This is a genomic window from Streptomyces cupreus (assembly GCF_014257025.1).
Taxonomy (GTDB): Bacteria; Actinomycetota; Actinomycetes; order Streptomycetales; family Streptomycetaceae; genus Streptomyces; species Streptomyces cupreus.
In genome coordinates, this window is record NZ_JACMSF010000008.1 from 1 (window position 1) to 56612 (window position 56612).

General features: G+C 69.3%; 53 protein-coding genes (1 of these 53 running past the window's edge). 32 read left to right on the forward strand and 21 right to left on the reverse strand.

Annotation, left to right across the window (positions count from 1 at the left end):
• Positions 1-309 precede the first annotated feature (309 nt).
• Positions 310-693 carry a hypothetical protein gene (locus H4N64_RS09770; protein ID WP_186281806.1) on the reverse strand — a complete coding sequence of 128 codons (384 nt, stop codon included), beginning with the start codon at positions 691-693 and terminating at the stop codon, positions 310-312.
• A gap of 445 nt (positions 694-1138) precedes the next feature.
• Here H4N64_RS09770 and H4N64_RS09775 point away from each other — a divergent pair, with 445 nt between their 5' ends.
• From H4N64_RS09775 to H4N64_RS09810, 10 genes are all read left to right on the forward strand, one after another.
• On the forward strand, positions 1139-1408 hold the full coding sequence (locus H4N64_RS09775; protein ID WP_186281807.1) for a hypothetical protein: 270 nt from the start codon (positions 1139-1141) through the stop codon (positions 1406-1408).
• Positions 1409-1676: 268 nt separating this feature from the next.
• A complete protein-coding gene (locus H4N64_RS09780; protein ID WP_222108767.1) occupies positions 1677-2240 on the forward strand; it encodes an SAF domain-containing protein in 564 nt (187 codons plus the stop codon).
• A 38-nt stretch (positions 2241-2278) separates the two neighbouring features.
• Positions 2279-3277, forward strand: coding sequence for a hypothetical protein (locus H4N64_RS44380; RefSeq protein ID WP_222108768.1), 999 nt, complete (start codon positions 2279-2281; stop codon positions 3275-3277).
• Positions 3258-4526, forward strand: coding sequence for a CpaF family protein (locus H4N64_RS09785; protein ID WP_222108769.1), 1269 nt, complete (start codon positions 3258-3260; stop codon positions 4524-4526). Before H4N64_RS44380 ends, H4N64_RS09785 begins: the two co-directional genes overlap by 20 nt.
• Positions 4523-5422, forward strand: coding sequence for a type II secretion system F family protein (locus H4N64_RS09790; RefSeq protein ID WP_186281810.1), 900 nt, complete (start codon positions 4523-4525; stop codon positions 5420-5422). Before H4N64_RS09785 ends, H4N64_RS09790 begins: the two co-directional genes overlap by 4 nt.
• Entirely contained in the window at positions 5423-6046 is a 624-nt protein-coding gene (locus H4N64_RS09795) for a hypothetical protein (protein WP_260859630.1), read from the forward strand. It begins immediately after the preceding gene.
• Entirely contained in the window at positions 6047-6316 is a 270-nt protein-coding gene (locus H4N64_RS44920) for a hypothetical protein (protein ID WP_260859631.1), read from the forward strand.
• A gap of 30 nt (positions 6317-6346) precedes the next feature.
• The gene (locus H4N64_RS09800) at positions 6347-6532 is read left to right on the forward strand and encodes a hypothetical protein (protein WP_186281811.1); all 186 of its coding nucleotides are present in this window, start codon (positions 6347-6349) and stop codon (positions 6530-6532) included.
• Between the two features lie 10 nt (positions 6533-6542).
• Entirely contained in the window at positions 6543-7052 is a 510-nt protein-coding gene (locus H4N64_RS09805; RefSeq protein WP_186281812.1) for a TadE/TadG family type IV pilus assembly protein, read from the forward strand.
• Between the two features lie 95 nt (positions 7053-7147).
• Positions 7148-7687, forward strand: coding sequence for a TadE/TadG family type IV pilus assembly protein (locus H4N64_RS09810; RefSeq protein ID WP_186281813.1), 540 nt, complete (start codon positions 7148-7150; stop codon positions 7685-7687).
• 20 nt (positions 7688-7707) lie between these two features.
• Here the strand turns inward: H4N64_RS09810 and H4N64_RS09815 are convergent, their stop codons facing one another.
• Positions 7708-8043 carry a hypothetical protein gene (locus H4N64_RS09815; RefSeq protein ID WP_186281814.1) on the reverse strand — a complete coding sequence of 112 codons (336 nt, stop codon included), beginning with the start codon at positions 8041-8043 and terminating at the stop codon, positions 7708-7710.
• Between the two features lie 54 nt (positions 8044-8097).
• Complete coding sequence (locus H4N64_RS09820) at positions 8098-8625, reverse strand: hypothetical protein (protein WP_186281815.1); 528 nt, start codon at positions 8623-8625, stop codon at positions 8098-8100.
• Positions 8626-8815: 190 nt separating this feature from the next.
• On the opposite strand from H4N64_RS09820, the gene H4N64_RS09825 reads away from it, so the two are divergent.
• From H4N64_RS09825 to argF, 8 genes are all read left to right on the forward strand, one after another.
• Positions 8816-9328 (forward strand): pilus assembly protein TadG-related protein, encoded by a 513-nt coding sequence (locus H4N64_RS09825; RefSeq protein WP_222108771.1) that lies wholly within the window; start codon positions 8816-8818, stop codon positions 9326-9328.
• A gap of 121 nt (positions 9329-9449) precedes the next feature.
• Positions 9450-10703 (forward strand): site-specific DNA-methyltransferase, encoded by a 1254-nt coding sequence (locus H4N64_RS09830; protein ID WP_336246674.1) that lies wholly within the window; start codon positions 9450-9452, stop codon positions 10701-10703.
• 95 nt (positions 10704-10798) lie between these two features.
• Positions 10799-11164: a DNA methyltransferase gene (locus H4N64_RS09835; protein ID WP_336246675.1), complete on the forward strand. Its 366-nt coding sequence runs from the start codon at positions 10799-10801 to the stop codon at positions 11162-11164.
• 327 nt (positions 11165-11491) lie between these two features.
• On the forward strand, positions 11492-12502 hold the full coding sequence (locus H4N64_RS09840) for a site-specific integrase (RefSeq protein WP_186281817.1): 1011 nt from the start codon (positions 11492-11494) through the stop codon (positions 12500-12502).
• Positions 12503-12746: 244 nt separating this feature from the next.
• Positions 12747-14207 (forward strand): 3' terminal RNA ribose 2'-O-methyltransferase Hen1, encoded by a 1461-nt coding sequence (locus tag H4N64_RS09845; RefSeq protein ID WP_186281818.1) that lies wholly within the window; start codon positions 12747-12749, stop codon positions 14205-14207.
• On the forward strand, positions 14204-16741 hold the full coding sequence (locus H4N64_RS09850; RefSeq protein WP_186281819.1) for a polynucleotide kinase-phosphatase: 2538 nt from the start codon (positions 14204-14206) through the stop codon (positions 16739-16741). The genes H4N64_RS09845 and H4N64_RS09850 overlap by 4 nt, the downstream gene beginning before the upstream one ends.
• A 279-nt stretch (positions 16742-17020) precedes the next feature.
• Positions 17021-18244, forward strand: a complete 1224-nt coding sequence (locus H4N64_RS09855) for an arginine deiminase (protein WP_186281820.1) — start codon at positions 17021-17023, stop codon at positions 18242-18244.
• 95 nt (positions 18245-18339) lie between these two features.
• Complete coding sequence (argF, locus tag H4N64_RS09860; protein ID WP_186281821.1) at positions 18340-19350, forward strand: ornithine carbamoyltransferase; 1011 nt, start codon at positions 18340-18342, stop codon at positions 19348-19350.
• A gap of 6 nt (positions 19351-19356) precedes the next feature.
• On the opposite strand, the gene H4N64_RS09865 is transcribed toward argF, so the two are convergent.
• Positions 19357-19809 carry an ATP-binding protein gene (locus H4N64_RS09865; protein ID WP_186281822.1) on the reverse strand — a complete coding sequence of 151 codons (453 nt, stop codon included), beginning with the start codon at positions 19807-19809 and terminating at the stop codon, positions 19357-19359.
• 296 nt (positions 19810-20105) lie between these two features.
• Here H4N64_RS09865 and H4N64_RS09870 point away from each other — a divergent pair, with 296 nt between their 5' ends.
• Positions 20106-20933, forward strand: a complete 828-nt coding sequence (locus tag H4N64_RS09870; protein WP_186281823.1) for an enoyl-CoA hydratase family protein — start codon at positions 20106-20108, stop codon at positions 20931-20933.
• A 3-nt stretch (positions 20934-20936) separates the two neighbouring features.
• Positions 20937-23213 carry a bifunctional salicylyl-CoA 5-hydroxylase/oxidoreductase gene (locus tag H4N64_RS09875; protein WP_186281824.1) on the forward strand — a complete coding sequence of 759 codons (2277 nt, stop codon included), beginning with the start codon at positions 20937-20939 and terminating at the stop codon, positions 23211-23213.
• A 25-nt stretch (positions 23214-23238) separates the two neighbouring features.
• On the opposite strand, the gene H4N64_RS09880 is transcribed toward H4N64_RS09875, so the two are convergent.
• The 5 genes from H4N64_RS09880 to H4N64_RS09900 form a co-directional block, all read right to left on the reverse strand.
• Positions 23239-24444 (reverse strand): sulfate adenylyltransferase subunit 1, encoded by a 1206-nt coding sequence (locus H4N64_RS09880; RefSeq protein ID WP_186281825.1) that lies wholly within the window; start codon positions 24442-24444, stop codon positions 23239-23241.
• A gap of 2 nt (positions 24445-24446) precedes the next feature.
• A complete protein-coding gene (gene cysD, locus H4N64_RS09885; protein ID WP_186281826.1) occupies positions 24447-25349 on the reverse strand; it encodes a sulfate adenylyltransferase subunit CysD in 903 nt (300 codons plus the stop codon).
• The gene (gene cysC, locus H4N64_RS09890; RefSeq protein WP_186281827.1) at positions 25346-25897 is read right to left on the reverse strand and encodes an adenylyl-sulfate kinase; all 552 of its coding nucleotides are present in this window, start codon (positions 25895-25897) and stop codon (positions 25346-25348) included. Before cysC ends, cysD begins: the two co-directional genes overlap by 4 nt.
• A 130-nt stretch (positions 25898-26027) precedes the next feature.
• Positions 26028-26849, reverse strand: a complete 822-nt coding sequence (locus H4N64_RS09895; protein ID WP_186281828.1) for a PaaX family transcriptional regulator — start codon at positions 26847-26849, stop codon at positions 26028-26030.
• A 15-nt stretch (positions 26850-26864) separates the two neighbouring features.
• Complete coding sequence (locus H4N64_RS09900) at positions 26865-28469, reverse strand: AMP-binding protein (RefSeq protein ID WP_186281829.1); 1605 nt, start codon at positions 28467-28469, stop codon at positions 26865-26867.
• Positions 28470-28614: 145 nt separating this feature from the next.
• On the opposite strand from H4N64_RS09900, the gene H4N64_RS09905 reads away from it, so the two are divergent.
• From H4N64_RS09905 to H4N64_RS09915, 3 genes are all read left to right on the forward strand, one after another.
• Positions 28615-29745, forward strand: coding sequence for an acyl-CoA dehydrogenase family protein (locus H4N64_RS09905; RefSeq protein WP_186281830.1), 1131 nt, complete (start codon positions 28615-28617; stop codon positions 29743-29745).
• Complete coding sequence (locus tag H4N64_RS09910; RefSeq protein ID WP_186281831.1) at positions 29742-30140, forward strand: RidA family protein; 399 nt, start codon at positions 29742-29744, stop codon at positions 30138-30140. The genes H4N64_RS09905 and H4N64_RS09910 overlap by 4 nt, the downstream gene beginning before the upstream one ends.
• A gap of 192 nt (positions 30141-30332) precedes the next feature.
• Positions 30333-30755: a DUF6299 family protein gene (locus tag H4N64_RS09915; protein WP_186281832.1), complete on the forward strand. Its 423-nt coding sequence runs from the start codon at positions 30333-30335 to the stop codon at positions 30753-30755.
• 244 nt (positions 30756-30999) lie between these two features.
• On the opposite strand, the gene H4N64_RS09920 is transcribed toward H4N64_RS09915, so the two are convergent.
• The 5 genes from H4N64_RS09920 to H4N64_RS09940 all read right to left on the reverse strand — a co-directional run bounded on the left by H4N64_RS09920 (position 31000) and on the right by H4N64_RS09940 (position 34654).
• Positions 31000-31629, reverse strand: coding sequence for a DUF305 domain-containing protein (locus H4N64_RS09920; RefSeq protein ID WP_186281833.1), 630 nt, complete (start codon positions 31627-31629; stop codon positions 31000-31002).
• Between the two features lie 75 nt (positions 31630-31704).
• The gene (locus H4N64_RS09925; RefSeq protein WP_186281834.1) at positions 31705-32094 is read right to left on the reverse strand and encodes a DUF6153 family protein; all 390 of its coding nucleotides are present in this window, start codon (positions 32092-32094) and stop codon (positions 31705-31707) included.
• A 31-nt stretch (positions 32095-32125) separates the two neighbouring features.
• On the reverse strand, positions 32126-33655 hold the full coding sequence (locus H4N64_RS09930; protein WP_186281835.1) for a helix-turn-helix domain-containing protein: 1530 nt from the start codon (positions 33653-33655) through the stop codon (positions 32126-32128).
• A gap of 64 nt (positions 33656-33719) precedes the next feature.
• Positions 33720-33917 (reverse strand): DUF4236 domain-containing protein, encoded by a 198-nt coding sequence (locus tag H4N64_RS09935; RefSeq protein WP_186281836.1) that lies wholly within the window; start codon positions 33915-33917, stop codon positions 33720-33722.
• Positions 33918-33955: 38 nt separating this feature from the next.
• A complete protein-coding gene (locus tag H4N64_RS09940) occupies positions 33956-34654 on the reverse strand; it encodes a hypothetical protein (RefSeq protein ID WP_186281837.1) in 699 nt (232 codons plus the stop codon).
• A gap of 207 nt (positions 34655-34861) precedes the next feature.
• Between H4N64_RS09940 and acnA the strand changes: the two genes are divergently transcribed.
• From acnA to H4N64_RS09955, 3 genes are all read left to right on the forward strand, one after another.
• Positions 34862-37576 (forward strand): aconitate hydratase AcnA, encoded by a 2715-nt coding sequence (gene acnA / locus H4N64_RS09945; RefSeq protein ID WP_186281838.1) that lies wholly within the window; start codon positions 34862-34864, stop codon positions 37574-37576.
• A gap of 145 nt (positions 37577-37721) precedes the next feature.
• On the forward strand, positions 37722-38447 hold the full coding sequence (locus H4N64_RS09950) for a response regulator transcription factor (protein ID WP_186281839.1): 726 nt from the start codon (positions 37722-37724) through the stop codon (positions 38445-38447).
• The gene (locus H4N64_RS09955; protein ID WP_186281840.1) at positions 38444-39952 is read left to right on the forward strand and encodes a sensor histidine kinase; all 1509 of its coding nucleotides are present in this window, start codon (positions 38444-38446) and stop codon (positions 39950-39952) included. The genes H4N64_RS09950 and H4N64_RS09955 overlap by 4 nt, the downstream gene beginning before the upstream one ends.
• A gap of 71 nt (positions 39953-40023) precedes the next feature.
• Here the strand turns inward: H4N64_RS09955 and H4N64_RS09960 are convergent, their stop codons facing one another.
• Positions 40024-40638 carry a Uma2 family endonuclease gene (locus tag H4N64_RS09960; RefSeq protein ID WP_186281841.1) on the reverse strand — a complete coding sequence of 205 codons (615 nt, stop codon included), beginning with the start codon at positions 40636-40638 and terminating at the stop codon, positions 40024-40026.
• A gap of 263 nt (positions 40639-40901) precedes the next feature.
• Here H4N64_RS09960 and H4N64_RS09965 point away from each other — a divergent pair, with 263 nt between their 5' ends.
• Complete coding sequence (locus H4N64_RS09965; protein WP_186281842.1) at positions 40902-41999, forward strand: lytic polysaccharide monooxygenase auxiliary activity family 9 protein; 1098 nt, start codon at positions 40902-40904, stop codon at positions 41997-41999.
• Between the two features lie 147 nt (positions 42000-42146).
• Positions 42147-42650, forward strand: coding sequence for a Beta-galactosidase C-terminal domain (locus H4N64_RS09970; protein WP_186281843.1), 504 nt, complete (start codon positions 42147-42149; stop codon positions 42648-42650).
• Here the strand turns inward: H4N64_RS09970 and H4N64_RS09975 are convergent.
• The 6 genes from H4N64_RS09975 to tnpA all read right to left on the reverse strand — a co-directional run bounded on the left by H4N64_RS09975 (position 42599) and on the right by tnpA (position 52855).
• Positions 42599-43804 carry a vWA domain-containing protein gene (locus H4N64_RS09975; RefSeq protein WP_186282001.1) on the reverse strand — a complete coding sequence of 402 codons (1206 nt, stop codon included), beginning with the start codon at positions 43802-43804 and terminating at the stop codon, positions 42599-42601. The two genes, H4N64_RS09970 and H4N64_RS09975, sit on opposite strands and share 52 nt — an antisense overlap.
• Before the next feature lie 131 nt (positions 43805-43935).
• The gene (locus H4N64_RS09980) at positions 43936-45168 is read right to left on the reverse strand and encodes an AAA family ATPase (protein ID WP_186281844.1); all 1233 of its coding nucleotides are present in this window, start codon (positions 45166-45168) and stop codon (positions 43936-43938) included.
• 73 nt (positions 45169-45241) lie between these two features.
• Positions 45242-46624 (reverse strand): hypothetical protein, encoded by a 1383-nt coding sequence (locus H4N64_RS09985; protein ID WP_186281845.1) that lies wholly within the window; start codon positions 46622-46624, stop codon positions 45242-45244.
• Positions 46625-46932: 308 nt separating this feature from the next.
• On the reverse strand, positions 46933-50718 hold the full coding sequence (locus H4N64_RS09990) for a GH92 family glycosyl hydrolase (protein ID WP_186281846.1): 3786 nt from the start codon (positions 50716-50718) through the stop codon (positions 46933-46935).
• 500 nt (positions 50719-51218) lie between these two features.
• Positions 51219-52424, reverse strand: a complete 1206-nt coding sequence (locus H4N64_RS09995) for an RNA-guided endonuclease InsQ/TnpB family protein (protein WP_186281847.1) — start codon at positions 52422-52424, stop codon at positions 51219-51221.
• Entirely contained in the window at positions 52421-52855 is a 435-nt protein-coding gene (gene tnpA / locus H4N64_RS10000) for an IS200/IS605 family transposase (RefSeq protein WP_418896255.1), read from the reverse strand. The genes H4N64_RS09995 and tnpA overlap by 4 nt, the downstream gene beginning before the upstream one ends.
• Before the next feature lie 144 nt (positions 52856-52999).
• On the opposite strand from tnpA, the gene ngcE reads away from it, so the two are divergent.
• The 4 genes from ngcE to H4N64_RS10020 form a co-directional block, all read left to right on the forward strand.
• The gene (gene ngcE / locus H4N64_RS10005) at positions 53000-54451 is read left to right on the forward strand and encodes an N-acetylglucosamine/diacetylchitobiose ABC transporter substrate-binding protein (RefSeq protein ID WP_186281848.1); all 1452 of its coding nucleotides are present in this window, start codon (positions 53000-53002) and stop codon (positions 54449-54451) included.
• Positions 54452-54509: 58 nt separating this feature from the next.
• Complete coding sequence (locus H4N64_RS10010) at positions 54510-55436, forward strand: carbohydrate ABC transporter permease (RefSeq protein ID WP_186281849.1); 927 nt, start codon at positions 54510-54512, stop codon at positions 55434-55436.
• Positions 55437-55440: 4 nt separating this feature from the next.
• A complete protein-coding gene (locus tag H4N64_RS10015; protein ID WP_186281850.1) occupies positions 55441-56358 on the forward strand; it encodes a carbohydrate ABC transporter permease in 918 nt (305 codons plus the stop codon).
• Between the two features lie 182 nt (positions 56359-56540).
• A protein-coding gene (locus H4N64_RS10020; protein WP_186282003.1) for an ROK family protein crosses the window boundary here: on the forward strand, positions 56541-56612 show its 5' end (the start). 1128 nt of this gene lie beyond the right edge of the window; the window shows 72 of its 1200 coding nt (coding positions 1-72); the start codon lies at positions 56541-56543; its stop codon lies off the right edge, out of view.

A 56612-nucleotide genomic window follows, 5' to 3' on the forward strand; every position in this document is an offset into this window, starting at 1 on the left:
TCCATGCGCTGCACGGCCCTCCCGGACTCGGCCAAGAGATCGTCGGGAGGGCCTTCGCACGCCCTCCTCATCAGCAAGGTGCCGCCGCCGACGAACACACCAGTCTCGCGGGCATGCAGCCAAATCCGTCGGCACACAGCATGCCCTCAACCCACCGCCCACATAGGCATCTTGAGTGTCGTTGAACAGGCGCCTGCGCAACGAGCGTGATCCCGAGGGCAAGAGGCGAGCCGACTGACCCGGCCGTACCCGACGAAAGCGGTCACCCCCGATACGGGGGTGACCGCCTCCTCCTTGTCCGAGTCTCGGTCAGATTCCTTGCTGCTCGCACTGCCACCTGACCGGAGGGCCATCGCAGTGGGCGCAGGCCCCGTGCGCGCGGCAGTCGGTCCACCCGGCATGCAGCAGGGCAACGTCAGGGCAGTCCTGCCCGAGCGAGCAGGACGTGCTGCCGTCTTCGTGATCGAGCTTGAGGCCGGAGCAACCGCCGTCCATGGTGGTGAGGACGCCGGCGAGGCCGCTGAGGTCCGGCGGGCCCATCTCCCTGGACATGGCGACCAGGTCTTTGAAGACGAAGTGGTCAGCCTGGTCGGGTCGGTCTGCCTGGAGCGCGGCGCACATTTCCTCGGTGACTCGGTGTCCGTTGATGAGCGGCCAGCCGTCGTAGTCGGCCTGCAGACAGAGCGTGTCCATGCCCATGACGTCCGGCCGCCAGTCCCCGGCCTGGACGGCGGAAGCATCACCGAGAGGGCGGCACGTAGGTCGTCAGGAGCGCCTACTTCGTGGACGGTGACCGACACAGCCGCACGGGACGCGTCACGGACGCGTCTGTCCCGTCGAGCCTGCTTGGCGCGCTGGGCATGTCGTCCCATCCCGGCCTCCACGTCGGTGCGGCTGTTTTGTGCCCTGCGAACGACGCACCGGCGGAGCCGGTAGCCAGGGGTCCCCCGGACGTACGCGCTGCAGCATCGAGGGGGCCCGGACCGAAGGCCGGCCCCCGTGGCAGGGTGCTCCTTGGGACCCCGCGCCTCTCGGCAACGAGTTGATCGGGCGCGCAGCGTGGGATGTCGCACAGTTGGGAAGCTCTTGGCCCTCGCGATACACCCCTGTGGCGCGGCCCACGTCCGTGGTGTGGACGATGGGCGACGGCAACTCGGTGACATGTAAAGGGGCCGGGACACCGTACGGGTCGAGCACAAGCCCCAAGAGCCCGTCCCCGGACTGCGGTTACACCTACCGCACCTCCTCCGCGGGCCAGCTGGACAGCGCCTACGCGGTCTCAGCGACGGTGCACTGGACGGTCACCTGGGCCGGTGCCGGTCAGACCGGCGTCTTCCCCGACATGACGACCACATCGAATGCGGACTTCCGTGTCGCGGAGAGCCAGGCGCTGAACAACGGCGCCTGACGCGGCAACTCGTCTCCACATCGTCAACAGGCGGCGCGGGAGCGACAAACCTACATCTGATCTTGCTCGCCGCGTCGATGGCGCGGCGGGGAGCATGTCCTCTGCCGGGAGGTGCCAGTTGGTGAATACTCGTGTGCCCACGCACCCGGACCCGCCCAGCCCGGGCAACGCGCCTGCTGCGGGCTCGGTGCGGCGCCGTAACGCGCGGCCGCCGGCACGGATGGCCAGTGCGCCGAGACCGCGTCGGCTGCCCTATCTGCTGGTGGGAGTGCTGCTGGTCCTGGGCTGTGCTGCGGGCGGAGTGGTGGTGTCGACAAGCGTTGGTCATCAGGAGCCGGTGCTGGTGTTGGCCCGTTCGGTCTCGGTCGGGCAGGTGCTGTCCGACCGAGACCTGCGGGAGGAGAGCGTGTCTGCCGACAGCGCCCTGGCGTTCCTACCGGTGCGGTCGCGGGCCGAGGTGGAGGGACGACCCGTCGCCTACAGCCTGCCGGCGGGGACTCCGTTGACCAAGAACTTGCTGGGGGCGGCGCACATCCCGCCGGCCGGGCAGGCGGTGGCCGCGGTGGGGCTCAAGGCAGGTCAGTTCCCACCGGGTGTGCAGCCCGGCAACCGCGTGACGGTGGTGGTGGCGCCGACCAGCGGGAGCGCTACCGGCTCGACGTCGTCGTCGCAGGTGTCGGCGTGGGACGCCTCGGTGACCGACGTACGGAGCGACGGCACCGATCAGATCACGCTGATCTCGCTGCAGATGGCGCGGGAGGATGCCCGCCAGCTGGCCGCTGCACCGACGGACCAGTTCAGTGTAGTGATGGTGCATGGAGGCGGACAGTGACGCTGGTGGCGCTGTGCAGCCTGAAGGGATCCCCGGGCGTGACCACGGCCGCCTTGGGGCTGGCGGCCGGGTGGCCGTCCGCGGAGCAGCCGGTGGTCGTCGAGTGCGATCCGGCTGGCGGCGACCTGCTGGGCCGCTACCGGCTGGAGACGGCTCCGGGGCTGATGAGCTTGGCCGCGGCCGCCCGGCACAGGGCAGAGCCGGGACTCGTCTGGCAGCACACGCAGCGGCTGCCCGGCGGGCTGCCGGTGGTGGTCGGTCCGGCGGGTGCGGATCAGGCTCGTGCGTCGCTTGCCCAGCTTGCCCCGAGTGGAACCGGGGTCGGGGTGCTGCGGCGGGCCGCGGACCGCGCCGGGACCGTGGTGATGGCCGACTGTGGGCGCATCGACCGGGACTCCCCGGCGCTGCAGGTGGTCCACGAGGCCGACGTCATGCTGCTGCTGGCCCGCGCTCGCGACGACGCCCTGGCCCATGTGGCCACGCAATGGGACACCGCGGCGTGCTGGTCGCGACGTCCCTGCTTCGTGCTGGTCGGCGACGGCTATCCGACTGGCGAGGTCGCGCGGGAGCTGGCGGTCGACGTGATGGCCCGCATCCCGGAGGACCCGAAGGGCGCCGGAGCACTGGGCGGACGCCCCGGGCGTCGCTCGGCACCGGCCCGTTCACCCCTCGGCCGCGCCCTGGCCCAGATTGCCGAGCTGGCCGCCTCCCGTGTCCTCGATCCTCCCGGCCGGGTGCTGGAACGAACCACGAACTCAGCCCCGGTGCGAGTCTCGTCGGCCGTTCGGTCAGTCAGGCCGGCGATCCGAGCCAGCCATGGAGTGAGTTACGGCGATGACCGAACCGAAGAAGACATACACAGCCCTGCCGTACGAAGGAGCCGTCCCACCACCGGAGGGAGACGGACAGCCACCCACCCGCTCCGCCCTGGTGAACGGTCTCAGCAACCGCCGGACGCAGATCGGTCCGCCGGCCGAGCGGCTGCGCCTCCACCTGCGACAGCAACTCTCGGAGCGGATGGCGCAACAGATCCGTGACGACGAGGCCGCAGGCCGCCCGCCGATGACCGACGCCGTCCGCCTGGCCCTGGCGGAGAAGATCCTCGCGGACGCCGCCGAGGAGTACGCCCACAAGTCGCTCACTGGCGGACAGACGGTAGTGGTGCCTGATGTCGAGCAGATGGTCATCACGACCGTGCTGAACGAGGTGTTCGGGCTGGCCGGGCTGGAGCCGCTGCTGAAGGACCCGCTGATCGAGAACATCAATGTCACCGGCGACCGGGTCTTCGTGCGCTTTGCCGACGGCCGCCGCGAACGCCTGCCACCGGTGGTCGGCTCCGACGTAGAGCTGGTGCAGCTCGTCCGCGACTTGGCAGCCCGCAGCGGGCTGGAGGAACGCCGCTTCGACCGAGGAAGTCCCGGAGTGAGCTTCCAACTTCCCGGCGGAGAGCGGGCATTCGCAGTGATGGCGGTCACCACCCGCCCGTCGCTGTCCATCAGACGGCACCGCTTCCAGCGCGCCACCCTCGCTCAACTGCGCGAGAACGGCACCCTCGACCCGAGCTTGCAGTCCCTGCTCGCCGCGATGGTCCGCGCGCGCAAGAACATCCTGATCACCGGCGGGACGGCAATCGGCAAGACGACCATGCTGCGCGCCCTCGCCGCCGAGATCCCGCCGTGGGAGCGGCTGGTCACCGTTGAGGACGTCTTCGAACTCGGCCTGGACGTCGACGAGCAGGCGCACCCGGACGTGGTGGCGATGCAGGCGCGCGAGGCGAACATTGAGGGCCAGGGCGAGGTCAGCCAGGCCGAGTTGGTGCGGTGGGCGCTGCGCATGTCCCCGGACCGGGTGATCGTCGGAGAGGTCCGCGGGCCTGAGGTCATCCCGATGTGCAACGCGATGTCCCAGGGCAACGACGGCTCCATGGGCACGCTCCACGCCTCCACGAGCCGAGGAGCGTTCACCAAGCTGGCCGCTTACGCCGTCCAGGGCCCCGAGCGGCTGCCGCTGGAGGCCACCAACCTCCTGGTCGCCAGCGCGCTCGACTTCGTCGTCCACCTGGACAAACCCCGCGGCCACGAGGACCAGCGCGTGGTGTCCTCCATCCGGGAGATCGTCGACGCCGACGACAAGCAGATCGTCTCCAACGAAGTCTTCCGCCCCGGACCGGACCTGCGCGCGGTACCCGGCGTGCCGCTGCGCACAGAAACCATGGAGGACCTGGTTGCGGCCGGCTTCAAACCGGAGGCGATCGACCACCCCGAGTGGATGTGGCCCCAGCCATGACCGGATACGTGTCCGTGATGGGACTCCTGGGCCTCGGCGCAGGGTGCGGGCTGGTGCTCCTGATACGCGCGTGGCGGGCCCCCGCCTACGTGGCTGGTCCGGTTCGCCGCCCGTGGCGGCGCGAGTCGCGCCGCCATGTCCGGCGCTGGCTGGCGGTCGCGGTCGGGGCGGGGCTGCTGGTTGGGGCCATGACCGGGTGGGTTGTCGGCGGACTGCTGGCGGCGATGGGCGGCTGGAGCCTGCCGCGGATCCTCGGCTCCGGCACGGCCGATCGAGAGCAGACCGCCCGGATCGAAGGCATCGCCGGATGGACGGAGATGCTGCGCGACACCCTCGCCGCTGCAGTCGGCCTGGAACAGACGATCCTGGCCACCGCCCCCGCCGCGCCGGAGGCCATCCGCCCCCAAGTAGCTGATCTAGTCGCCCGGTTGGAGCGCGGCGAGCGCCTGAACACCTCATTGCGGCACCTGGCGGACGACCTGGCCGACCCGACCGCCGACCTGGTGATCGCCGCCCTGATCCTCTCCTCGGAGCACCAGGCCCGGCAACTCGCCCCGCTGCTGGGCGAACTCGCCGCCACCGCCCGTGCGCAGGTGGAGATGCGCCACCGGGTTGAGGCCAGCCGCACTCGCACCCGGACCACCATGCGCGTCGTGGTGATCACCACGCTGGCCTTCGCGGGCGCCCTGATCCTGTTCAACCCGCAATTCCTCACTCCTTACGACTCCGTGGCCGGGCAACTGATCCTGCTCCTGATCGGGGCACTGTTCACGGTCGCCTTCGTGTGGCTGCGTCGCATGGCCCGCATCGAGGAACCGGAACGCTTCTTCACCGGGCTGGAGAACGTCGGCCGGACACCCGAGGCCGCGGCGACCATGCATCAGGAGGTGACCTGAATGATTGCCCTGGTGCTGCTGGGCGCCGGGGCCGGCCTGGGCCTGTGGGCGCTGGTGGTGTGGCTGATCCCGCCCCGCCCGCCCCTGGCCGCGCTGATCTCCCGGCTGAACGCCACTCCCGCGCGGCCGCCGATCCTCACCACCGAGACGGGCGGCTGGGCCGTACGACTCGGCAGCCCGTTCAGCGGCCTGCTGCGCGCGCTCGGCCTGCCCGGCCGCACGGTCAGTCAGGACCTCGCCATCGCCGAACGGTCACCCGAAACCCACCTGGCGGAGAAGGCCGCGCTGGCACTGACCGGGCTGCTGCTGCCCGCCACGGTCGGTGTGCTGCTGACTCTGGCGGGCCGCCCGTTGCCCTGGCCCGTGCCGCTGGGCGGCTCGCTGGCCCTGGCGGTCGCCGGTTTCCTCCTGCCGGATGCGACGGTGCGGGCAGAGGCCGAACGGCGCCGACAGGCCTTCCGTCACGCGCTGGGCGCCTACCTGAACCTGATCCACGTCCTGCTCGCCGGAGGCGCCGGTGTCGACGGTGCCCTCATCGACGCGGCTGGCATCGGGCAGGGCTGGTCGTTCCGGCAGCTGCGGCGCGCGCTGAACACCGCCCGCCTTACCCGTACGTCCCCCTAGGTGGCCCTGGGGCAGCTCGGCGAGGAACTCCAGGTCAGCGAGCTGACTGAACTCGCCGCAGCGCTCTCCCTGGCGGGTACGGAGGGCGCCAAGGTCCGGGCCTCGCTCGCCGCCAAGGCTGCCGCCATGCGACAACGCAGCGGCGCCGAAGCCGAAGGCAAAGCCAACGCCGCCACGGAACGGATGGCCCTGCCCGGCATTCTCATGGCCTTCGGCTTCATCATCTTCGTCTTCTATCCCGCTCTGACTCAGATCACGAACTCCCTGTGAAAGGCGTCGACGCCAGAAGGAATTGCCCTGATGTCTCTGCTGAATTCGATTGCGACCCGAGCCCGGTCCTTGATCGCCAGTCTCGCCCACGACGATCGCGGGGTCACCACGGAGCACGTCATCTGGATCGCGGGTCTCGCGGCCCTCGCCCTCACTATCGTCGGCATCTTCGGCCCGGAGATCACCGCCGCGGCCAAGAGCGTCGTGTTCAAGTAGGCGTGCCGACATGACACTTACCGCGGTCGGACAGCAACATCGCACATGGCGCCCCGACCACACCGGCACCCGCCTGCGCACTGGCCTGCTGCGGGACGAGCGGGGGGCGGTCACCACCGAGATGGTGATCATCATGCCGGTGCTGCTCACCATGGTGCTGTTACTCGCGCAGGCCGCCGTCTGGTGGCACGCCGTCCACATCGCGCAGGCCACCTCCGCCCATGCCCTGGCGGTCGCCCGCGTCCAGGACGGCACCGTCTCCGGCGGCCAGAAGGAGGCCCAGCGGATTCTCGACCAACTCGGCCGCGGACCACTGCGCAGTGCGCACGTCACCGTCACCCGCACCGCCGACCGCACCGAGGTTCACGTCACCGGTACGGCCACCAGCGTCGTCCCCTTCCTGCACCTGCCAGTGCGCACCCATGCGTCCGGCCCTGTCGAACAGTTCCGCCCGAACCCCCGTGGGTTCGCGAATTCCGAAGCCGGTGCGGGTGGGAACCCACGTGTGGGTGGCCCGTGATGTGGGGGCCTGGGGGCTTGAGTTCGCCAACCCGCGGTGGGTGCATGGGGTCAGTCCTTGCTCGCGGCATTTCAGGTGGACGTACAGGCGCCGCGATGAGACGGCTCCCGTGCAGCGCCGATCCCTGCCCAGCCGAGGGCCGGTGCGCCGGTTGTCTACTTGCCCTGCTGCGGCACGATGCGCGCGGATCGGTGACGGTCGAGCTGGTGATGACCATCCCCATCCTGATCCTGATGCTGTGGTTCCTGGTTTACAGCGGGCGGCTGTCCGACGCCCGGCTGCAGATCGAGGACGCCACCCACCAGGCCGCCCGCGCCGCCACCTTGGAGCGCAGCCGGTCAGCCGCCGCGGCCGACGCCCGCTCCACCGCGGCATCCGTCCTCGGTAACGCCGGCGTCACCTGCCGGACCCTGTCCGTCACCGTCCGCGGCACTCTGCAAGCCGGATCCACTGTCAGAGTCGCCGTCTCCTGCACCGTCGGCCTGCACGACCTGGCCCTGCTCCAGGTACCGGGGACGACCACCCTCACCGCCCAGTTCGCCTCACCGGTCGACGTCTACCGCTCAGGACCTCGCGGGTTCGAGGATTCTGAAGCCCGGCTGCCCCCGAACCGAAGTGTGGGTAGCGACTCGTGACTGTGTATGCGTGCTTGGGTTCATGCTCCCGGGGCGGAGCGTGTTCTTGCTCGCGCCAAACATGCAGCGCGAGCTGCGGTCCACACGGACTCGAACTCTGCGGCCGTCAGCTCTTGTGGATCGTGCTCTTCCCACTCGCCGACCGGATTTTCGGCCGTCCGGCCAAACACCGTCTCGTACTGGCCGACGGCTCCGGCCCGCTGGGCTGCGTCCCACTCGGCCAGCGCAGCGGCCGCAATGGGCTTCTCCAGCGGTCCTTGCAGCTCGACCTGGCGTGTGATCAAGCCGCCGGAGTCCGCCTCGAAGTAGAACCAGATGTCTTCTTCGAGCCAGTAGCTGCGGAACCAGCGCGTCATCTCTCCATCTCTCGACAGCCGTTGAACGGTTTGGATTCGCGCACCTTTTACTGGCTATACGACGGTCTTGCAGAACACGCCGTGCCCCTGGTTATGGGCACGGCGGGCCAAGGTGCGGAACGAGACCACGGTGTCTTGGGCGTCGCTGAAATCGGCAAAGTCGACCTCGGGGACGTCGAACCACTGCAAGGCGAGCAGCGGCAGGTGCTCGTCTTCGATCGCGGCGAGCGTTGCCACCCAGTTGTCCGGCAGTTGATGCAGCAGCATCCCGGTGTCCCAGGGAGACTCCTGGCCTGGCTCTTCTTCCCTGGGTGGCCAGGACCTCTCGTCGGGCCAGATCAGCACGGGTCCGACATCACGGGGATCGAATGGGGCAGCGGCTGCGAAGGCCAGCAACTGCCCCAGCACGACGTGCGGATCGAGGCCCTTGCCATCGAACCAATCGGCAGCGTGATCATCCAGGCTGGTACCGGAGTGCTGATGCCAGTCCCCGTTGGGGCCGACGGCCCAGTCGATTGCGACCGAGCCTGCCGGCGCCCGGAAGTAGTCGTGCAGTATGCCCATGGCCTGCAGCGTATCCATCGCTCATCCCTCGACCGCGCTGCAGTTGAACTCCACCGTGCGTTCCTGGCCGAAGTCCTCGGCAACCGCCAGCCTCGGGGCCCGCGTCAATGCCCGATTCCGCACGGCCACCAGCGTCATGACCGCTCCAGTTCGCCGCAACTGAACCAACGACTCTTGCGGCACGACGACCACTACTGGAGGTGACACCGTGAGAACATCGCACCGACTCCCCACCCGCCTGGGCAACCTCGCCAGTGACCAAAGGGGCCAGGTCACCCCGTTCGTCGTCATCCTCGCGGTCGCCGTCGTGATGTTCGCCGGCCTCGTTGTGGACGGCGGCCTGGCACTGGCTGCCAAGGTCCGCGCCATCGGGGAAGCCCAGGAAGCCGGTCGCGCCGGCGCCCAGGCCCTGGACCTGGCCGCGTACCGCGACTCCGGCACCGTACGCCTCGTCCCCGACGGGGCACGCACGCTGGCCCAGAACTACCTCGCCTCCACCAGCGACTCCGGCACCGTCACCGTTATCGACGACACGGTCACGGTGACCGTCACCGCCCGCCAGCACACCCAACTCCTCGGTCTGCTCGGCCTTGACTCCCTGACCGTGATCGGCAGCGGCTCCGCCCATCCCGCCCGGGGCATCACCGCCGAAGACCGTGAGTTCGCGAATTCCGAAGGGGTGTCTGGTGCGAACCCGAGGGTGGTGGGCTCTGGTGGGTGAGCGCTGGCCCTGGGGTTCGCGGACCGATGGGCCGGCTGGAGTGGGGCGCGGGTGCGGGGGCGGTCTACGGGAGTTGGGGTGGTTGGTGCTGGAGGTGGGCGATCGCCGGGTGGTCCAGGGTGTGGGTGTAGCGCTGGGCCCCTTCGACGCTGAGGCCGAACAGGTCGCACAGGACCAGCCCGGCATCAACCTGCCCACCGGAGCGTTCGTCGGCATCGGCCTCGCCGCCCTGCTCACCGCCGCCCTGCTCACCGTGCGACGCCGCCGCCGCGTGCGCTACCGCCCCGGCAGCGGCGAACGCGACGACCTGACCATCGCCCCCGGCATACACGCCCTACGCCGTGCCTACGACGACGCCACCCGCAGCGACGGACCTGAGGACCCCGACAGCGACCACCCGCAAACAGAAGCCCGCCAAGCCCGTCCAGAGGCCCTTCAGCCGACTGACGAAGACAGCGACGCGCCCACATCCCCATCGACAGACGGACGGGTCATCGGCGTCAAGGACGGCCAATCTCTCGCCTGGCACCTGGCCCGCGCTCAGGGACTCGGTCTCGTCGGCCCAGGAGCCCTCGGCGCCATCCGCGCCCTGCTGGTCGCCTTGCTCGGTGAACCCCGCCAACCCACCACCGCCCCCACCGAGATCCTCATTCCGGCCTCCGACGCCCGGATGCTGATCGGCGAGCGCGCCGGCCACCTGACCCGGCTGCGCATCGTCGATGACATCGACGCAGCGCTGGATGCCATGGAGACGGAACTCCTCACCCGCGCCCGGACCCACACCGACCCTGACACGGCACCGGACGCCGACGACCCGCACCACGGCGACCTGGTGCTCGTCGCCACCTCCGCCCCGCACGCCGACCGCCGTCTCGACGCCATCCGCGAGCCCCTGGTCCGTCCCGAGGCGCTGGCCGAAGGCATCGTCATCGGCGGCTCCCGCAAGGGCCGCCGTGCGGGCATCGATGTGACCGCACGGCGACGCGGTCAAAGTGTCTACGGAGTCGCCAAGTACACGGAGAGCACAGCCTTCTTAGCTCACCCACCGGGGGAGGGGTTGCGGCCCACCGGGTTTCGGCACACCTCTGGCCACGCCAAGGGCCGGAACCCCGGCGATGTCTGGTCGATGTCCCCCCGGCCGCTGCGCGCCGCTCACTTCGCGGCATTCCCCATTGATCTGCCCTTGCGCTGCATTGGCGCCGGCTGTCCGCCCCGTGGCACCGTGCTCGATCCGTTCAGTGGCGCAGCCACGACCGCTCTTGCGGCTCGCCAACTGGAACGCCGGTACATCGGTATCGACCTGCGCCGCGACTTTCACGACATCGGATTGGACCGGCTTGGCCTGCCTCGGCCGCGAGGTGAGGAGACGGCGTGAGCGCACCCAGCGGGGCGAAGCACCACTCGTACGAGCTCTTGACCGGAGACGCCTCAGAAGTCCTGCGAACGCTTCCTGCCGCCTCCGTTGATTGCGTGGTCACGTCTCCGCCGTACTGGCGGATGCGGGACTACGCCACGGGCCGCTGGAACGGTGGCAAAGCCGACTGCCTCCACGCCGCAGACGCCCCTGCCCATCCGACGCCGCGCGTGTGCGCACGCTGCGGAGCATCCTGGACAGACGCCCAGCACGGTCTTGAACCCACACCGACTGCCTACGTCGAGCACCTGCGACAGGTCTTCTACGAGCTGCGACGGCTGCTGTCGCCGACCGGCACGCTCTGGCTGAACCTCGGCGACAACTACTCCACCAACAGCGACGGGTACCGGTGCGCCCAGCCGCTGCGTTATCGAGAGTCAGAGGTCGATCGCTATATCGAATCCCCTCCGCGCGCCGCCTGAGGCCCACCAAGATCCCATCAGGAGGAGAGTGCGTTGGCGAACGAGGAAGTTTACGACCGCTGGCACAAGGCACGCCCGGAGGACGGAGAACCAGAATGCCCGGAACACCCAGGCTTGGTCCCGAGTGCTGACCACGGATGCGAGAAACGTTGGCAGGCGCGCTGGAGGGACAGGAACGGCCGTCAGAGGTCCAAGAACTTTCCAAAAAACCGGAAGACGGCTGCCAAGTCCTATCAGCGTAGCCAGCGTGCGGCAGTGGAGGAGGGACGGGATCCACTGCCCCACCGCGGCCACCGGGACAAGGGGATACCGACTATCGAACAGTACGTGGAGACTTTCCTGTCGCGGCACGAGGGCCGCCCCGGCACCATTGATGCCTACTCGTCCCGTCTGAGGGTTCAGGTCATCCCGGTCTTGGGCCAACGCTTGGTCGGCGATGTGAAGCGTGGGGAGTATCGCGACTTCTTCGCTGCACTCAAGAAGAACGGAATGCCCGACACCACTCGGAACGCGGTGAAGCAGGCGCTGTCGGTCATGCTCTCCATGGCGGTGGAGGACGGATACCTGGAAGGCAACCCCGTTGCCGGTATCCGTCTTCCGCAGGGAAGCTGCCGAAGCACGCGGTTGACGTGGCAGTACGTGGTTGCCTTGGCGGAGGAGATTTACCCCAGGTATGAGCTGCTCGTCTGGTACGGAGCACTCCAGGCACTGCGCCCCATGGAAGCAGTCGCTGTGCGGCGTGAGGACATGGAAGCGGTACCTGGCTGGCAAGCGGTGGTGGAGCAGAGACGGCTTGGGGAGCCAGCGCCTTTGAAAACGGCTGCCAGCAAGGCGTCGATTCCGGTTGGCTCCTTCCTCTGGGGCAAGTACGAAGATCACATGACGCGCTGGCGGGCTCCTCTGACAGAGGCAGCGCTGCGTAAGCGCGAGCGACGTGGCTCGCCGCCCATCCCCACCGAATACGCTCACTTGGTCACCGTGACCAAGCTCTGGAAGCCGGTGGGCAGCACGTTGAACTATGCCTTCAACCGCGCGAAGGAGAAGGTCAGGGCGCGGGGGATCGCGATCCCCGAGGACGCTACGTTCAGGGACCTGCGGCACTTCGTCGACGCGGTGCTCATATCCTCGGGGGTGGAGCCACGCAAGGTCCAGGCCCGCATGCGGCACGCTCACCTGTCCGAGACGCTCGACACCTACGGCTACCTGGTCTGGCAGGTGGACTGGGAGAACGCTCCGGCGTCGTTCGAGGAGCTGTACGGCATCCCGGCGCCGCCTGGACTGCCGGAGGCCGCCCTGGTGCCACGCGCCGAGCGACCGCGGAGCACCGGAAAATCCTGAGTGCGCAGCGGGGGATTCGCTGTAGTTTGGGCGGGCGCGCCGACGAAGAGGTGCTCCCGTGGCCGGCTGACCGTAGCGCAGTTTCGCTACAGGGTTAGGAAGGGGTCAGGAGCCGTGACCATTGAGGCGCGATCATCATTTGCCATGCTCCATCAGAGGTCTGCGAGTGTGCACCCGTTGTGCACCGCAGTACAGGGCACGGCGAGTATCCGCAGTTCAGAACCCATTTCGAGGTTTCCTCACGATGTTCCTGACGATCACCACCACCGGCACCCCGGAACGCCCCGCCACCGACCTCGGCTTCCTGCTGCACAAGCATCCCGAGAAGGCGCAGGCGTTCTCCACGTCCTACGGCACGGCCCACGTCCTCTATCCCGAGGCGGACGCCGAGCGCTGCACGGCGGCGCTGCTGCTGGAGGTCGACGCGGTGTCACTTGTCAGGCGCGGCAAGGGCAAGGGCCGCGGCGGCGCCGCCGACGCGGCGCTCGCGCAGTACGTCAACGACCGCCCCTACGCGGCCTCGTCGCTGCTCGCGGTGGCACTGAGCGCCGTGTTCTCCAGCGCGATGCGGGGCGTGTGCAACGCCCGCCCGGAGCGCGCCGCCGAGCCGCTGCCCCTGCGCATCGAGGTGCCCGCGCTGCCCGCCCGCGGCGGCCCGGATCTCGTACGGCGCTTGTTCGAGCCGCTCGGCTGGGCGGTGACCGTCGAACCGGTGGCCCTCGACGAGCAGTTCCCCGAGTGGGGCGATTCGCGCTACGTCCGGCTCGTCCTGGAGTCCGAGGCGCTCACCCTCGCCGAGGCACTGCGCCACCTGTACGTCCTGCTGCCCGTCCTGGACGACGCCAAGCACTACTGGGTCGCCCCCGACGAGGTCGACAAGCTGCTGCGCGCCGGTGAGGGCTGGCTTCCGGACCACCCCGAGCAGAAGCTGATCACCAGCCGCTATCTCTCCCGCCGCTGGTCGCTGACCCGCCAGGCCATGGAGCGGCTTGAGCTGGTGCGGCTCGCCGAGGCCGACGACAGCGAGGTCGAGGACATCGACAACGCCGTCGAGGCCGAGGCGGAGGAAGAGGAGCGCCCCACCCCGCTCGCCGTACAGCGCCGGGACGCGATCCTCGCCGCGCTGCGGGAGTCCGGTGCCGCCCGGGTCCTCGACCTCGGCTGCGGCCAGGGCCAGTTGGTGCAGGCGCTGCTCAAGGACGTGCGCTTCACCGAGATCGTCGGCACCGACGTCTCGATGCGGGCGCTCACCATCGCCTCCCGCCGGCTCAAGCTGGACCGCATGGGCGAGCGGCAGGCGTCCCGGGTCAAGCTCTTCCAGGGCTCGCTCGCCTACACCGACAACCGCCTCAAGGGCTACGACGCCGCCGTGCTCAGCGAGGTCATCGAGCACCTCGACCTGCCCCGGCTGCCCGCCCTGGAGTACGCGGTGTTCGGCGCCGCCCGCCCCCGCACGGTCCTGGTGACCACCCCGAACGTCGAGTACAACGTCCGCTGGGAGTCCCTCCCGGCCGGACACGTCCGGCACGGCGACCACCGCTTCGAGTGGACCCGCGAGGAGTTCCGTACCTGGGCGGCGAAGGTCGCCGAACGGCACGGGTACGGCGTGGAGTTCGTCCCCGTCGGACCCGACGACCCCGAGGTCGGGCCGCCCACCCAGATGGCCGTGTTCAAGCGTGACGACAAGGAGGAGAAGGCCGCATGACCGAGAACAAGGGGCGCACCCTGCCCGTCACCGACCTCTCCCTCGTGGTGCTCGTCGGCGCCTCCGGCTCCGGCAAGTCCACCTTCGCGCGCAAGCACTTCAAGCCCACCGAGGTGATCTCCTCCGACTTCTGCCGCGGCCTGGTCGCCGACGACGAGAACGACCAGAGCGCCTCCCGGGACGCCTTCGACGTTCTGCACTACATCGCGGGCAAGCGCCTCGCGGGGGGCCGTCGTACGGTCGTCGACGCCACCAGCGTCCAGCAGGACTCCCGGCGCCGGCTGATCGAGCTGGCGAGGAAGTACGACGTCCTGCCCATAGCCATCGTGCTGGACATGCCGGAGGAGGTGTGCGCCGAGCGCAACGCGGGCCGCACCGACCGCGCCGACATGCCCCGCCGGGTCATCCAGCGGCACATCCGCGAACTGCGCCGGTCCATCAGGCACTTGGAGCGCGAGGGCTTCCGCAAGGTGCACATCCTGCGCGGCGTGGAGGACGTCGAGAACGCCACCGTCGTCACCGAGAAGCGCTTCAACGACCTGACCCACCTCACCGGCCCGTTCGACATCATCGGCGACATCCACGGCTGCTCCGCCGAACTGGAGTCGCTGCTCGGCAAGCTGGGCTACCTCGACGGCGTCCACCCGGACGGCCGTACCGCCGTCTTCGTCGGCGACCTCGTCGACCGCGGCCCGGACAGCCCGGGTGTGCTGCGCCGGGTGATGTCGATGGTGAAGTCGGGCCACGCGCTGTGCGTGCCGGGCAACCACGAGAACAAGTACGGTCGCCACCTCAAGGGCCGCAAGGTCCAGCACACGCACGGCCTCGCCGAGACCATCGAGCAGATGGAGCACGAGAGCGAGGAGTTCCGCGCGGAGGTACGGGAGTTCATCGACGGACTGGTCAGCCACTACGTCCTCGACGGCGGCCGCCTTGTCGTCTGCCACGCCGGTCTGCCGGAGAAGTACCACGGCCGTACGTCGGGACGGGTCCGCTCGCACGCGCTGTACGGCGACACGACGGGGGAGACGGACGAGTTCGGGCTGCCGGTGCGCTACCCGTGGGCGGAGGACTACCGAGGCCGGGCGGCTGTGGTGTACGGCCACACCCCCGTCCCCGAGGCCACATGGCTCAACAACACCATCTGCCTGGACACCGGCGCCGTCTTCGGCGGCAAGCTGACCGCGCTGCGCTGGCCGGAGCGGGAGCTGGTCGACGTACCGGCGGAGCAGGTCTGGTACGAGCCGGCGAAGCCGCTGCGCACCGAGGCGCCCGGCGGACATGACGGACGTCCGCTGGACCTGGCGGACGTGCACGGGCGCCGCGTCGTGGAGACGCGGCACTCGGGACGCGTCGCGGTCCGCGAGGAGAACGCGGCGGCGGCCCTGGAGGTCATGAGCCGTTTCGCGGTGGACCCGCGGCTGCTGCCGTACCTTCCCCCGACCATGGCTCCGACGGCGACCTCGCAGGTGGAGGGCTATCTGGAGCACCCGGAGGAGGCGTTCGCGCAGTACCGGGAGGACGGGGTCGCGCGGGTCGTGTGCGAGGAGAAGCACATGGGTTCGCGGGCGGTCGCGCTGGTGTGCCGGGACGCGGTGGCCGCGCGACGGCGGTTCGGGGTCGACGGACCGACGGGCTCCCTCTACACCCGCACCGGCCGACCCTTCTTCGACGACGAGTCGGTGACGGAGGCGATCCTCGACCGCGTGCGCACGGCCGTCGGCGAGGCCGAGCTCTGGGACGAACTCGGCACGGACTGGCTGCTGTTGGACGCCGAGCTGATGCCGTGGTCGCTGAAGGCGTCCGGGCTGCTGCGCTCGCAGTACGCGGCCGTGGGCGCCGCCTCGGGGGCGGTGTTCCCGGGTGCGCTCACCGCGCTGGAGGGCGCCTCGGCGCGCGGAGTCGATGTGGCGGACCTGTTGGCGCGGCAGCGCGAACGGGCCTCGGACGCCTCGGCGTTCACCGAGGCCTACCGCCGCTACTGCTGGACCACCGAGGGCCTGGACGGCGTCCGCCTGGCGCCGTTCCAGATCCTGGCGGTCCAGGGCCGCAGCCTCGCCGGCATTCCGCACGACGAACAGCTCGCCCTGATCGACCGGCTCGTCGAGCACGACGGCACCGGCCTGCTCCGGACGACCCGTCGCCTGTACGTCGACACCGCGGACCCGGAGTCGGTGCGGGCGGGCGTCGACTGGTGGCTGGAGATGACCGGGCGCGGCGGCGAGGGCATGGTCGTCAAGCCGGTCGGCGCGCTGGTGCGCAGCACGGAGGGCCGTCCGGTGCAGCCCGGGATCAAGTGCCGCGGCCGCGAGTACCTGAGGATCATCTACGGCCCCGAGTACACGCGCCCGGACAACCTCACCCGGCTGCGCCGCCGCTACCTCAACCACAAGCGCTCGCTCGCGATCCGCGAGTACGCGCTCGGCCTGGAGGCACTGGACCGGCTGGCCGAGGGCGAGCCGCTGTGGCGGGTCCACGAGGCGGTGTTCGGCGTACTGGCCCTGGAGTCGGAGCCGGTCGACCCGAGGCTGTGACGGCACCACCACAGAGCTGTTCGTCGTAGGGGTGGAACTCGACCTGGGCGACGGTCCTGGTGGGCGAGACGTTCCAGCACTCTCCCGTGTCCTGCGTCCATGCCTTGTAGGTCGGGTCAGGGGTCGTGGGTCCGTTTGCCGGGAACCGGTCGTCAGACGGCTCCTCGGCCCCTTCAGCATCGGCGGGGAGAGATCCATGGGGTACCTGCAACGTTTCAGGTTGCGACAAGAACGCGCGGAAGTGGGGTGAAGACGGCCATCGGTGGTCAGGATGGAGTCATGGCATTCCATGTCGACTCCGAGGCCGGGCGGCTCAGCCGCGTCATCCTGCACCGGCCGGATCTGGAGCTCAAAAGGCTCACCCCCAGCAACAAGGACGCGCTGCTCTTCGACGATGTGCTCTGGGTGCGCCGGGCGCGCGCCGAGCACGACGGATTCGCCGACGTCCTGCGCGACCGCGGCGTCACCGTCCACCTCTTCGGCGACCTGCTCACCGAGGCCCTGGCGATCCCGGCGGCCCGCAGCCTCGTCCTGGACCGCGTCTTCGACGAGAAGGAGTACGGCGTCCTCGCCACCGACCATCTGCGCGCCGCCTTCGAGAACCTGCCCGCGCCCGAGCTGGCCGAGGCCCTGGTCGGCGGTATGACCAAGCGGGAGTTCCTGGACGCGCACCCGGAGCCGACCTCCGTGCGCTTCCACGCCATGGAGCTCGACGACTTCCTCCTCGCGCCCCTGCCCAACCACATCTTCACCCGTGACACCTCCGCCTGGATCTACGACGGCGTCTCCGTCAACGCCATGCGCTGGCCGGCCCGCCAGCGCGAGACCGTGCACTTCGAGGCGATCTACCGGCACCATCCGCTGTTCCGTGACGAGACGTTCCATGTCTGGTCCGAGGGGCAGGCCGACTACCCGTCCACCATCGAGGGCGGTGACGTCCTGGTGATCGGCAACGGCGCCGTGCTGATCGGCATGAGCGAGAGAACCACGCCCCAGGCCGTGGAGATGCTGGCGTACAAGCTGTTCGCCGCGGGCTCCGCCGAGTCGATCGTGGCGCTCGACATGCCCAAGCGGCGCGCCTTCATGCACCTCGACACCGTGATGACGATGGTCGACGGCGACACCTTCACCCAGTACGCCGGGCTCGGCATGCTCCGCTCGTACACCATCGAACCCGGCGTCGACGGCAAGGAGCTGAAGGTCACCGACCATCCGCCGGAGCACATGCACCGCGCCATCGCCGCCGCCCTCGGGCTGAGCGAGATCCGGGTCCTGACCGCGACACAGGACGTCCACGCGGCCGAGCGGGAGCAGTGGGACGACGGCTGCAACGTCCTCGCGGTCGAGCCCGGCGTCGTCGTGGCCTACGAACGGAACTCCACCACCAACACCCATCTGCGCAAGCAGGGCATCGAGGTCATCGAGATCCCGGGCAGCGAGCTGGGCCGGGGGAGGGGCGGCCCGCGCTGTATGAGCTGCCCGGTCGAACGTGGGCCTGTATAGAGAAGCCTTCCTGTATGGAAAGCCCTCCTGTATAGAAATGTGGAACATCGTATAGACTTCCAGGGTCATAGTTCACGTATCTCTGGAGCGCCCCCATGGCGACAGTCCCGACCGCCCTCGCCGGCCGCCACTTCCTCAAGGAGCTGGACTTCACCGAGGAGGAGTTCCGCGGTCTGATCGAGCTGGCCGCCGAGCTGAAGGCCGCGAAGAAGGCCGGGACCGAGCCGCAGTACCTGCGCGGCAAGAACATCGCGCTGATCTTCGAGAAGACGTCCACCCGTACCCGCTGCGCCTTCGAGGTCGCCGCCGCCGACCAGGGCGCCTCGACGACGTACCTGGACCCTGCCGGCTCGCAGATCGGGCACAAGGAGTCGGTCAAGGACACCGCGCGCGTGCTCGGGCGGATGTTCGACGCCATCGAGTACCGCGGGGACAGCCAGGAGAAGGTCGAGGAGCTGGCCGCGTACGCCGGCGTGCCCGTCTACAACGGCCTCACCGACGACTGGCACCCCACCCAGATGCTCGCCGACGTCCTCACCATGCTGGAGCACACCCCCAAGACCCTGGACGACGGCATCGTCCTCGCCTACCTCGGCGACGCCCGCTTCAACATGGGCAACTCCTACCTGGTCACCGGCGCGCTGCTCGGCCTGGACGTGCGGATCGTCGCGCCCAAGGCGTACTGGCCGAGCGAGGAGGTCGTCGCCGAGGCGCACAGGCTCGCCGAGGACAGCGGCGCCGCGATCACCCTCACCGAGTCCGTGGCGGAGGGCGTCCTGGACGCCGACTTCGTCGCCACCGACGTCTGGGTCTCCATGGGAGAGCCCAAGGAGGTCTGGGACGAGCGGATCAAGGCCCTCGGTCCGTACGCGGTCACGATGGACGTCCTGCGCGCCACCGGAAAGCCGGACGTGAAGTTCCTCCACTGCCTTCCGGCCTTCCACGACCTGGGCACGAAGGTGGGCCGCGAGATCTTCGAGACCCACGGCCTGGACTCCCTTGAGGTGACCGACGAGGTCTTCGAGTCGCGGCACTCGGTGGTCTTCGACGAGGCGGAGAACCGTATGCACACGATCAAGGCCGTGCTGGTCGCGACCCTCGGCTGAGGGAGGCTACGAGGGCCGCCGCTGCGGGGGTATCGCCGGCAGCCTGAACCACACGGCCTTCCCCGACGACGTCGGCCGGTGACCGCAGGACGAGCTCAGCGCGCGGATCAGCAGCAGGCCCCGGCCATGCTCCTGCCAGGGGTCCGGCTCGCCGTCGACCGGGTGGGTGAGGTTCCCCGGCGGCGCAGGGTCCGGGTCGTGCACCTCGACCTGGCAGCCGCTCGGCAGCAGCTCCACCACCAGCTCTATCGGCCCCTCGCCCGCCGTGTGCTCCACGGCGTTCGCCACCAGCTCCGCGGTCAGCAGCTCCGCGGTGTCGCTGTCGGCGGTGTGTTCGAGCTCGGCCAGGGCCGTACGGATCAGGGCACGAGCGACCGGCACCGCCGCGGTGGTGTGCGGCAGTGCGATGCGCCAGGAGGCGGGGGTGGGGAGGCGATCGTGCACGGCGGGTCCGTTCATCAAGCAGGCCGTCGTCCTGCTTTCAACGTTATGAATGGTACGGCGCCGCCCGGCAGAGGCGTCCGGCGGGCACCGCCCGGGACTTTCGGCCCGGTAGCCAGCGGCTTACCCATACGAACGGTCCGCCTCGCGCCGTTGATCCCGTCGTTACGGCCGCGTCGACGAGCCGTGACACCCCGGTCGCGTCCGTGACGTATCGCGGCATCATGACGACAGTCACGGATGGGTGATAACTTCGAGGGGTAGACCTCAGTGAGACAGCGCCGCTCGCAGTCCGCCCGAGGAGGCCGCCCGCCATGAGTCCCTTCACCGGCTCCGCCGCCCGCACCGACCGCTGGCGGCATCTGCGAGTGGACCTCTCCGACGGCGTCGCCACGGTCACCCTCGAACGCCCCGAGAAGCTCAACGCGCTCACCTTCGGCGCCTACGCCGACCTGCGCGACCTCCTGGCCGAGCTGTCCCGGGAGCGGGCGGTACGGGCCCTGGTGCTGGCCGGCGAGGGCCGCGGCTTCTGCTCGGGCGGCGACGTGGACGAGATCATCGGCGCGACGCTGTCCATGGACACGGCCCAGCTGCTGGACTTCAACCGGATGACGGGCCAGGTGGTACGGGCGATCCGCGAATGCCCCTTCCCGGTGATCGCGGCGATCCACGGCGTGGCGGCGGGCGCGGGCGCCGTCCTCGCCCTGGCGTCCGACTTCCGCGTCGCCGACCCCTCGGCCCGCTTCGCCTTCCTGTTCACCAGGGTCGGCCTGTCGGGCGGCGACATGGGAGCGGCGTACCTGCTGCCGAGGGTCGTCGGCCTCGGGCACGCGACCCGCCTGCTCATGCTGGGCGATCCGGTGCGGGCCCAGGAGGCCGAGCGCATCGGCCTGATCAGCGAGCTGACGGAAGAGGGCAAGGCGGACGAAGCGGCCCAGGCGCTGGCCCACCGCCTGTCCGAGGGCCCGGCTCTGGCGTACGCCCAGACGAAGGCACTGCTGACGGCGGAGCTGGACATGCCCCTGGGCCCGGCGGTGGAACTGGACGCCTCGACCCAGGCCCTGCTGATGACGGGCGAGGACTACGCGGAGTTCCACAAGGCCTTCACTCAAAAGCGTCCCCCGAAGTGGAAGGGGCGTTGAGCAATGCCTCCGCTACGCGTGGCGATCATCGGCGGCGGCCCCGGAGGCCTGTACGCGGCCGCCCTTCTCAAACGCCTGGACCCCACCCGGGACATCACCGTCTGGGAACGCAACGCCCCCGACGACACCTTCGGCTTCGGAGTCGTCCTCTCCGACGAAACCCTCGGCGGCATCGAGCACGCGGACCCCGAGGTCTACACGGCCCTGCAACGGGACTTCGTCCGCTGGGACGACATCGACATCGTCCACCGCGAAACCCGCCACACCTCCGGCGGCCATGGCTTCGCCGCCCTCGGCCGCAGGCGCCTGCTGGAGATCCTGCACACCCGCTGCCGGAACCTCGGCGTGGAGCTCCGCTTCGACTCCGAGGCCCCGTACCCCGCCTGGCTGGCCGAGACCTACGACCTGGTCATCGCCGCCGACGGTGTGCACAGCACCACCCGCGAGGCCTACGCCCATGTGTTCCGCCCCCATGTGGCCACCCACCACTGCCGCTATATCTGGCTGGCCACCGACTTCGCCTTCGACGCCTTCCGCTTCGAGATCGCCGAGACCGAACACGGCGTGATGCAACTGCACGGCTACCCCTATGCCCCCGACGCCTCGACCGTCATCGTCGAGATGCGCGAGGAGGTATGGCGGGCGGCCGGCTTCGAGGAACTCGACCCGCAGGAGTCGATCGAGAGCTGCGCCAAGATCTTCGCGGAAGCCCTGCGCGGGCATCCCCTGCGCTCCAACAAATCCGCCTGGACGACCTTCCGCACGGTCGTCAACGAACGCTGGTCCCACGAGAACATCGTGCTGCTGGGCGACGCCGCCCACACCGCCCACTTCTCCATCGGCTCCGGCACGAAGCTGGCCGTGGAGGACGCCCTCGCGCTCGCCGCCTGTCTTGAGGAGCACCCCGACATCCCCGGCGCGCTGAGGGCGTACGAGGAGGAACGCAAACCCGTCGTCGCCTCCACCCAGCGCGCCGCCCGCGCCAGCCTGGAGTGGTTCGAGAACATCGCCCTCTACCTCGGCCAGCCCCCGCGCCAGTTCGCCTTCAACCTCCTCACCCGCAGCCGCCGCGTCACCCACGACAACCTCCGCCTGCGCGACGCCGGTTTCACGGAATCGGTGGAGCGCGCCTTCGGCTGCCCGCCGGGTACGCCGCCCATGTTCACCCCGTTCCGGCTGCGCGGTCTGACCCTGCGCAACCGGGTCGTCGTCTCGCCGATGGACATGTACTCGGCCGTGGACGGACTGCCCGGCGACTTCCATCTGGTCCACCTGGGCGCCCGTGCGCTCGGGGGCGCGGGCCTGGTGATGACCGAGATGGTGTGTGTCAGCCCCGAGGGCCGGATCACCCCCGGCTGTACGGGCCTCTACAACGGCAAGCAGGCCGAGGCCTGGCGTCGGATCACCGACTTCGTGCACACACAGGCGCCCGGTACGGCGATCGGTGTGCAGCTCGGGCACAGCGGGCGCAAGGGCTCGACCAAGCTGATGTGGGAAGGCATCGACGAGCCGCTCCCCGACGGCAACTGGCCGCTCGTGGCCGCGTCCCCGATCCCGTACACACCCGAGAACCAGACCCCGCGCGAACTCTCCCGCGCCCAACTCACCGACCTGCGCGAGCAGTTCACGGCGGCGGCCTGGCGTGCGGCCCGGGCGGGCTTCGATCTCCTCGAACTCCACTGCGCGCACGGCTATCTGCTCTCCGGCTTCCTCTCCCCGCTGACCAACCGCCGCACCGACGCCTACGGTGGCTCCCTGGAGAAGCGGCTGCGCTTCCCGCTGGAGGTCTTCGACGCGATACGGGGCGTATGGCCGGAGGAACGGCCCATGACCGTCCGTATCTCCGCCACGGACTGGGCCGAGGGCGGTACCTGTGCCGAGGACGCCGTCGAGATCGCCCGAGCCTTCGCCGCGCACGGCGCCGACGCGATCGACGTGTCAACAGGGCAGGTCGTGGCCGAGGAGCAACCGGAGTACGGGCGCTCGTACCAGACGCCGTACGCCGACCGCATCCGCAACAGCACCGGCATCCCGGTGATAGCGGTGGGCGCGATCTCGTCGTGGGACGACGTCAACTCCCTGCTTCTGGCGGGCCGTACCGACCTGTGTGCCCTGGCCCGCCCGCACCTCTACGACCCGCACTGGACCCTGCACGCGGCGGCGGAACAGTCGTACGAGGGCCCGGGAGTGCTCTGGCCGGCCCCCTACCGAGCAGGCAGCCGCCGCCCCCGGACAGGCAGAACAGACGCCCCCAAGCCCCGCCTGACGCTCGGGACTTGAGGGCGTCCGCCCGCGGTACGCCGAGTTACAGCTCGACCATCCCCGCGGTAAGCGTCGCCCCGTCCGCCGGGTCGATCACAATGAACGCTCCCGTTCGCCGGGAGACCCCATAGTCGTCCACCGCCAGCGGCTCCGCGGTGCGCAGCACGATGCGGCCCAGGTCGTTCGCCGTGAGCTCCGTCGCGCCCCCGAGATCCTGGACGATCGCCTTCACGGTCCGTGTCGTGTGCCGGACCAGGACCCGGTCGCCCACCCTGAGCGGACGGTCAGCCAGATGGCACACCGCCGCCCGGACCTCCCGCGTCAGCGCCGGCACCGCCACCCCCGCCGTGATCATGTCGCCGCGCGACACGTCCCGCTGATCGGCCAGCCGTACGCTGATCGACTGCGGCGCGTACGCCACGTCCTGGGCGGAGCCGAGCACATCGATGCCCGTGATCTGCGAGGTCTCTCCGGAGGGGTGCACCGTGACCCGGTCACCGACACGCAGCGCGCCGGACACCAACTGGCCCGCGCAGTACCGGGCTTCGCCGTCCCGGATGACGTACTGCACCGGGAAGCGGGCCGGGGCGTCCGCCGCCTCGACGCCGACGGGGACCTCCTCCAGGAACTCCAGCAGGGACGGACCCAGGTACCAGTCCATGTGCGCCGAGCGCTCCACCACGTTGTCGCCGACGAGCGCCGACACCGGGATCGGAGTGAACCCGGGCAGCCCCAACTCGGCGGCGTGGCCCGCGAAGTCCTCGACGATCCGTTCGAACACCTGCTCCTCGTACCCGACGAGGTCCATCTTGTTGACGGCGAGCACGACATGCGGGACCCGCAACAGCCCGGCCACGGCGGCATGCCGACGCGTCTGCTCGACGACCCCGTTCCGGGCGTCCACGAGGATGATCGCCAGCTCGGCCGTGGAGGCGCCCGTGACCATGTTCCGCGTGTACTGCACATGGCCGGGGGTGTCGGCGAGGATGAACCGCCTGCGCGGGGTGGCGAAGTAGCGGTAGGCGACATCGATGGTGATGCCCTGCTCCCGCTCGGCGCGCAGACCGTCGGTCAGCAGCGCCAGGTCAGGGGCGTCCTGACCACGGTTGCGGGACGCGTGCTCCACCGCCTCCAACTGGTCGGCCAGCACCGACTTGGAGTCGTGCAACAGCCGCCCCACGAGCGTGGACTTGCCGTCGTCGACGGAACCGGCCGTGGCGAAACGCAGGGTGTCGATGGTCGTGCTCATGCTTAGAAGTACCCCTCGCGCTTACGGTCTTCCATCGCGGCCTCGGACAGCTTGTCGTCCGCGCGGGTGGCGCCCCGCTCGGTGAGCCGGGACGCGGCGATCTCGGCGATCACCTTCTCGATGGTGTCGGCATCGGAGTCCACCGCGCCGGTGCAGGACATGTCGCCGACCGTGCGATAGCGCACCTGACGCTTCTCGACGGTCTCACCGGCCCTGGGCCCGCCCCACTCACCGGCGGTCAGCCACATGCCGCCCCGCGCGAACACCTCACGGTGATGGGCGTAGTAGATCTCGGGCAGCTCGATCCCCTCCCGGGCGATGTACTGCCAGACGTCCAGCTCGGTCCAGTTGGACAGCGGGAACACCCGCACATGCTCGCCGGGAGCGTGCCGCCCGTTGTACAGATTCCACAGCTCCGGCCGCTGCCGACGCGGGTCCCACTGCGAGAACTCGTCCCGCAGCGAGAACACCCGCTCCTTGGCCCGCGCCTTCTCCTCGTCGCGCCGCCCACCGCCGAACACCGCGTCGAAGCGCTCGGACTGGATCTTCTCCGTCAACGGCAGGGTCTGGAGTGGATTCCGCGTCCCGTCGGCACGTTCGCGCAGCACACCCCGGTCGATGTAGTCCTGTACGGAGGCCACATGGAGCCGCAGCCCATGTGCCGTCACCACACGGTCCCGGTAGTCGAGCACCTCGGGGAAGTTGTGCCCGGTGTCCACATGCAGCAGCGAGAACGGCACCGGCGCCGGCGCGAACGCCTTCAGCGCCAGATACAGCATGACGATCGAGTCCTTGCCGCCGGAGAAAAGGATCACCGGCCGCTCGAACTCGCCCGCCACCTCGCGGAAGATGTGGACCGCCTCGGACTCCAGGGCGTCCAGGTGAGAAAGGCCGAAGGAACTCACACCAGCCCCCGCTCCACCAGCACCGCGTACACGGCGTCCGCGGATTCGCCTGGGCTCTGCTCCTGCGTCCGCAACACCAGCGCCGGGTCCACCGGCGGCTCGTAGGGATCGTCGACGCCGGTGAGACCGGACAGCTCGCCCGAGGCCTGCTTGGCGTAGAGCCCCTTCACGTCCCGCTCGCTGCACACCTCGACCGGAGTGGCGACATGGACCTCGATGTACGGCGTCCCGCTCGCCTCATGACGTCGGCGCACCGCCTCGCGGCTGTCGGTGTAGGGGGCGATCACGGGGACGACGGAGAGCACGCCGTTGCGGGCCAGCACCTCGGAGACCAGGCCGATCCGCTGCACATTGGTGTTGCGGTCCTCCTTGGAGAAGCCCAGGCCCGCGGAGAGGAAGCGGCGTATCTCGTCGCCGTCGAGGACCTCCACGCGATGTCCCTCGGCCTTCAGCCGGTCGCCCAGCAGACGGGCGACCGTCGTCTTGCCCGAGCTCGGCAGCCCGGTGAGCCAGATCGTGGCTCCCTGAGCCCTTGCCGTGGTGGTCATACGCAACAGTCCTCTTTTTCTTACCTGGCATGCGACTCGATGCACGCTAGGTGAGAAATCTGAGAAGAGGAACGGAGGAGCCTGAGGGTTCTCTAAGTGACCGAAGTTGTGGCTGGGATCACAACAGGGATCAGGCGTCGCCCAGCCCGGCGAAGACGGCCCCCGCGTCCCTGAGCCGCGTGTGCAGCGCCCGGAACACCGCCGCCGACCGCACCCCCGGCCAGTCCTCGGGCAGCAGCCGGGCGGGCAGCCCCGGATCGACGTACGGCAGATGGCGCCAGGAGTCCAGGGCGAGGAGGTAGTCGCGGTAGGCCTCCTCGGGCGGGGTGTCCGACCGCTGCTCCCAGGCATGCAGCACGCGCGCGTGGCGGTCGAGGAACGCCTCGTGCTCCTTGGCGACGGCCGCCAGGTCCCACCAGCGGGTGACGGCCTCGACGGTCGGCGCGAAGCCGAGATGCTCCCCGCGGAAGAAGTCGACGTACGCCTCCAGGCGCAGCCGGGCCAGGGTGTGCCGGGTCTCCTCGTACAGCCGCGCGGGCGCGATCCACACGCCGGGCGCGGCGGTGCCGAAGCCGAGGCCCGCCAGCCGGGAGCGCAGGACGTGCCGCTTCTGCCGCTCCGACTCCGGTACGGAGAACACCGCCAGCACCCAGCCCTCCTCGTCGGGCGGCGTGGTCGCGTAGATGCGCCGGTCGCCGTCGTCGAGCAACTGGCGGGCGTCCGGGGAGAGTTCGTAGCCGGCCGCGCCCTCGGCGGTACGGGCCGGCACGAGCAGCCCGCGCCGTTTGAGCCGGGACACCGACGAGCGCACCGAGGGAGCGTCCACGCCCACCGCGGCCAGCAGCCGGATGAGTTCGGCGACGGGCACCGGGCCGGGCACGAAGCGGCCGTAGGCGCCGTAGAGCGTGACGATCAGGGACCGTGGTGCATGCTGGTCGGACACGTTGATCATCTTAGGTCGTCGGCATCACTGCCGGTCACCCGCGGCGTCGGCCGCGAGACGCAGCTTGAACCGCTGGAGCTTACCGGTCGCCGTGCGCGGCAGGGCGTCGAGGAACACGATCTCGCGTGGGCACTTGTACGGCGCGAGTTCCGCCTTGACGAAGGCGCGCAGTGCCTCCGCGTCCCGGCGTGCGCCCGGCCTGAGCACGGCGAACGCCATCACGACCTGTCCGCGCGCCGCGTCGGGTCGGCCCACGACCGCCGTCTCCAGCACATCCGGGTGGCGCAGCAGCGCCTCCTCGACCTCGGGGCCCGCGATGTTGTACCCGGCCGAGATGATCATGTCGTCCGCGCGGGCGACGTAGCGGAAGTAGCCGTCACTTTCCCGGACGTAGGTGTCGCCGGTGATGTTCCAGCCGTGGCGCACGTACTCGCGCTGCCGGGGGTCGGCGAGATAGCGGCAGCCGACCGGTCCGCGCACCGCGAGCAGCCCGGGCTCCCCGTCGGGCTTCTCCCGGCCGTCGGTGTCGACCACGCGCGCGTGCCAGCCGGGGACCGGCACCCCGGTCGTACCGGGCCTGATGTGCTCGTCGGCGGCGGAGACGAAGATGTGCAGCAGCTCGGTGGCGCCGATGCCGTTGATGATGCGCAGCCCGGTCCGCTCGTGCCAGGCCCGCCAGGTGGCGGCGGGCAGGTTCTCGCCGGCCGAGACACAGCGGCGCAGCGAGGAGACGTCGTGCCCGTCGAGGTCGGCGAGCATCGCGCGATAGGCGGTCGGCGCGGTGAACAGCACCGTCACCCGGTGCTCGGCGATGGCGGGCAGCAACTGCCGGGGACCGGCCTGTTCGAGCAGGAGCGCGCTCGCCCCGGCCCGTAGCGGGAAGACCACGAGCCCGCCGAGCCCGAAGGTGAAGCCGAGCGGGGGACTGCCGGTGAAGACATCGCCCATATGGGGCTGGAGCACATATTTGGAGAAGGTGTCCGCTATCGCCAACACATCCCGGTGGAAGTGCATACAGCCCTTGGGCCGTCCGGTGGTGCCCGAGGTGAAGGCGATCAGCGCCACGTCGTCGCAGGCGGTGTCCACGGCGGTGTACGGCGTGCTCGGCGCCGCCCGGTTCAGCAAGTCGTCCGGGGCGTCACCGCCGTAGGTGGCGATCCGCAGCCCGGGTACCTCCGCCTTGGCGAGATCGTCGACGGCCCGGATGTCGCACAGCGCGTGGCTGACCTCGGCCATGTCGCACATCGTGCGCAGCTCGTGCGGGCGCTGCTGGGCCAGCACCGTCACGGCGACCGCGCCCGCCTTCAGCACCGCAAGCCAGCAGGCCGCGAGCCACGGGGTGGTGGGGCCGCGCAGCAGCACCCGGTTGCCGGGGACGACCCCGAGGTCGTCGGTCAGCAGATGCGCGAGCCGGTCGACACGGGCGCGCAGCTCGCCGTAGGTCCAGCTGCGGCTGGAGGCGGTGTGGAAGGCCGGGCGGTCGTCCGGGGGACCGTGCAGCAGCTCGGCGGCGCAGTTCAGCCGTTCGGGGTAACGCAGCTCCGGCAGATCGAAGCTGAGCTCGGGCCATTGGTCGGACGGCGGGAGATGGTCCCGCGCGAAGGTGTCGAGATGCGCCGAGACGTTCATGGCGGTGCGCCCCCTTGCCTGGTGGGCTCCCTGGTGGGCTCGCTCGATGAGCGTATCGTGTTGGTGACGGCAGTCAACTGTGCGCGATACCGTCGAGGGAGTGGCTCTGCGGTCCCGTCGACAGCCGCGGGGAGAGAGGACGGCGATGCCCGCATTCTCACTCGAACCGGAACAGACCGCCTGGTGTGCCGAACTGCGCCTGCTGGCCGCCGAGCGACTGCGCCCGCTCGCCGAGAAGGGTGAGCCCGGCCAGGTCAACCGCCCGCTGATCGCCGAACTGGGCCAACTGGGGCTCCTGCCACGCCTGTTCACCTCCGGCGCCCTGGACCTCTGCCTGATGCGCGAGTCCCTGGCCTACGCCTGTACGGAGGCGGAGACCGCGCTCGCCCTCCAGGGCCTCGGCGCCCACCCGGTCCACGCCCACGGCACCCCGGCCCAGCGCGCGCACTGGCTGCCGAGGGTCGGCGAGGGCACGGCGGTGGCCGCGTTCGCGCTCAGCGAGCCGGGAGCGGGCTCGGACGCGGCGGCGCTGTCCCTCGCCGCCGCCTCCGACGGCCCGTCCGCCTGGCGCCTCACCGGCGAGAAGTGCTGGATCTCCAACGCCCCCGACGCCGACTTCTACACCGTCTTCGCCCGTACGACCCCGGGCGCCGGATCCCGGGGAGTGACCGCGTTCCTGGTGCCGGCCGACCGCCCCGGCCTCACCGGCACCCCCCTCGACATGCTCTCCCCGCACGCCATCGGCACCCTGGCCTTCGACGCGGTCCCGGTGACGGCCGACGACGTCCTGGGCGAGCCCGACCGGGGGTTCCGAGTGGCGATGGGCACCCTGAACCTGTTCCGTCCCAGCGTCGGAGCCTTCGCGGTCGGCATGGCACAAGCGGCCCTGGACGCGGCCCTGACCCATTCCACCCGACGGGACGCGTTCGGCGGCAAGTTGAGGGACCTTCAGACGGTCGCCCACCAGGTCGCCGAGATGGCCCTGCGCACCGAGGCGGCCCGACTGATGGTGTACGCGGCGGCGACGGCGTACGACGAAGGCGCCCCGGACGTCCCGAAGCGCGCCGCGATGGCGAAACTGCTCGCGACCGAGACGGCGCAGTACGTCGTGGACAAGGCCGTCCAGCTGCACGGCGCCCGAGCCCTGCGCCGGGGCCACCTCCTGGAGCATCTGTACCGGGAGGTCCGTGCCCCACGGATCTACGAGGGCGCGAGCGAGGTCCAACGGGGCATCATCGCCAAGGAGTTGTACGCCGACCTGGAGGCCCGTCAATGACAGCGGACCGAATCAACCCGCCCGAGCTGTCCCCGCCCACGGGCTTCTCCCACGCGGTGGTGGCCACGGGCACCCGGCTGGTGTTCCTGGCGGGCCAGACGGCCCTGGACACCGACGGCAAGATCGAGGGCGACACGCTCCCGGACCAGTTCGAGAAGGCGCTGGGCAATCTGCTGGCGGCCCTGCGGGCGGCGGGCGGCACCCCGGCGGACCTGGCACGGGTCACGGTGTACGCGACGGACATCGAGGAGTACCGCGCGCACGCCCCTGAACTGGGCGGTATCTGGCGGCGGCTGGCGGGACGGGACTACCCGGCGATGGCGGTGGTGGAGGTCGTACGACTGTGGGACGACCAGGCGATGGTAGAGCTGGACGGCTTCGCGGTGCTGCCGTAGGGCACGTGATCCGGCTTACAGGGGCGCGGGGCCGTATCGATATGCGGCTCCGCCGCGGCGGGGACAACTCCCGGACGGGTCCACGACGGTCGGCGCGGACTCGCCACCGAAGGAGTGACGATCACCCGCCTGGGCGCGCGCGCCCGGTACTGGTGGAGGCCCCCGAGTACCGCTCACCCGGAAGGTCTCCCCATGCCCGTACGCACCGCCCTCGGCGCAGCCGCCGCTTCCGCCCTGCTGATGCTCGTCGCCCCCGACGCCCCGGCCGACCCGTACGAGACGGTGACCGTCGACCCGACTGCCACCCTCGCCGCCGACGGCACGGTCACCCTCTCCGGCACCTACCGCTGCGGCGTCGGCACGGGCCCGGTGTTCGTCAGCTCCTCGGTGGGCAAGCCCTCGTCGAGTCTGCGCCACGGCATCGGCGGCACCCACGCGATCTGCGACGGCATGGAGCACCGCTGGGAGAACACCGGCAAGCCGTCCCCGGGTTCCCTCGAACCGGGCCCGGCCCATGTGGAGGCGACGCTCATGGAACTGGACTCCAGCGGCGGCCTGCCGTTGCCCCGCTTCCACGCCTCGCAGCAGCAGGACGTGACCTTCGTCGAGAGCTGACCCCACCGGGCCCGGGGGGCGTCAGTGCACGTGCGGCCCCCGGTCATCTGCGGCTTCCCGCGCGGTACGAGGCAGCGCCGTCGTGACGAACTGGAGCTGGACCGGCTGGACGATCGCCGGCGTCCTGACGGTCGTACTTCTCAAGGCCGCGCTTGTGGGCGGCTTCGCCCTACGTCGGAGGAGCCGGTGAGCCCGTCCGGGCTCCGCGCGCGTGCGAGAACGCGACGGAGCCCGGACTACCGCCCTACGAGAGCCGGTCGACGATGGCCTGAAGCTGCTCGACCTCCGCGGACTGGCCCTTGACGATGGTGTCGGCCATCTTCTTGGCGTCGGCGTACTCGCCGTCCTTCTGCTCGTCCTCGGCCATGCTGATCGCGCCGTTGTGGTGCTCGATCATCAGCTCGGCGAAGGCCTTGTCGAACGCGGTGCCCTTGAGGGCCTTGAGCCCTGCCATGTCCGTGTCGGACATCATGCCGTCACCGCCGTGGCCCGAGCCGTGGTCCATCCCCGGCATCGAGTCCGCCGCCGTCGGCCGCTTCCAGGACTCCAGCCAGCCCTTCATCGTCCTGATCTCGGGGTCCTGGGCCCGCTCGATCTGCCCGGCGAGCTCCTTGACCTCCGCGTCGGAGGCCCGTCCGTCGGCCAGCTGCGCCATCTCCAGGGCCTGTTCGTGGTGCGGGATCATCATCTGGGCGAAGGCGACGTCCGCGTCGTTGAAGGCATCGGCCTCGGCTTCGGCTTGGTCCTCGGCCGACTTCGACGCCGAGCTGCCGTGCTCCGTGCCGTCCGTGTGGTCGTCCCCGCAGGCCGCGAGGAACAGGGCGCCGACGGCGGCGAGGCTCGCGGCGGCGAGGCCGCGCTTGATTGCAGTCATGGGTGATCTCACCTTGTGTGTCGTTCCGTTCTTGGGCATGCCGAGTCACGGGCTCACGCCCGTGGAGGATTCGGCCTATTGCCGCAGAACCGACAGTCGGTTGAGATCGGGCCCGCGCGGCGGGGGATTGGGCCGCCCGACAGCGGCGACCTGGGCGAGCAGCCGGGCCAGCCAGTCCCGGTGCCGGGTGAACGCCGACTTCAGCAGCGCGGCGAGCACCCAGGCGCCGAAGAGCACGGCCACGCACAGCGAGGCCATGTCCATCGGCATGGCGGGCTCATGGGTGGACGAGCCGTCCGCCGGGTGGTCCATGGGCGCCGCGTGGGACGCGGTCCGCATCCCGGAATGGGAGGAGTCCTCGGGATGCCCCACGGTATGCATCACGAACACCCCGAGCGCGAGCACGACGACGAGCAGAAACTGCCCGAGGGCACCTCCTGCTCGTACGTACCTGCTTGCTCGCATGGTCCGACACTACCGAATGCGGACCCGGACCTCAGATGTCCCGGAAGATCTCGATCTGCGCGCCGATCGAGTTGAGACGCTCCGCCAGATCCTCGTAGCCGCGGTTGATGACATAGACGTTGCGGAGCACGGACGTGCCCTCCGCCGCCATCATCGCCAGCAGGACGACCACCGCGGGGCGCAGGGCCGGCGGGCACATCATCTCGGCGGCGCGCCAGCGGGTGGGGCCCTCGACCAGGACGCGGTGCGGGTCCAGCAACTGGAGGCGGCCGCCGAGTCGGTTGAGGTCGGTCAGGTAGATCGCGCGGTTGTCGTAGACCCAGTCGTGGATCAGCGTCTTGCCGGACGCCACGGCGGCGATGGCCGCGAAGAACGGGACGTTGTCGATGTTCAGACCGGGGAACGGCATCGGGTGGATCTTGTCTATCGGCGCCTCCAGCTTGGAGGGCCGGACGGTCAGGTCCACCAGGCGCGTGCGGCCGTTGTCCGCGAAGTACTCGGGCGTACGGTCATGGTCGAGGCCCATCTCCTCCAGGACCGCGAGCTCGATCTCCAGGAACTCGATGGGCACCCGGCGCACCGTCAGCTCCGACTCCGTCACCACCGCGGCCGCCAGCAGGCTCATCGCCTCGACCGGGTCCTCGGAGGGGGAGTAGTCGACGTCGACGTCGATGGTCGGCACGCCGTGCACGGTGAGCGTGGTGGTGCCGACGCCCTCGACCTTGACGCCGAGCGCCTCCAGGAAGAAGCACAGGTCCTGGACCATGTAGTTGGAGGAGGCGTTGCGGATCGTCGTCACGCCGTCGTGGCGGGCGGCCGCCAAAAGCGCGTTCTCGGTGACCGTGTCCCCGCGCTCGGTCAGCACGATCGGGTGGTCCGGGGAGATCGACCGGTCAACCTGGGCGTGGTAAAGGCCCTCGGTGGCCGCGATGTCAAGCCCGAACCGGCGCAGCGCGATCATGTGCGGCTCGATGGTGCGCGTACCGAGGTCGCAGCCGCCGGCGTAGGGCAGCTTGAAGGCGTCCATACGGTGCAGCAGCGGGCCGAGGAACATGATGATGGAGCGGGTGCGGACGGCGGCCTCGGCGTCTATGGCGCCCATGTCCAGCTCGGCCGGGGGCACCAGTTCCAGGTCGACGCCGTCGTTGATCCAGCGCGTGCGCACGCCGATGGACTGGAGCACCTCCAGCAGACGGTAGACCTCCTCGATGCGGGCGACCCGGCGCAGCACCGTGCGCCCCTTGTTGAGCAGTGAGGCGCACAGCAGGGCCACGCACGCGTTCTTGCTCGTCTTCACATCGATCGCGCCGGACAGCCGACGGCCGCCCACCACCCTCAGATGCATCGGGCCCGCGTAGCCCAGGGAGACGATTTCGCTGTCCAGGGCTTCACCGATTCGGGCTATCATCTCAAGGCTGATGTTCTGGTTGCCGCGCTCGATCCGATTGACAGCGCTCTGACTGGTGCCGAGCGCCTCGGCCAGCTGCGTCTGTGTCCAGCCACGGTGTTGCCGGGCGTCACGGATGAGCTTGCCGATGCGTACGAGGTAGTCGTCTGCCATGAGGTTGAGGCTATCTCAGATATGAGATGGCGCCTCCCGGGGGGTCCATTCGGGTGACGGGGTGTCAACGCCGCCTGGCGGTACGGGTTCGACGCCACCCGAAAGGTCCGGGCAAATCCACCGATGTCGTACGACGTCCGGTGCTGCTGTGCGTGCGCCGCGGCCCGTGCCTGCCACCGGTGGTGAGGGACCAGGAGCGCCGGTTGATGTTCAGCCGAACCCCGGGCAGGATTCGGAAACTCTTGCGAAAAGTGAGGGGCATGGGTGCCTCCCGTAGCAGGTCGTCCGGTTACCTTTCGGCTACCCCGACCTGGCGAACTGATGGCAGAACTCCACCGGTTCGTCGAAGGTGACGGCGGCTATGGGGGCGCCGGTGACGACGTACGAGTGCCGTGACACCCTGCCGTCCTCCGTCCGCAACTCCAACAGTCCTGATTCCGGGCACCGCCAGGTCAGCCGCGTGATGCACTCGCCGAGGGCGTTCGTCAGATTGGTCCACCCCTGGCCGTTGGCGCGCAACTCGAACTCCGAGCACTCCATCACGCCGTAGTCGAAGGGGATGCTGCTCCAGTACCCGATGAGCGCCTCGTCCAGGCCGGTGCGCGGATCGGTGGCGTCCTCCTCCGCGATCCGGCGCTGGGTGGCGATCTCGGGCCCGCCCAGGTCCACCACGCGGGTGCCGTGCAGGGCGACGCCCAGATCGCGGAACTCGACGCCGACGTAGGGGATGCCGTCCCGGGTGACCGGGTGGATGTGGACGGCGCGCACGTCGAGTCCCTCGGGGAAGCCCTCGTAGTGCGCGCACACCGCGTGCCGGAGTGCGGTGAACAGGTCGGGGAGGTGGGTGGCCGTCCAGACGGCGCGTGCCAGGTCGGCGTCGGTCAGCAGGGGGCAGCGCAGCGGGGCGCGCCCGGGACGCAGACGCGTCCATGTGGTCGACGGCAGCGGTACCCATTTTGTCCAGCCGCCCGCATGCCGGTGGAAATCGCCTCGCTTCATGGTTGAAGAAGAACATCACAGGGAGGCCGGGCATGACCATCCCGGCCCCATGTACTAGAGTTATCTCGACATCGAGATATCTGCCGAGGCGTACCGCAGCCGCCATCTAGTAAGGGTTACCTAACTTAGCCTGACCTTAGCGGATCGGCCAAGTCGTCATGGCGGCAGGATGCGGTGGGAACGCGCACATCAAAGAAGGAGACTGTCGTGTCGGCGAACAGCTTCGACGCCCGCAGCACGCTGCAGGTGGGCGACGAGTCGTACGAGATCTTCCGGCTGGACAAGGTGGAAGGCTCGGCCCGCCTTCCGTACAGCCTCAAGGTCCTGCTGGAGAACCTGCTCCGCACGGAGGACGGCGCGAACATCACCGCCGACCACATCCGCGCCCTCGGCAACTGGGACTCCCAGGCCCAGCCGTCCCAGGAGATCCAGTTCACGCCCGCCCGCGTGATCATGCAGGACTTCACCGGTGTTCCGTGTGTCGTGGACCTCGCCACCATGCGTGAGGCCGTCAAGGAGCTCGGCGGCGACCCGGCGAAGATCAACCCGCTGGCCCCGGCCGAGCTGGTCATCGACCACTCCGTCATCGCCGACAAGTTCGGTACGCCGGACGCCTTCGGCCAGAACGTCGAGCTGGAGTACGGCCGCAACAAGGAGCGCTACCAGTTCCTGCGCTGGGGCCAGACCGCCTTCGACGAGTTCAAGGTCGTCCCGCCCGGCACCGGCATCGTCCACCAGGTGAACATCGAGCACCTCGCTCGTACCGTCATGGTCCGTAACGGCCAGGCCTACCCCGACACCCTGGTCGGCACCGACTCGCACACCACCATGGTCAACGGCCTCGGCGTGCTCGGCTGGGGCGTCGGCGGTATCGAGGCCGAGGCCGCGATGCTCGGCCAGCCGGTCTCGATGCTCATCCCGCGTGTCGTCGGCTTCAAGCTGACCGGTGAGCTCACCCCCGGCACCACCGCCACCGACCTGGTGCTGACCATCACCGAGATGCTCCGCAAGCACGGCGTGGTCGGCAAGTTCGTCGAGTTCTACGGCGAGGGCGTGGCCGCCACCTCGCTCGCCAACCGCGCCACCATCGGCAACATGTCCCCGGAGTTCGGCTCCACCGCCGCGATCTTCCCGATCGACGACGAGACCCTGAACTACCTCAAGCTCACCGGCCGCTCCGAGCAGCAGGTCGCGCTCGTCGAGGCGTACGCCAAGCAGCAGGGCCTGTGGCTGGACCCGAAGGCCGAGCCGGACTTCTCCGAGAAGCTGGAGCTGGACCTCTCCACGGTCGTCCCCTCCATCGCCGGTCCGAAGCGCCCGCAGGACCGTATCGTCCTGGCCAACGCCGCCCAGCAGTTCACGCAGGACGTCCGCAACTACGTCGAGGACGACGACGAGGCGGGCAAGGAGTCCTTCCCGGCGTCCGACGCGCCCGCCGAGCACAACGGCGTCCCGACCCGCCCGACCCTGGTCACCGCCCCCGACGGCTCGACGTACGAGATCGACCACGGCGCCGTGACGGTCGCCGCGATCACCTCCTGCACCAACACCTCCAACCCGTACGTCATGGTCGCCGCCGCGCTGGTGGCCAAGAAGGCCGTGGAGAAGGGCCTGACCCGCAAGCCGTGGGTCAAGACCACCCTCGCCCCGGGTTCGAAGGTCGTCACCGACTACTTCGACAAGGCGGGCCTGACCCCGTACCTCGACAAGGTCGGCTTCAACCTGGTCGGTTACGGCTGCACCACCTGCATCGGCAACTCCGGCCCGCTGCCGGAGGAGGTCTCCAAGGCCGTCAACGACCACGACCTCGCGGTGACCTCGGTCCTCTCCGGCAACCGGAACTTCGAGGGCCGTATCAACCCCGACGTCAAGATGAACTACCTGGCCTCCCCGCCGCTGGTCGTCGCGTACGCCCTCGCGGGTTCCATGAAGGTGGACATCACCAAGGACGCCCTGGGCATCGACCAGGACGGCAACCCGGTCTACCTGACGGACATCTGGCCGACCGAGGCCGAGGTCAACGACGTCGTGGCCAACGCCATCGGCGAGGACATGTTCAACAAGTCCTACTCCGACGTCTTCGCGGGCGACGCCCAGTGGCAGGCGCTGCCGATCCCGACCGGCAACACCTTCGAGTGGGACCCGCAGTCGACCTACGTCCGCAAGCCCCCGTACTTCGAGGGCATGGGCATGGACCCGGAGCCGGTCTCCGACATCTCCGGCGCCCGTGTCCTGGCCAAGCTGGGCGACTCGGTCACTACCGACCACATCTCCCCGGCCGGCGCCATCAAGGCCGACACCCCGGCCGGCAAGTACCTCACCGAGCACGGTGTGGAGCGTCGTGACTTCAACTCCTACGGCTCCCGCCGAGGCAACCACGAGGTCATGATCCGCGGCACGTTCGCCAACATCCGCCTGCGCAACCAGATCGCGCCGGGCACCGAGGGCGGCTACACCCGTGACTTCACCGTCGAGGGCGCGCCGGTGTCGTTCATCTACGACGCCTCCCGCAACTACATCGAGCAGGGCATCCCGCTGGTCGTCCTGGCCGGCAAGGAGTACGGCTCCGGCTCGTCCCGCGACTGGGCCGCCAAGGGCACCGCGCTGCTCGGCGTGAAGGCCGTCATCGCCGAGTCCTACGAGCGCATCCACCGCTCGAACCTCATCGGCATGGGCGTCCTGCCGCTGCAGTTCCCGGAGGGCGCCTCGGCCGAGTCCCTCGGTCTGACCGGCGAGGAGACCTTCTCCTTCACCGGTGTCGAGGAGCTCAACAACGGCACCACCCCGCGCACGGTCAAGGTCACCACCGACACGGGCGTCGAGTTCGACGCGGTCGTCCGCATCGACACCCCTGGTGAGGCCGACTACTACCGCAACGGCGGCATCATGCAGTACGTGCTGCGCAGCCTGATCCGCAAGTAAGCGGTACGGCACGGCGGTTGAGGGCCGCATCCCCGTCGACGGGGGTGCGGCCCTTCGCCGATTCCGGAGCCGGACCCTCCCAGGTCATCACCCACCCTCAGGTGAAACACAGGATTCCCTCAGCGGGCGGGGACAGGATCGAGACATGTCTGGCATCTGGGGGTCCCGCACCGGCCGGGTCCGTGTGCTCATCGTCGACGACGAGCCCGGACTCACCGAGCTGTTGTCCGTCGCGGTCACCGAGGCGGGCTGGCAGCCCTACCCCGCGCTGGACGGGCACAGCGCGCTCGGGCTGGCCCGCGCCTGCGCCCCGCACGCCGTGGTGCTCGACGGCATGCTGCCCGACCTCGACGGCCTCCAGGTGCTCAGGAGGCTGCTCGCGGAACAGCCCGACCTGCCCGTGCTGATGCTCACCGCCCGCGACGCGCTCGAACACCGCCTGGACGGCCTCGAAGCCGGCGCCGACGACTACGTCACCAAACCCTTCTCCCTGGAGGAGGTCGTCCTCAGGCTGCGCGGACTCCTGCGCCGCGCCGGAGGCGAACACGCCCGCTCCGAGGACTCCGTACGCGTCCTCGGCGACCTGGTGTTGACCCGGGAGACCCGCGAGGTGCATCGGGCCGGCACGCCCGTCCGGCTCACCGCCAAGGAGTTCGAGCTGCTCGGCCTGTTCCTCGACCACCCCCGCCAGGTGCTGAGCAAGGCCCAGATCCTCGACCGCGTGTGGAGCGGCTCCTTCGACGGCGGCGGCAACCTCGTGGAGGTCTATGTCTCCAGCCTGCGCCACAAGATCGACAAGGGCCGGGCGCCGATGATCCACACCGTGCGAGGGCTCGGCTATGCCATCAGGTCAGGGGAGGACGGCAGATGACCCGCCGCCCGCGCGCCCGCTCCATCCGCGCCCGCCTGCTGCTCTTCATCAGCGCCACCCTCGTCGTCGTGTGCACCGCGATGGCCCTGACCACGGCCCTTGTGCAACGGGCGGCCCTGCTCGGCAACCTCGACGGCCGGGTCACCGACGCCGCCGAACGCAGCCTCGGCGGAGCCCGGCTCCACCCGGAGCTCACCGACGACCTCGGCTTCCTCAACGAGAACGGCCACCCCGCGGGACTGCTCGCCGCCCGCCTCGACGAGGACGGCGACATCCTCTCCGCGGCCGTCGTCAGCCAGGACGCCGCCCCCAAGGACCTGACCGCCGCCCAGCGAACCGCCCTTGAGGGCATTACGGCCAACGGCTCCCGGCACACCCGGACCGTCCCCAGGCTCGGCACCTACCGGATCGCCGTGCTCGACAGCGACGGGGTGCGGGTACTCACCGGGCTGCCGATGGAGGACGTCCAGCGGATGATCGGCGGCATGGTCGTCGCCGGGGCCGCCGTCGCCGCCGCCGGTCTGGTCGTCGCGGGCTGCGCCTGCGCGGTGGTGATACGGCGTCAACTGCGCCCGCTCGGACGGGTCGCCGCGACGGCCGTCGAGGTCTCCCGCGCCCCGCTGAACCGCGGCGAGGTCACCGCCCTCATCCGGGTCCCCGAGCGCGACACCGACCCCGGCAGCGAGGCCGGCCAGGTGGGCGCCGCCCTCAACCGCATGATCGAGCACATCGAGTCCTCGCTCACCGAACGCCGCCGCACCGAGGAACGCATGCGCCGCTTCCTCGCCGACGCCAGCCACGAACTGCGCACCCCGCTCGCCTCCATCGCCGGCTACGCCGAGCTGATGAACCGCGGCACGGACCGGATCGAGCCGGTACTGGCCTGGCGCCGCGTCCTGGCCGAGTCCGGCCGGATGACGGGCCTGGTCGAGGATCTCCTGCTGCTGGCCCGCCTGGACGAGGGGCGTCCGCTGCAGTCCGCCGAGGTGGATCTCGCGGCACTGGTCGCCGAGGCGGTGTGGGATGCGCGGGCCGCGGGCGACGGGCACGACTGGCAGCTCGGCCTGCACATCGACACTCCGGCGCTGGTCATGGGTGACGAGGCCAGACTCCACCAGGTGGTCGCCAACCTCCTGGCCAACGCGCGCGTGCACACCCCCGCGGGCACCAGGGTCGTCGCCACGGTGGAGACACACGGCGCCGACTGCGCCGTACGCGTCACCGACGACGGCCCCGGCATCCCGCCCGCCCTCCTCCCCACGGTCTTCGAACGCTTCACCCGGGCCGACGCCTCCCGCACCCGCGCCCCCGGCCTGGGCGGCGGCTCCGGCCTCGGCCTCGCCATCGTCGCGGCGATCACGACGGCCCACGGCGGCCGGATCGACGTACAGAGCGAGCCGGGGCGAACGGAGTTCACGGTACGGCTGCCGCTCGCGGGGGCGGTTCCTCCGCAGCCGGTGTGCGCAGGGTCCGAAGCGGCGACAGGAAGGTCGCAGGGGAGCTGAGCGTCTCCTCGGCGAGCCGAGCCCGAGACGGCAGCCGCGCTCCAACCTCCCAGCAGGAACATGGAGGGCGGTCAGAAGCCGAGGAGGGCGTCGAGGTCGATCTCTACGTGGAAAGGCAGCTCGGTGATGAGCTTGTCCTGGTGCACCGGGTGCATGGGCGCGGGGATGTACGAGCGAGTGTCAGCGTTGAGCCAGTACTCGTGCACCGTGAGTTTCCGGTCGTGGTCGAGTTCGACGCGCCAATAGCACGGGACCTTGGTCGCGGCGAAAAGCGCGGGCTTGCGCACCCGGTCGTCCTGGCGGGAGCCGGGGGAGACGACTTCCACGACGAGGGCGAGCTTTTCCACCGGGATGCACTCGGCTTCGAAGAGGTTCAGATTCCGAGGGTCATAGACGATCACACCGGGCTTGGGGGTGTTCTGGTCGTCCACCATCACGCACTGCTCGTTCAGTACCCGATAGGGCGAAACGCGTGCAGCCTTGAGCGCGTCGGCGATGCCGTCTCGCACTTCGTTGTGCCACAAATTGGTCTGCCCTCGAACCACGATCCACCCGTCCACGAGTTCCCAGTCGAAGGGCAGCTCCAAGTGCTTGACCTGGTCGAAGGTCCAGCCGTCGGCCGGGGGGAACATCCAGGTGTCCTCGGTGGCCGGTCCCTGCTGGGGTGTGGTCATCACTGCTCCCATGGCCGCCAGTCTGGACGCCTACACGCGGCGTGATCGTACGTACGAAGGTACCGCCACCCGAACCGGCGATGCCACGGCACACGCTTGACCCCCGTGCGCCCCCCGTTTACAACCGCCCCCCACAGCGCTACTTTCCGATTCAAGTGAGGTGGGAGCGCTCCCATACTCGGTGGACCGGAACCCGCCCCAGGGTCGCTCCCACCCCACGCATCCGCACACACGCATCCGCATGGCCCGTACCTGAAGGAACGGACTCTTCTGTCATGATCCTGACAACAGCGAATTCGGCACCCGACAGACCCCCACGCCGATTAGCGCTCACCCTCCGCACCAAGGCCCTCTTCCTCGTCCTGGTCTCGCTGCTCGCCACGATTCCGGCCCTCGCGCTCGTGATGTCGGCCGGCGGTGCGGCGGAGGCCCACGGCACGCCCATGAAGCCCGGTAGCCGTACCTTCCTGTGCTGGCAGGACGGGCTGACCGACACCGGTGAGATCAAGCCGGTCAACCCGGCCTGCAAGGCGGCACAGCAGGTGAGCGGGACGACCCCGTTCTACAACTGGTTCTCCGTGCTCCGCTCGGACGGTGCCGGCCGCACCCGCGGCTTCGTGCCGGACGGCGAGCTGTGCAGCGGCGGCAACACCAACTTCACCGGCTTCAACGCCCCACGCAACGACTGGCCGCTCACCCATCTCACCTCGGGTGCGACCGTCGACTTCTCCTACAACGCCTGGGCCGCGCACCCGGGTTGGTTCTACGTCTACATCACCAAGGACGGCTTCGACCCGACCCAGACCCTCACCTGGGACGACATGGAGGAGCAGCCCTTCCTGAGCGTGGACCACCCGCCGCTCAACGGCTCCCCGGGCACGGTCGAGGCCAACTACTCCTGGACCGGGCAGCTTCCGGCGAACAAGTCGGGCCGCCACATCATCTACATGGTCTGGCAGCGCTCGGACAGCGCCGAGACCTTCTACTCCTGCTCCGACATCGTCTTCGACGGCGGCAACGGCGAGGTGACGGGCATCAAGGAGCCCGGCGACCCGACGGACCCGGTCCCCGGCGAGTGCACCGCCACCCGCCGCACCACGGGCAGTTGGAACGGCGGCTACCAGTCCGAGGTGACCGTCACCAACTCCGGCGACGTCCCGATGCTCGGCTGGATGGTCGACTGGACGCTCCCGAGCGGCCAGAAGATCGACAGCCTGTGGAACGGCACGCCGACGTACAACGGCCAGGCGGTGATGGTCCACAACGCCAACTGGAACGGCTCGCTCGATCCCGGCGAGAGCACGACGTTCGGCTACGTCGTCACCGGCAGTGGAGGTGATACGGCGACCACCCTGCCTTGCCGGGTCGGTTGACCGAGCCCCTTCGGGCGGTCCCGGTGGGCGCAGCGCCGTTGTCACCGGGACCGTGCCGTTCCCCGCCATTCCCTGCGGGGAATTGTCGGTCGTGGCGGCTCATCGCAGGATCTCCTCCGAAGCGCCGCCGTCGGCAAGGAGACACAGATGACCGAGATCGACCCGCAGGATCTGGTCCGCGACTACATCGCCCAGTGGAACACGGCGGACACCGCCGAACGCCGTGCCGCCATCGAGCGGCTCTGGTCCGAGGACGGCACCCACTGCTACGCGGGCACCCCGGCCGTCACCCGGCACCACTACGGCGAGGGTGAGGCCTGGTACGTGGCGACCGCCCTCGACCAGCCCGGCGTGGACCGTGTGATCCGCCGGATCCTCGACCGCCACGACCTGCTCGGCCCGTACGCCGACCTCCCCGACGTGGAGACCGCGACCCGAGTCGCCCCCGACGGCACACGTCTCCTCTTCGTCCTCAACCATGCTGTCGAAGCCGCCCAGTTGACCGCACCGGCCGCCGCCACCGACCTGCTGACCGGCAAACGGATCGAGGAACACGACCCGTTCACCCTCGACCCGCTCGGCGTGGCGGTCCTGCGACTTCAGCCGATGGTGACGACACGTGCCCAGGACGGCGGGGTGCCCGGCACGTAGTCCGGGTTGTTCTCGTTCACGGCACGGGCCGGACGCGGGAAGAGCCCCACGACGGTGCGGCAGGGCGGCTGCGCGGAGGGCCACGGTGTCTGACCGTCCGTCAGGGCGACGATCACGTCCGGGCGGGGCCGGGAGCGGAGTGCCAGGGCGAAACCGGAGCGCAGATCCGTACCCCCGCCGCCGATCAGCTCGATGTCCTCGGCGAGGCAGATGGGCCCGGCGATCCCGGCCGCCGCGTCGCAGGAGATCACCGAGACCAGGTCGCGCCGCCCGCCCACCGCCCGTGCGATCGCCGCCACCTCCAGCAATGCGCTGCCCAGCTCGGCGTCGCTCACCGACCCGGAGGTGTCGATCACGACGCAGACCCGCGGCGGGGTACGGCGCAGGCTCGGCAGCAGCACCCCGGGGACGGCGGCCGAGCGCCGGGACGGACGCCGGTAGCTGTGGTTCTCGCCCGCCCCCGGCGCACCCGCCGCGGAGCGTATCGCCGCGCCCAGCAACTGCCGCCACGGCTGCGGGGGATGGAACGCCTCGTCCGCCCATCGGCGCCACCCCTCCGGAGCGTCGCCCGGCCGGCCCTTGATCCCCTCGGCGACCCGGAAACGCACCGCGTCCCGCTGCTGCCTGCTCAAACCATGCGCCCCGTCGGGTGCCAGCTCCCACGGCCGCTCCTGCCCGTCGGCACCGCTTCCGCAGTCCAGCCAGGCCAGGTCGGCGGCGAGCCCGGACAGCGACGCCCTGCGCAGGTACTCCTCCATCAGCAGCCCGTCGGGCAGCTGCAACAGAGACGGCAGCACCGCTCCGGCGGGCCGGGGCAGACCGTCGCCGTAGATGTCGTCGTTGATCTCGAAGTCGGCGGCGATGTTGCGCCGTAGCCGCTCGCCGGGCCCGTACTCCTCGTTCTCCCGCGCATAGCGCTCGCCCCGCGCGTGGTGGTCCCGGAGCAGATGGGAGACCTCGTGCACCCAGACGCCCGCCAGCTCCTCCACCGGGGTGCGCGCCACGAAGCCGGGGGAGACGTAGCAGCGCCAGTGTGCGTCGACGGCCATCGTCGGCACCGAAGGGTCCTCCACCACCTGGAGCGCGAAGAGCGCGACGGCCAGATAGGGGCGGACCTCGACCGCGTGCAGCCGGGCGGCCAACAACTTCTCCATGTCCAGCGGGAGTCCGGGCGGGTTGTCCGGCCGACCGGGACCGACCGGCGCGGCCGGGACGTTCACCCGCACCGGACGCGGCGGGGGAGGCGGGGCCATCGGGCGCGGCAGTGGGCGACGCACGGTCCCGGTCATCGGCGTACCTCCGGGGTTCGTGCGGCCTTCACCGACCGGTCCGCGCGCTCGGACAGACCGACGATCGCGGCCAGCCGCTCCACCGCCTCCGGCACCTCCCAGTCGTCGCGCCGCACGGCAGCCAGTGCCTTGGCCGGGGCGACCAGCAGGTCCGGGGCGCCGGTCTCCAGGGCGTGGACCAGCACCGCCCAGCCCGCCTCCCAGCGCTCCCGTTCCGGCCGTGCCCCGACGGCGGCCACCACCGCCTCCAGCGCGGCCTGACGCAGATCGCCCCGCTCCGGCAGCTCGGCGGAGGCGGGATCGGCCAGGAGCGACTCCGGGTCAGGCAGGTCCATCCGGTCCAGATGAGCGAGGAGTTCGAGGCCCGGTCCGTCTCCCACCGCGCCGCGCACGAGCAGCGCCAGTACCTCCCGGGAGACGGAGGCGGCCGTGCCGAAGGCCAGCAGGGTCAGCGCGGCCTCCCAGCTCCGGGGCGAGGGCCAGGCCCCGCCGCGCCGTGTCTCGGTGCTCGGCAGCCGGTGGATCAGCGTCGGCCGGGCCTTCAGGAACCCGCAGACCGCGCGCCGGGCGAAGGACACGGCCTCCGGCAGCCGCTCCGGGGCCAGGTGTGGCAGCTCGGCCCGGGGCCAGACCCCGCCGAGACCGCGCACCACCACGTCCTTGTCGTGCACCCAGTACAGGTGCACGAACCGGTTGGCCAGCGGCGGGCTCAGTTCCCACCCGTCCGCCGCCGACGCGCGCGGATTGGCGGCGGCCACGATCCGTACCCCGGGCGGCAGTTGCAGGGCACCTACCCTCCGTTCCAGCACGACCCGGAGCAGCGCGGCCTGGACGGCCGGGGTGGCGGTGGAGAGTTCGTCCAGGAAGAGCAGTCCCCGCCCGGCTCGTACGAGTTCCACGGCCCACTGCGGTGGCGCCATCGGCACGCCCCGCACCGCAGGGTCGTCGCCCACGATGGGCAGTCCGGAGAAGTCGGTCGGCTCGTGGACGCTGGCGATCACGGTGGTCAGCGGCAGGTCGAGGGAGTCGGCGAGTTGGGTCAGGGCCGCGGTCTTGCCGATGCCGGGCTCGCCCCAGAGCAGCACCGGCAGATCTGCCGCGACGGCCAGGGTGAGCGCTTCGAGCTGCTCGTCGGGGCGCGGTTCGGTGGTGGTCGTCCGCAGGAGTGCCAGGAGGCCGTCGGCGAGGGCGAGTTGGGGATCGGCGGGCAGAAGCGTGCTGGAAGTCATGGGCATCACCAGGTGGGGTGTAGAGAACGGGACAGCCGCGAGGGCCGAAGACGAAGGGGACGAGGCCGTCCGGTCAGGCGGCCATGCCGGTACGGGGCCGGGCCCGGTTGACGCGCTTGCTGCGCCACATGAGGGGCGTACGTCGGTCGAGGCGGGGGCGCTGCGCGTCGACCCCGCCACCGGCGGCGGGGTGCACGGCGACAAGACCCGAGCGGAAGAGCCCGTGCTCGATACGGCGCGCCGCCGCCGACTGCAGTTCCTCCCGGAGCGGCCCGTCGCGCAGCATCGCACCGGGACCGAGCAGCCCTTCGACCACGGCCAGCGCCCCGGCGACATCACCGTGGCCGAGCCGCTCCCGGACCGCGGGCAGCGCCTCCGGGCTGCGGTGCACCGCGTCGATGGCCCGCAGACAGGGCAGCGGCGGCCCGCCGAGCGCCACCAGCAGTTCCTCCCGGCGCAGTTCGGCCGGGTCATGGTCGACCGCCGTCAGCACTCCGTCCCGCAGCGCGATCCGATGGATCTCGCCCCGGCATTCCACCCGGTGCGGATCGCCGGGTTCGGGAACCGGGCAGGTCACCGGTGCCGAGCCGTACTCCGCCAGTGCGGCGGCGATGAGCGGATGCAGCCGGTCGGCCGAGACCAGCCCGGCCCGCAGCAGTTCCAGATCCGGAAGGGTTCGGGCCGCCGCCTCCGGCAGTACCGGAAGCGCCGCGGCCTCCTGCGGCGGCAGCGCCTCGCGCAGCGACCGGAACGTCGGGGCATGGCTGTCGTCGGGGGCGACGAGTTCGAGCACGGCACGGCTGCGCGCACCGAGTCGCACGGTGAAGGCCCCCCGAGGACGGCCCTCCGCCCGCAGGAGCAACTCCGCCTCGGCGGCCCAACGATCCTTTGCCCAAGCGGAGTTGTGTTCACCGGGCGGTGCCCCGCCCGCATCGCATCGTCGCGCCAGTTCCCCGCTCCGCCCGGAGTCCCAGAGGTGTCGGTGCAGGTCGAGCCGGAAACGCCGTTCGGGATACGGGTGCGGATGGTGCCCGGGGTCGCTGTCGCCGGACTCCTCCCACAGGGACAGTGCCATGCGCTGTCCGGCGTCCGCCCAGGCCGGCGGCGTACGCACCACCAGATGCAGCGAACCCGGGTAACGGGCCAGGGAGAGGGTGAGGCCGGGCCTCAGCCGCCCGTCGGGGGCGATCCGGGGCATGTGCCAGCGCAGCAGATCGGGCGCCAGCCGGCGCAGATCCGTACGGAGGCGGGTGACGAGGTCGGTGCCGTGGCGATTGCGCACGGCGCGCAGATCGAGATCGACGTCGATCCGGGCGGCGGCACAGGCCCCGGCCCAGTCGCCGGCCGCACGGCGGGCGGTCGCGGTCTCGATCATGGACAGTGGCACGGCGTACTCGCGCACGCGCTGCCACATCAACAGGCGGGTCGGAATCTCGTTCACGAAGTGATGCGCCATCAGCACTCACCTTGCGCGAACGAGTCCCCCAATCCGTACGAGGAGAAGTTCTTCATCGTCGGCATCATAAGCACCGCGATCACGATCTGTCAGTAGAGGGTCCGCCCCCGCTCGTCCCCCATCCCCGACTTGCGGAAGAAACGCAGGCCTCAGCCACCTCACCGTGCACCGTGTCCACCAGCGGACCCGATCCGTGGATCAGGGTCCGCCGGCCGCCGAGTGCCCGGAAGGCACCGGGCGGCAGCCAGGCCGGGTCGACACCCTCGGGCAGCACGGGCACGGGAAGCGGCATCAGACTCCAACTCTCCTCATCCGGCGAGGAGTTCGACCTCCGAAACGGTCGCCTCGCCGTCCAGCACCAGGCGGTACCTCTCGTAGTTACCCGGTGACCCCACCGAGAACGCCCGGGTCTGTCTGTCCCATGCGAAGGACTCACCGGTACGCCGGTCCAGGGTCGTCCACTCGGTCCCGTCCGACGAACCCTGCAGGGTCCAGCCGGTCGGCGCCTTCGTGCGGTCCGACGAGGTCAGCGTGTACTGGACGGCCTCGGCGGCATCCGGCACCGGCAGGTCCACGGAGGTCACGGTCGCCCGAGTGGCGGAGGTGTCGTCGAACAGGGCACCCTCACCCTTCAGCACGTCCGCCCGGGGCGTGGGCACCTTGTCGTCCTGGGTGATCGACACGGGCGCCGCGTTCTTGCCCGTGCCCCAGGACGAGGGCCGCGGGCCCATGTCGAACTCCAGGACCCCGCCCTTCGCGAGCAGCTTGTGCGGCAGCGAAGTCGACGTCCATGTCCTGCCGTTGACCTTCAGGCCCCGCACATAGACATTGCGGGCGCTGTTCCCCGGCGCCTTGACGACCAGGTCCTCACCGTTCTCCAGATGCACGGTCGCCTTGGTGAACAGCGGGGAGCCGACGGCGTATTCGCCGCTGCCCATCACCAGCGGGTAGAAGCCGAGCGCGGAGAACAGGAACCAGGCCGACTGCTCGCCGTTGTCCTCGTCGCCGTGGTAGCCCTGGCCGATCTCGCTGCCGGTGTAGAGGCGGGAGAGCACCTCGCGGACGTTCTTCTGCGCCTTCCACGGCTGCCCGGCCGCGTCGTACATGTAGACGGCGTGGTGGGCGACCTGGTTGGAGTGCCCGTACATGCCCATCCGCACGTCCCGTGCCTCGGTCATCTCATGGATGACACCGCCGTAGGAGCCGACGAAGTCGGGGGAGGCGGTCTCCGGGGTGGAGAAGTACTCGTCGAGCTTGTCGGCGAGCTTGCTCCGGCCGCCGTAGAGGTTGGCGAGACCGCGGGAGTCCTGCGGGGCGGTGAAGGCGTAGCCCCAACCGTTGGTCTCGGTGTAGTCGTAACCCCACACACGTGGGTCGTACTTCGACGACTCGACCCGCCAGTCGCCCTTGGCGTCACGGCCCTGGAAGAAACCGGCCTGGGAATCGAAGAGGTTCACATAGTCCTGGGCGCGGTTCAGGAAGTACTCGGACTCCTCCTTGTAGCGCTTCTCGCCGGTCTTCTTGTAGAGCTCCTGGCCCATCCGCCCGATGCCGTAGTCGTTGAGGTAGCCCTCCAGCGCCCAGGACAGGCCCTCGTGGGTGTCGGTGCTGGTGTAGCCGAGGAACGGCGAGGTCGCCATGCCCTTGCGGCCCACGCCAGAGGAGGGCGGCACGACGGTGGCGTTCTTCACGGCCGCGTCGTACGCCGACCTGGCGTCGAAGCCGACGCCCTTGACGTACGCGTCCGCGAAGGCGACGTCGGAGGAGGTGCCGGTCATCAGGTCCGCGTACCCCGGCGAGGACCAGCGCGAGGTCCAGCCGCCGTCCTTGTACTGCTGCACGAACCCGTCGACCATCTCGCCCGCCTGAGAGGGCGTCAGCAGTGAATACGCCGGCCAGGTGGTCCGGTAGGTGTCCCAGAAGCCGTTGTTGACGTACACCTTGCCGTCCACGATCTTCGCGCCGGTGTGCGTCGGGGTGTCCGGATTCGGCATCGGCGAGAAGGGAGAGGCGTACTGGTACTTCGAACCGACCTTCTCGAAGCCGGAGTTGGGGTACAGGTACAGCCGGTACAGGCTGGAGTACAGCGTGGTCAGCTGGTCCGGGGTCGCACCCTCGACCTCCACCTTGCCGAGGATGCGGTCCCACTGGCGCTGGGCGTGGTTCTTGACGGCGTCGAAGGAGGTGCCGTCCGGGATCTCCTGGCGCAGATTGGCCTTGGCCTGGTCGACGCTGATGAGGGAGGTCGCGATCCGAAGCGTGACGGTCCGATCGTCGGCCTTGAAGCGCAGATACCCCTTGACCCCGCTGGAGTCGCCCTCGGACACCGGCTTGTCGAACTCGCCGTACACGAAGAGCCGGGTGGCCCCCGTCGACAGCCCGGACTTCACGTCCGAGTACCCGGTGAAGGTCCCGCTGTCCTTGTCGAGGGTCAGGCCCGCCTGGTCGGTGACGTTGTCGAACAGCACGCTCGCGTCGTCGCCGGGGTAGGTGAAGCGCAGGACGGCCGCGTGGTCGGTCGGCGTCATCTCCGCCTTGAGCCCGTTCTCGAACCGCACCCCGTAGTAGTACGGCCGCGCCGTCTCGTTCTCGTGCCGGAAGGCCAGCTCACGGGCGTCCCGGCCGGTCTCCGGGGTGCCGGAGGCGGCGGACGGCATCACCTGGAAGGTCTGCCGGTCGCCCATCCAGGGGCTCGGCTCATGGCTGGCGCTGAACGCCTGGATCGTCGGCAGATTGTCCGCGTTGTTCGCGCGTGCGTAGTCGTACAGCCAGCTCAGCGAGCCCGCGTTGGTCACCGGCGTCCAGAAGTTGAAGCCGTGCGGCACGGCCGTCGCCGGGAAGTTGTTGCCGCGCGAGAAACCGCCGCTGGAGTTGGTGCCCCGGGTGGTCACCGCGTAGTCCGACAGATGGGCCTTGGGCCGTTCCCGCGGCACGTTCTTCAGCGCCACGTCGTCGATCCAGCCACGGAACTTCGCCGGGCCCTTGGGGGAGTCGTAGGCGAGAAGGATCCGGTCCACCGTCCTGCCCGCCGCGACCGACCCGATCCGCGAGACGACGTTGTTCCACTGGTTGACGTAGAGGACCTTGGAGGCCCCCTGCCCCTGCGGCGTCAGCGCGAACCCGTGCTGGTCGGTGGCCTTCAGGTCGCTGAGATACGTGCCGTCCGTGAAGGCGAGGTCCACGGAGACGTTCGTGGCGTCGTAGTCGAGATCGCCGTCGGCCATCGACGGGAAGATCCGGTACGACAGCCGGGTGTCCCGGCCGACCGCCACGTCCACGTCGAAGACCTTGTTGTACGAGTACGCCCGTCCGTCCGCCGTGTGCCGCCCCGCGTACCGCAGCGCCCGCTTGCCGGTGAAGCCGGCGCCCGCCTTCGCCGTCGGCGAGCCGCTCGGGCCCCTGTCGACCAGCGAGAGCATGTCCTGCGGCACCGGCCCTTCGCCGCCGCCCGTGGAGAACTGGACGTCGGCGAGCTGGAGTATGCCGGAGGCGCCGTTGTTCCTGGTGATCTCCAGACGGAAGTGCTGGTACTCGGCCGGCTCGGCGATGTCGTACGTCTTCGTCTGGAACCGCTCGGCGAAGCTCTCATCGGAGCGGGTGTCGAGGGTCGTCCAGTTCGTGCCGTCCGCGGAGCCCTTCAGAGTCCAGTCCCTTGGGTCGCGCTCGGCGAAGTCATTGGCCGAAGTGAGCGCGTATTTCGCCACTCTCACCGGTTTGTCCAGGTCGAACTCGACCCACCCGGTGGGCTGGAAGACCAGCCACTTGCTGCTCGGCTCACCGTCGACGAGGTTCTCCTTCACCTCGCCGGCACCGGAGTTCTCGCCGTTCGCCCGTACGTCCGTGACATGGTCGGTCACATTGCCCGGAATGCCGGAACTGTGCCCACCGTCCACGCCCGAGGACCGCTTCGAGCCGTCCGGCGCCTCATCAACCGTATTGAGCCAGTCCGGAGCGGGGTCGCCGCTCTCGAAGGAGGAGTCGAACTCCCGGTCGATGGTGGGGGCCTCGGGCAGGGCCACCGCCACGCCCGGTGAGCCCACCGCCAAAGCGAAGGCGGCCGTCCATGCGACCGCCGTGCCACGTCTGTGCCTCATGGGCAAGCACTCTCCCTGCGCTCTGGACAACGTTGTCAACTTGGTGCGCAAGGATTAGTTGTGGCTCAAGTCGCCTGTTGTGTCAAGGGCGTTGGCCGTGGCATTCGGGGGTGATGGCGGGGATTTTTCCGCCGGGCGGCGCACAGCCCGCTCATATTTCCGAGAGGTCTCAACTCGGAAAAGACCCATGGCCAACCTTGCATTCGATCTTGCTCAGCTGGCGGGAAGTGGACTATACCTGTCGGCGTCCGCGTAGTCGTTTGCCGATGGCGGGTGGTGTGGGCAACGGATGGTTTGCCGTGCCTGAACGCACCAACCACCGTGTTCTGTCTGATCCGGTCCCATCACGTACGAAGCAGTTCCCGCCCGACCTGTACGTCCTAGCTTGGCCGAACTGCGGTGCCGGAGAGGTTCCGGTTCACCGCCTGAGTCCTGAAGGCGAGGACTTGAGCGTGACTCCGCCCACTGCTGGAACAGCGAACTTCCTGTGCCGTCGCCGACTAGGCGGCGGCGCAGAGGGCCAGCCCGGCCCTGTTGAGGACGTTCAATGCGCCGACATGGTCCGCGTTGGCGGCGAAGCCGCATGCTCGGCACTCGAACTTCGCTTGGCTGGTGCGGTTCTCCTTGGCGACGTGCCCACACTCGGGGCAGGTGCGGGAGGTGTTGTGGGCGTCCACTGGGATCACGCGGCGACCGGCGCTCTCAGCCTTGTTCGCCAGGATTCCGAGGAACATCCCCCAACCCGCATCCAGGATGCTGCGGTTCAGACCGGCTTTGGCGGCGGCCCTGTTCGGAAGGAAGACACCGTTGCGATTGGGGTCGGGCTTGGGCGCCGGCGTCTTGGTCATGCCCGCCATGTTCAGTTTCTCGTGGCCGATCACGTCGTGCTTTCGCACGAGTGCGTTCGCCGTCTTGTGGTGATGGTCGAGTCGCTGCCGCCGGACCCTCGCATGCAACTTGGCGACCTTCCGAGCCGCAGCCCGGTGCTTCTTGGTCCGGCGTTTCGTGTGCTTGGGGAAGGTGTCCAAAAGTCGCTGTGCCTCCGCCAGCTCTTGGGCGGACTTCTCCAGAAAGCGTGGGTTGGCGACGTGAATGCCGCTCGAGTCGGTGAAGAAATGCACCGTGCCCATGTCGATGCCGACGATCGATCCTGTGGCTGGAAGCGGCTCGGCGGGCACGTCGTCACAGGCGAGGATCACGTACCAGCGACGGCCTTCACGCTTGACGCTCACCGTTTTCACCCGACCCAGTACAGGTCGGTGCTGATGGACCCGGACATGTCCGACGCCTTGCAGGCGTACACGAGTCTGCACGTCGTGTGGGGCGGAATCCCAGCGGCAGCCGTCGCCGTTCTTCGGGAACTCAACCGTATCGAAGTGTCCAACGCCCTTGAACCTTGGGTATCCGGCCTTCTCGCCTTTCTTGATACGACTGAAGAACGCGGCGAACGCTTTGTTCAGCCGGCGAAGTGTTGCCTGCTGGGAGGAGAACGACCAGCGCGCCTGGTCGGGATCGGAGGCGCGGATCTCCGAGAGCTGGGCCGATTGCTGCCCGTAGCTGATGCTCGTCTTCGACGGGTGCCGGTAGGCGTCGCGCCGTTCCTGGAGAGCGGCGTTGTACAGGGTGCAGTGCCCTCGGAGCATGTCCCGGAGCGCCTGTTCCTGACGCAGGGTGGGGCGGAGAAGGAATTTGTAGGCACGCCTCAAGGGATCGCCTCCTGGTCCTCCTTGAGGGGGCGTTCCCACTGCGTATCGATGTACTGCTGCACTGTCTTCGCCGAGACGGCGCCGACCGAGGCGGCGAAGTACGACGACGACCACAGTGTGGGCAAGCGGCTCTTGAGGTGCGGGAATTCTTCCCGTAGCACGCGGGAGGTGAGGCCTTTGAACTGGTTGGCCACATGTAAGGCCGACGCCTTCGGATCGTGCTTGACGAACAGATGGACATGGTCAGGCAACACATCGAGCGCCATGATTTGCCACCCCCGTTCGTCGGCCTTCTGCTCGATCAGTTCTCGAAGACGTTCCGCGACCCGGCCGTCGAGGACTGGTCTGCGGTACTTCGAGCACCACACCACATGCAGCCCGAGGTCGTACACGCCGCCAGAGAACCGGCGAGCCTTCTTGGGTGCAGACACGTGATCAATATACACATGCCGCAGGTCTACTGCGGGTCATCTCCGGGAACATTGCCGGAGTGATGTTGCGGCGCTTCGCACCGCACGGCCAGGATTCGATTCCACTGCCGGCCCAAGTCGGCGGTCTCCTTGAAAGCAGGTCTGATGGAATCCACTTCCGACGTCCGCAGCAGCTCAGAAGATGTAGGCCGCCGCGATGTGATCAAGCGCTCTGCCGCACTCGGCCTGATCTCCGTGCCGACGATGAGCTTCCTGTCCGCGTGCGCCAGCAGCGGGGGAGGCGACGAGGACAAGGCCGAAACGGGCAAGAAGACCGCGAAGAACCCGCTCGGCGTCAATGACACCGCGCAGATGGAATTCGTGCTGTTCGACGGCGGCTTCGGCAAGGAGTATGCCGAGGACGCCGTGAAGATCTACGAGACGAACTTCCCCAAGGCCAAGGTGAAATTCTCCGCGACGCAGAAGATCCAGTCCACGCTCCAGCCCCGCTTCAACCAGGGCACCCCGCCGGACCTCATCGACAACTCCGGTGCCGAGCAGATGGATATGGGCGTCCTCTCCAGCAAGAACCAGCTCGCCGACCTCACGCCGCTGCTGGACGCCCCGTCGTACGACGACCCGAACAAGAAGGTCCGCGACACGCTGCGCCCCGGCATCGTGGAGATGGGCCAGCTGGACGGCGACCCGGTCTGGATCATGTACTACGCCTACACGGTGTACGGCGTCTGGTACTCCCAGAAGGCCCTGGACTCGCTCGACGAGCAGTACCCCGAGACCTGGGACCAGATGCTCGCGGTCTGCGAGAAGGCCAAGAAGAAGGGCATAGCGGGCTGGACGTATGCGGGCAAATACCCGTACTACCTCCCCTTCTCGCTCTACCCGATGATCGGCAAGGTCGGCGGTGTCGAGGTCCTCGACGCCATCGACAACCTGGAGCCGAACGCCTGGAAGCACCCGGCGGTCAAGGCGTGCTTCGACGCCTATTACGAGCTCTATCAGAAGGGCTACGTCCTCAAGGGCACCCCGGGTCTGGACCACATCCAGTCGCAGACCGCATGGGCCCAGGGCAAGGCGCTGTTCATCCCGAACGGCTCCTGGGTGGAGAACGAGTCGGCGAATGTCATCCCGGACGACTTCGACCTCGCAGTCTCCGCTCCCACCGGCATCGACAGCTCCGACAAGCTGCCCTTCGGCACCATCTGGGCGTCCGGCGGTGAGCCGTTCATCGTCCCGGCCAAGGCGAAGAACGGCGCGGGCGGCATGGAGCAGCTGCGCATAATGCTGAGCGAGGCGTCCTCGAAAAACTTCACGTCCAAGGTCAAGTCGCTCACCGCCTACAACGGCGGCACCGACGGCATCACCCTCACCCCGGGCCTCAAGTCCGGGGTCGCCGCGCTGGAGAAGGCCGGCGAGAACGTCGTGAATCCACGTATGCAGGACTGGTATGTGCAACTGCAGAAGGAGCAGATTGGTGTGGCTGGCCTTGGCGAGATGATGGCCGGCCGGCTCACGCCGGCGGAGGCCATCAAGAAGATCCAGGACTTCGCCGACGCGACCGCCAAGGACTCGTCGATCAAGCACTACAAGCATCAGTAGGTCAGGTGAGGATCCGTCACCAGCGGCGGCACCCGCGCACAGAACGGGGTCGATAGCAATGCAGCACGGCAAGTACCGGTTCATCGTGGGGTTCCTGGCGGTACCCCTGGGGCTGTACACGCTTTTCGTCGTCTGGCCGTTCATCCAGTCCATCTACTACTCGTTCACGGACTGGACGGGGCTGAGCCCCGACTTCAAGATGGTCGGCTTCGACAACTACGAAAGGATGCTGGACGACGACATCTTCTGGAAGTCGTTGCAGCACAGCCTGTTGTTCGCGTTGCTGCTGCCGCTGGTGACGATCAGCCTGGCGCTGTTCTTCGCCTTCATGATCAACGTGGGCGGGCGGAAGAGGAGGGGCGGCCCGGTGATCACCGGTGTCCGCGGCTCCTCGTTCTACAAGATCGTCTATTTCTTCCCGCAGGTGCTGTCGATCGCGATCGTCGCCCTCTTGTTCGCCTTCGCATATAACCCGGACAGCGGCGCGATCAACTCGATCCTGCGCGGGATCGGCCTCGACAGCGTCCAGCCGCTCTGGCTCGGCGACCCGAACCTCGCGCTGTGGGCCGTGATGGCGGTGCTGGTGTGGTCCACGGTCGGCTTCTTCGTGGTCCTCTTCTCCGCGGGCATGGCCTCGATCCCGGCGGATCTGTACGAGGCCGCGCTGCTCGACGGCGCCAACCGGAGCACCACGTTCTTCCGGATCACGCTGCCGCTGCTCTGGGATACCGTGCAGTCCGGCTGGGTCTACATGGGCATTCTCGCCCTGGGCGCCGAGTCGTTCGCGGTCGTACAGATCATGACGACCGGGCCCGGCGGTCCCGACTACTCGACCACCGTCATGGTCCTTTACGTGTACCAGAAGGCGTTCCGTGACGGGCAGGCCGCCTACGCCACGACCATCGGCGTCGCCCTGCTCATCGTCACGCTGGCGTTCGCCGCCGTCGTGATGCGGCTGGGTCGGCGCGAGCGGCTGGAGTACTGACCAGATGAAGACGACCGAGACCTCCGCCCCGGCCGAGTCCGGTGTGCCCGTCGGCAAGACCGGTGATCCGGCCGGTGCGCCCTCCAAGGAGAAGAAGGAAGGCACCGTCCTCAACGTCTTCTCCCACGGCGTCCTGATCATCTGGGCGTTCATGGTGGTCATGCCGCTGCTGTGGGCAGTCATGACGTCCTTCAAGGACGACGCCTCCATCTTCAGCTCACCCTGGTCGCTGCCGGACAAGCTGCGCTTCGACAACTGGTCGCGGGCCTGGACCGAGGCCAACATGAGCGACTACTTCCTCAACACCGTCCTGGTGGTGGGGGGTTCGCTCATCGGTACGCTGGTGCTGGGCTCGATGGCGGCCTATGCGCTGGCCCGCTTCGACTTCCCGGGAAACCGGTTCATCTACTACCTGTTCATCGGCGGCATGAGCTTCCCGATCATGCTGGCGCTGGTTCCGCTGTTCTACGTCGTGAACAACATGGGCCTGCTGAACACGATCCACGGGCTGATCCTGGTCTACATCGCCTACTCGCTCCCGTTCACGGTCTTCTTCCTGACCGCTTTCTTCCGCACCCTGCCGACCTCGGTGGCGGAGGCGGCCTTCGTGGACGGGGCGTCGCACTCCAGGACGTTCTTCCAGATCATGCTGCCGATGGCCAAGCCTGGCCTGGTCAGCGTGGGCATCTTCAACTTCCTGGGCCAGTGGAACCAGTACATGCTGCCGACGGTCCTCAACACCGACCCGGACAAGCGCGTCCTCACCCAGGGCCTGGTCCAGCTCGCGGTCAGCCAGGGCTACAAGGGCGACTGGTCGGGCCTGTTCGCGGGCCTGGTGATGGCGATGCTGCCGGTGCTCGCCGCGTACATCGTCTTCCAGCGACAGGTGGTGCAGGGGCTGACGGCGGGCGCCCTGAAGTAACGCTCCGAAACCAGTTGTGAGCGCGCCGCCCCCGGTCCTCGGGGGTGGCGGCCCGGTGTGTGCAGATCCTCGGATCCGGTTCAACCTCTTGACGGGAGGCGACCCGAACGGCTCAGCTTAGGGTTCACTAGTTGGACATAGACGGGGCCTCACTGAAGCGGTCCCGTGCGCAGGAGGTCGTCGTGGAGACTCCGGGGTCGCAGTCGTCGCTGCACCGAGCCAACCTGGAGCGTGTCGTCCGGGCCGTGCGGCTG

What these genes read in the sequence shown, in the direction of transcription:
- H4N64_RS09915 (WP_186281832.1), top strand. Translation starts at nt 30,333, where the DNA reads ATGCCCGTACGCACCGCCCTCGGCGCAGCCGCCGCTTCCGCCCTGCTG.
- H4N64_RS09810 (WP_186281813.1), top strand. Translation starts at nt 7,148, where the DNA reads ATGAGACGGCTCCCGTGCAGCGCCGATCCCTGCCCAGCCGAGGGCCGG.
- H4N64_RS09845 (WP_186281818.1), top strand. Translation starts at nt 12,747, where the DNA reads ATGTTCCTGACGATCACCACCACCGGCACCCCGGAACGCCCCGCCACC.
- H4N64_RS10010 (WP_186281849.1), top strand. Translation starts at nt 54,510, where the DNA reads ATGCAGCACGGCAAGTACCGGTTCATCGTGGGGTTCCTGGCGGTACCC.
- H4N64_RS09865 (WP_186281822.1), bottom strand. Translation starts at nt 19,809, where the DNA reads ATGAACGGACCCGCCGTGCACGATCGCCTCCCCACCCCCGCCTCCTGG.
- H4N64_RS09940 (WP_186281837.1), bottom strand. Translation starts at nt 34,654, where the DNA reads ATGAAGCGAGGCGATTTCCACCGGCATGCGGGCGGCTGGACAAAATGG.
- H4N64_RS09975 (WP_186282001.1), bottom strand. Translation starts at nt 43,804, where the DNA reads ATGGAGAAGTTGTTGGCCGCCCGGCTGCACGCGGTCGAGGTCCGCCCC.
- H4N64_RS09870 (WP_186281823.1), top strand. Translation starts at nt 20,106, where the DNA reads ATGAGTCCCTTCACCGGCTCCGCCGCCCGCACCGACCGCTGGCGGCAT.
- H4N64_RS09800 (WP_186281811.1), top strand. Translation starts at nt 6,347, where the DNA reads ATGTCTCTGCTGAATTCGATTGCGACCCGAGCCCGGTCCTTGATCGCC.
- H4N64_RS09815 (WP_186281814.1), bottom strand. Translation starts at nt 8,043, where the DNA reads ATGACGCGCTGGTTCCGCAGCTACTGGCTCGAAGAAGACATCTGGTTC.
- H4N64_RS09855 (WP_186281820.1), top strand. Translation starts at nt 17,021, where the DNA reads ATGGCATTCCATGTCGACTCCGAGGCCGGGCGGCTCAGCCGCGTCATC.
- argF (WP_186281821.1), top strand. Translation starts at nt 18,340, where the DNA reads ATGGCGACAGTCCCGACCGCCCTCGCCGGCCGCCACTTCCTCAAGGAG.
- H4N64_RS09875 (WP_186281824.1), top strand. Translation starts at nt 20,937, where the DNA reads ATGCCTCCGCTACGCGTGGCGATCATCGGCGGCGGCCCCGGAGGCCTG.
- H4N64_RS09880 (WP_186281825.1), bottom strand. Translation starts at nt 24,444, where the DNA reads ATGAGCACGACCATCGACACCCTGCGTTTCGCCACGGCCGGTTCCGTC.
- H4N64_RS09900 (WP_186281829.1), bottom strand. Translation starts at nt 28,469, where the DNA reads ATGAACGTCTCGGCGCATCTCGACACCTTCGCGCGGGACCATCTCCCG.
- H4N64_RS09925 (WP_186281834.1), bottom strand. Translation starts at nt 32,094, where the DNA reads ATGCGAGCAAGCAGGTACGTACGAGCAGGAGGTGCCCTCGGGCAGTTT.
- H4N64_RS09970 (WP_186281843.1), top strand. Translation starts at nt 42,147, where the DNA reads ATGACCGAGATCGACCCGCAGGATCTGGTCCGCGACTACATCGCCCAG.
- H4N64_RS09960 (WP_186281841.1), bottom strand. Translation starts at nt 40,638, where the DNA reads ATGGGAGCAGTGATGACCACACCCCAGCAGGGACCGGCCACCGAGGAC.
- H4N64_RS09905 (WP_186281830.1), top strand. Translation starts at nt 28,615, where the DNA reads ATGCCCGCATTCTCACTCGAACCGGAACAGACCGCCTGGTGTGCCGAA.
- cysC (WP_186281827.1), bottom strand. Translation starts at nt 25,897, where the DNA reads ATGACCACCACGGCAAGGGCTCAGGGAGCCACGATCTGGCTCACCGGG.
- H4N64_RS09965 (WP_186281842.1), top strand. Translation starts at nt 40,902, where the DNA reads ATGATCCTGACAACAGCGAATTCGGCACCCGACAGACCCCCACGCCGA.
- H4N64_RS09785 (WP_222108769.1), top strand. Translation starts at nt 3,258, where the DNA reads ATGGCGCAACAGATCCGTGACGACGAGGCCGCAGGCCGCCCGCCGATG.
- H4N64_RS09795 (WP_260859630.1), top strand. Translation starts at nt 5,423, where the DNA reads ATGATTGCCCTGGTGCTGCTGGGCGCCGGGGCCGGCCTGGGCCTGTGG.
- H4N64_RS09805 (WP_186281812.1), top strand. Translation starts at nt 6,543, where the DNA reads ATGACACTTACCGCGGTCGGACAGCAACATCGCACATGGCGCCCCGAC.
- H4N64_RS09955 (WP_186281840.1), top strand. Translation starts at nt 38,444, where the DNA reads ATGACCCGCCGCCCGCGCGCCCGCTCCATCCGCGCCCGCCTGCTGCTC.
- H4N64_RS09980 (WP_186281844.1), bottom strand. Translation starts at nt 45,168, where the DNA reads ATGACTTCCAGCACGCTTCTGCCCGCCGATCCCCAACTCGCCCTCGCC.
- H4N64_RS09930 (WP_186281835.1), bottom strand. Translation starts at nt 33,655, where the DNA reads ATGGCAGACGACTACCTCGTACGCATCGGCAAGCTCATCCGTGACGCC.
- H4N64_RS09990 (WP_186281846.1), bottom strand. Translation starts at nt 50,718, where the DNA reads ATGAGGCACAGACGTGGCACGGCGGTCGCATGGACGGCCGCCTTCGCT.
- H4N64_RS10015 (WP_186281850.1), top strand. Translation starts at nt 55,441, where the DNA reads ATGAAGACGACCGAGACCTCCGCCCCGGCCGAGTCCGGTGTGCCCGTC.
- H4N64_RS09775 (WP_186281807.1), top strand. Translation starts at nt 1,139, where the DNA reads ATGGGCGACGGCAACTCGGTGACATGTAAAGGGGCCGGGACACCGTAC.
- H4N64_RS09850 (WP_186281819.1), top strand. Translation starts at nt 14,204, where the DNA reads ATGACCGAGAACAAGGGGCGCACCCTGCCCGTCACCGACCTCTCCCTC.
- H4N64_RS09820 (WP_186281815.1), bottom strand. Translation starts at nt 8,625, where the DNA reads ATGGATACGCTGCAGGCCATGGGCATACTGCACGACTACTTCCGGGCG.
- H4N64_RS09920 (WP_186281833.1), bottom strand. Translation starts at nt 31,629, where the DNA reads ATGACTGCAATCAAGCGCGGCCTCGCCGCCGCGAGCCTCGCCGCCGTC.
- H4N64_RS09895 (WP_186281828.1), bottom strand. Translation starts at nt 26,849, where the DNA reads ATGATCAACGTGTCCGACCAGCATGCACCACGGTCCCTGATCGTCACG.
- H4N64_RS09770 (WP_186281806.1), bottom strand. Translation starts at nt 693, where the DNA reads ATGGACACGCTCTGTCTGCAGGCCGACTACGACGGCTGGCCGCTCATC.
- H4N64_RS09790 (WP_186281810.1), top strand. Translation starts at nt 4,523, where the DNA reads ATGACCGGATACGTGTCCGTGATGGGACTCCTGGGCCTCGGCGCAGGG.
- H4N64_RS09910 (WP_186281831.1), top strand. Translation starts at nt 29,742, where the DNA reads ATGACAGCGGACCGAATCAACCCGCCCGAGCTGTCCCCGCCCACGGGC.
- ngcE (WP_186281848.1), top strand. Translation starts at nt 53,000, where the DNA reads ATGGAATCCACTTCCGACGTCCGCAGCAGCTCAGAAGATGTAGGCCGC.
- H4N64_RS09950 (WP_186281839.1), top strand. Translation starts at nt 37,722, where the DNA reads ATGTCTGGCATCTGGGGGTCCCGCACCGGCCGGGTCCGTGTGCTCATC.
- H4N64_RS09935 (WP_186281836.1), bottom strand. Translation starts at nt 33,917, where the DNA reads ATGCCCCTCACTTTTCGCAAGAGTTTCCGAATCCTGCCCGGGGTTCGG.
- H4N64_RS09985 (WP_186281845.1), bottom strand. Translation starts at nt 46,624, where the DNA reads ATGGCGCATCACTTCGTGAACGAGATTCCGACCCGCCTGTTGATGTGG.